General features: G+C 66.2%; 53 protein-coding genes, 1 other RNA gene, 1 pseudogene and 1 riboswitch (1 of these 56 running past the window's edge). Of the genes and pseudogenes, 24 read left to right on the forward strand and 31 right to left on the reverse strand.

The genetic code is table 11. From position 1 onward, the window contains the following. Window positions 1-33: 33 nt before the first annotated feature. The 12 genes from murG to rsmI form a co-directional block, all read right to left on the reverse strand. The gene (gene murG, locus C722_RS0111895; RefSeq protein ID WP_017640707.1) at window positions 34-1,104 is read right to left on the reverse strand and encodes an undecaprenyldiphospho-muramoylpentapeptide beta-N-acetylglucosaminyltransferase; all 1,071 of its coding nucleotides are present in this window, start codon (window positions 1,102-1,104) and stop codon (window positions 34-36) included. After that, complete coding sequence (gene ftsW / locus C722_RS0111900; RefSeq protein WP_026083805.1) at window positions 1,094-2,293, reverse strand: putative lipid II flippase FtsW; 1,200 nt, start codon at window positions 2,291-2,293, stop codon at window positions 1,094-1,096. The genes murG and ftsW overlap by 11 nt, the downstream gene beginning before the upstream one ends. After that, a complete protein-coding gene (gene murD / locus C722_RS0111905; protein ID WP_017640709.1) occupies window positions 2,293-3,636 on the reverse strand; it encodes a UDP-N-acetylmuramoyl-L-alanine--D-glutamate ligase in 1,344 nt (447 codons plus the stop codon). Before murD ends, ftsW begins: the two co-directional genes overlap by 1 nt. Before the next feature lie 5 nt (window positions 3,637-3,641). Beyond that, on the reverse strand, window positions 3,642-4,724 hold the full coding sequence (gene mraY, locus C722_RS0111910) for a phospho-N-acetylmuramoyl-pentapeptide-transferase (RefSeq protein ID WP_017640710.1): 1,083 nt from the start codon (window positions 4,722-4,724) through the stop codon (window positions 3,642-3,644). Continuing rightward, a complete protein-coding gene (gene murF / locus C722_RS0111915) occupies window positions 4,724-6,091 on the reverse strand; it encodes a UDP-N-acetylmuramoyl-tripeptide--D-alanyl-D-alanine ligase (RefSeq protein ID WP_017640711.1) in 1,368 nt (455 codons plus the stop codon). The genes mraY and murF overlap by 1 nt, the downstream gene beginning before the upstream one ends. Then, window positions 6,084-7,553 carry a UDP-N-acetylmuramoyl-L-alanyl-D-glutamate--2,6-diaminopimelate ligase gene (locus C722_RS0111920; RefSeq protein WP_017640712.1) on the reverse strand — a complete coding sequence of 490 codons (1,470 nt, stop codon included), beginning with the start codon at window positions 7,551-7,553 and terminating at the stop codon, window positions 6,084-6,086. Before C722_RS0111920 ends, murF begins: the two co-directional genes overlap by 8 nt. Then, window positions 7,550-9,244 carry a peptidoglycan D,D-transpeptidase FtsI family protein gene (locus tag C722_RS0111925; RefSeq protein WP_371099783.1) on the reverse strand — a complete coding sequence of 565 codons (1,695 nt, stop codon included), beginning with the start codon at window positions 9,242-9,244 and terminating at the stop codon, window positions 7,550-7,552. The genes C722_RS0111920 and C722_RS0111925 overlap by 4 nt, the downstream gene beginning before the upstream one ends. A 59-nt stretch (window positions 9,245-9,303) precedes the next feature. Further along, window positions 9,304-9,597: a cell division protein FtsL gene (gene ftsL / locus C722_RS0111930; RefSeq protein ID WP_017640714.1), complete on the reverse strand. Its 294-nt coding sequence runs from the start codon at window positions 9,595-9,597 to the stop codon at window positions 9,304-9,306. Then, window positions 9,594-10,535 (reverse strand): 16S rRNA (cytosine(1402)-N(4))-methyltransferase RsmH, encoded by a 942-nt coding sequence (gene rsmH, locus C722_RS0111935; protein WP_017640715.1) that lies wholly within the window; start codon window positions 10,533-10,535, stop codon window positions 9,594-9,596. The genes ftsL and rsmH overlap by 4 nt, the downstream gene beginning before the upstream one ends. 2 nt (window positions 10,536-10,537) lie before the next feature. After that, entirely contained in the window at window positions 10,538-10,993 is a 456-nt protein-coding gene (mraZ, locus tag C722_RS0111940; protein ID WP_017640716.1) for a division/cell wall cluster transcriptional repressor MraZ, read from the reverse strand. Window positions 10,994-11,282: 289 nt separating this feature from the next. After that, window positions 11,283-11,638: RNase P RNA component class A (rnpB, locus tag C722_RS25455), an RNA gene on the reverse strand. Between the two features lie 61 nt (window positions 11,639-11,699). After that, on the reverse strand, window positions 11,700-12,542 hold the full coding sequence (gene rsmI / locus C722_RS0111945) for a 16S rRNA (cytidine(1402)-2'-O)-methyltransferase (protein ID WP_371099784.1): 843 nt from the start codon (window positions 12,540-12,542) through the stop codon (window positions 11,700-11,702). 124 nt (window positions 12,543-12,666) lie between these two features. Between rsmI and C722_RS0111950 the strand changes: the two genes are divergently transcribed. The 4 genes from C722_RS0111950 to C722_RS0111965 are packed head-to-tail and all read left to right on the forward strand — an operon-like array spanning window position 12,667 to window position 16,020. Beyond that, window positions 12,667-14,454, forward strand: coding sequence for a penicillin-binding protein activator (locus tag C722_RS0111950; RefSeq protein ID WP_017640718.1), 1,788 nt, complete (start codon window positions 12,667-12,669; stop codon window positions 14,452-14,454). Continuing rightward, a complete protein-coding gene (locus C722_RS0111955; protein ID WP_017640719.1) occupies window positions 14,451-14,825 on the forward strand; it encodes a YraN family protein in 375 nt (124 codons plus the stop codon). The genes C722_RS0111950 and C722_RS0111955 overlap by 4 nt, the downstream gene beginning before the upstream one ends. A gap of 32 nt (window positions 14,826-14,857) precedes the next feature. Further along, window positions 14,858-15,451, forward strand: coding sequence for a phosphoheptose isomerase (locus C722_RS0111960; RefSeq protein WP_007162067.1), 594 nt, complete (start codon window positions 14,858-14,860; stop codon window positions 15,449-15,451). Beyond that, on the forward strand, window positions 15,448-16,020 hold the full coding sequence (locus C722_RS0111965; RefSeq protein ID WP_017640720.1) for a BON domain-containing protein: 573 nt from the start codon (window positions 15,448-15,450) through the stop codon (window positions 16,018-16,020). Before C722_RS0111960 ends, C722_RS0111965 begins: the two co-directional genes overlap by 4 nt. Before the next feature lie 61 nt (window positions 16,021-16,081). On the opposite strand, the gene C722_RS0111970 is transcribed toward C722_RS0111965, so the two are convergent. Beyond that, complete coding sequence (locus C722_RS0111970) at window positions 16,082-16,318, reverse strand: DUF2171 domain-containing protein (protein ID WP_017640721.1); 237 nt, start codon at window positions 16,316-16,318, stop codon at window positions 16,082-16,084. Between the two features lie 149 nt (window positions 16,319-16,467). Between C722_RS0111970 and C722_RS0111975 the strand changes: the two genes are divergently transcribed. After that, window positions 16,468-17,124: a sulfite oxidase-like oxidoreductase gene (locus tag C722_RS0111975; RefSeq protein ID WP_017640722.1), complete on the forward strand. Its 657-nt coding sequence runs from the start codon at window positions 16,468-16,470 to the stop codon at window positions 17,122-17,124. A gap of 7 nt (window positions 17,125-17,131) precedes the next feature. On the opposite strand, the gene C722_RS0111980 is transcribed toward C722_RS0111975, so the two are convergent. After that, on the reverse strand, window positions 17,132-17,536 hold the full coding sequence (locus tag C722_RS0111980; RefSeq protein WP_017640723.1) for a hypothetical protein: 405 nt from the start codon (window positions 17,534-17,536) through the stop codon (window positions 17,132-17,134). Next, window positions 17,533-18,753 (reverse strand): N-acetylmuramoyl-L-alanine amidase, encoded by a 1,221-nt coding sequence (locus C722_RS0111985; protein ID WP_017640724.1) that lies wholly within the window; start codon window positions 18,751-18,753, stop codon window positions 17,533-17,535. The genes C722_RS0111980 and C722_RS0111985 overlap by 4 nt, the downstream gene beginning before the upstream one ends. A gap of 278 nt (window positions 18,754-19,031) precedes the next feature. Between C722_RS0111985 and osmE the strand changes: the two genes are divergently transcribed. The 11 genes and pseudogenes from osmE (at window position 19,032) to C722_RS0112040 (ending at window position 30,718) form a co-directional block, all read left to right on the forward strand. Continuing rightward, window positions 19,032-19,370: an osmotically-inducible lipoprotein OsmE gene (osmE, locus tag C722_RS0111990; protein WP_017640725.1), complete on the forward strand. Its 339-nt coding sequence runs from the start codon at window positions 19,032-19,034 to the stop codon at window positions 19,368-19,370. 192 nt (window positions 19,371-19,562) lie between these two features. After that, on the forward strand, window positions 19,563-20,084 hold the full coding sequence (locus C722_RS0111995; protein WP_017640726.1) for a hypothetical protein: 522 nt from the start codon (window positions 19,563-19,565) through the stop codon (window positions 20,082-20,084). A 230-nt stretch (window positions 20,085-20,314) separates the two neighbouring features. Next, the gene (ilvD, locus tag C722_RS0112000; RefSeq protein WP_017640727.1) at window positions 20,315-22,150 is read left to right on the forward strand and encodes a dihydroxy-acid dehydratase; all 1,836 of its coding nucleotides are present in this window, start codon (window positions 20,315-20,317) and stop codon (window positions 22,148-22,150) included. Window positions 22,151-22,623: 473 nt separating this feature from the next. Continuing rightward, the gene (locus tag C722_RS0112010; protein WP_017640730.1) at window positions 22,624-23,817 is read left to right on the forward strand and encodes a carbohydrate porin; all 1,194 of its coding nucleotides are present in this window, start codon (window positions 22,624-22,626) and stop codon (window positions 23,815-23,817) included. A 63-nt stretch (window positions 23,818-23,880) separates the two neighbouring features. Continuing rightward, complete coding sequence (locus C722_RS0112015) at window positions 23,881-24,909, forward strand: sugar ABC transporter substrate-binding protein (RefSeq protein ID WP_017640731.1); 1,029 nt, start codon at window positions 23,881-23,883, stop codon at window positions 24,907-24,909. 95 nt (window positions 24,910-25,004) lie between these two features. Continuing rightward, window positions 25,005-26,087, forward strand: coding sequence for an ABC transporter permease (locus C722_RS0112020; protein WP_017640732.1), 1,083 nt, complete (start codon window positions 25,005-25,007; stop codon window positions 26,085-26,087). Then, window positions 26,087-26,854, forward strand: a complete 768-nt coding sequence (locus C722_RS0112025; protein ID WP_085984308.1) for an ATP-binding cassette domain-containing protein — start codon at window positions 26,087-26,089, stop codon at window positions 26,852-26,854. Before C722_RS0112020 ends, C722_RS0112025 begins: the two co-directional genes overlap by 1 nt. 242 nt (window positions 26,855-27,096) lie before the next feature. After that, window positions 27,097-28,065, forward strand: a pseudogene (locus C722_RS27040) (cache domain-containing protein); the annotation flags it as partial. A gap of 144 nt (window positions 28,066-28,209) precedes the next feature. Beyond that, window positions 28,210-28,923 carry a methyl-accepting chemotaxis protein gene (locus C722_RS27045; protein ID WP_371099785.1) on the forward strand — a complete coding sequence of 238 codons (714 nt, stop codon included), beginning with the start codon at window positions 28,210-28,212 and terminating at the stop codon, window positions 28,921-28,923. A 113-nt stretch (window positions 28,924-29,036) separates the two neighbouring features. Beyond that, window positions 29,037-30,395 carry a nucleobase:cation symporter-2 family protein gene (locus C722_RS0112035; protein WP_017640735.1) on the forward strand — a complete coding sequence of 453 codons (1,359 nt, stop codon included), beginning with the start codon at window positions 29,037-29,039 and terminating at the stop codon, window positions 30,393-30,395. Window positions 30,396-30,517: 122 nt separating this feature from the next. Next, the gene (locus C722_RS0112040) at window positions 30,518-30,718 is read left to right on the forward strand and encodes a hypothetical protein (protein WP_017640736.1); all 201 of its coding nucleotides are present in this window, start codon (window positions 30,518-30,520) and stop codon (window positions 30,716-30,718) included. Here the strand turns inward: C722_RS0112040 and C722_RS0112045 are convergent. Continuing rightward, entirely contained in the window at window positions 30,715-31,209 is a 495-nt protein-coding gene (locus C722_RS0112045; protein WP_017640737.1) for a DUF523 domain-containing protein, read from the reverse strand. The genes C722_RS0112040 and C722_RS0112045 overlap by 4 nt on opposite strands. A gap of 31 nt (window positions 31,210-31,240) precedes the next feature. Beyond that, the gene (locus C722_RS0112050; protein ID WP_017640738.1) at window positions 31,241-31,873 is read right to left on the reverse strand and encodes a 2OG-Fe(II) oxygenase; all 633 of its coding nucleotides are present in this window, start codon (window positions 31,871-31,873) and stop codon (window positions 31,241-31,243) included. Window positions 31,874-32,051: 178 nt separating this feature from the next. On the opposite strand from C722_RS0112050, the gene C722_RS0112055 reads away from it, so the two are divergent. Continuing rightward, entirely contained in the window at window positions 32,052-32,789 is a 738-nt protein-coding gene (locus C722_RS0112055) for a DUF2059 domain-containing protein (protein ID WP_017640739.1), read from the forward strand. 6 nt (window positions 32,790-32,795) lie between these two features. Here C722_RS0112055 and C722_RS0112060 read toward each other — a convergent pair whose 3' ends face one another. Continuing rightward, window positions 32,796-33,734 (reverse strand): alpha/beta hydrolase, encoded by a 939-nt coding sequence (locus C722_RS0112060; protein WP_017640740.1) that lies wholly within the window; start codon window positions 33,732-33,734, stop codon window positions 32,796-32,798. Between the two features lie 182 nt (window positions 33,735-33,916). Here C722_RS0112060 and C722_RS0112065 point away from each other — a divergent pair, with 182 nt between their 5' ends. From C722_RS0112065 to C722_RS0112080, 4 genes are read left to right on the forward strand one after another with little or no spacing between them, the layout of a single operon-like run. Next, window positions 33,917-34,387: a MarR family transcriptional regulator gene (locus tag C722_RS0112065; protein ID WP_017640741.1), complete on the forward strand. Its 471-nt coding sequence runs from the start codon at window positions 33,917-33,919 to the stop codon at window positions 34,385-34,387. A gap of 3 nt (window positions 34,388-34,390) precedes the next feature. Further along, on the forward strand, window positions 34,391-35,845 hold the full coding sequence (locus C722_RS0112070) for an efflux transporter outer membrane subunit (protein WP_017640742.1): 1,455 nt from the start codon (window positions 34,391-34,393) through the stop codon (window positions 35,843-35,845). A 16-nt stretch (window positions 35,846-35,861) separates the two neighbouring features. Beyond that, entirely contained in the window at window positions 35,862-37,073 is a 1,212-nt protein-coding gene (locus tag C722_RS0112075) for an efflux RND transporter periplasmic adaptor subunit (RefSeq protein WP_017640743.1), read from the forward strand. Between the two features lie 54 nt (window positions 37,074-37,127). Continuing rightward, window positions 37,128-38,654 carry a DHA2 family efflux MFS transporter permease subunit gene (locus C722_RS0112080; protein ID WP_017640744.1) on the forward strand — a complete coding sequence of 509 codons (1,527 nt, stop codon included), beginning with the start codon at window positions 37,128-37,130 and terminating at the stop codon, window positions 38,652-38,654. An 8-nt stretch (window positions 38,655-38,662) separates the two neighbouring features. On the opposite strand, the gene C722_RS0112085 is transcribed toward C722_RS0112080, so the two are convergent. The 3 genes from C722_RS0112085 to C722_RS0112095 are packed head-to-tail and all read right to left on the reverse strand — an operon-like array spanning window position 38,663 to window position 40,697. Beyond that, a complete protein-coding gene (locus C722_RS0112085; protein ID WP_017640745.1) occupies window positions 38,663-39,037 on the reverse strand; it encodes a cytochrome c family protein in 375 nt (124 codons plus the stop codon). Then, complete coding sequence (gene mutM / locus C722_RS0112090; RefSeq protein WP_017640746.1) at window positions 39,034-39,846, reverse strand: bifunctional DNA-formamidopyrimidine glycosylase/DNA-(apurinic or apyrimidinic site) lyase; 813 nt, start codon at window positions 39,844-39,846, stop codon at window positions 39,034-39,036. Before mutM ends, C722_RS0112085 begins: the two co-directional genes overlap by 4 nt. 26 nt (window positions 39,847-39,872) lie before the next feature. Then, window positions 39,873-40,697, reverse strand: coding sequence for an HDOD domain-containing protein (locus tag C722_RS0112095; RefSeq protein WP_173149192.1), 825 nt, complete (start codon window positions 40,695-40,697; stop codon window positions 39,873-39,875). A 220-nt stretch (window positions 40,698-40,917) separates the two neighbouring features. Between C722_RS0112095 and C722_RS0112100 the strand changes: the two genes are divergently transcribed. Then, on the forward strand, window positions 40,918-41,457 hold the full coding sequence (locus C722_RS0112100) for a type 1 glutamine amidotransferase domain-containing protein (RefSeq protein ID WP_017640748.1): 540 nt from the start codon (window positions 40,918-40,920) through the stop codon (window positions 41,455-41,457). 129 nt (window positions 41,458-41,586) lie between these two features. Here C722_RS0112100 and C722_RS0112105 read toward each other — a convergent pair whose 3' ends face one another. The 8 genes from C722_RS0112105 to C722_RS0112140 form a co-directional block, all read right to left on the reverse strand. Then, window positions 41,587-42,177, reverse strand: a complete 591-nt coding sequence (locus tag C722_RS0112105; RefSeq protein ID WP_017640749.1) for an LON peptidase substrate-binding domain-containing protein — start codon at window positions 42,175-42,177, stop codon at window positions 41,587-41,589. Window positions 42,178-42,265: 88 nt separating this feature from the next. Then, a complete protein-coding gene (locus C722_RS0112110; RefSeq protein WP_017640750.1) occupies window positions 42,266-42,973 on the reverse strand; it encodes a membrane integrity-associated transporter subunit PqiC in 708 nt (235 codons plus the stop codon). Window positions 42,974-43,058: 85 nt separating this feature from the next. Continuing rightward, window positions 43,059-45,311, reverse strand: coding sequence for a DNA topoisomerase IV subunit A (parC, locus tag C722_RS0112115; RefSeq protein ID WP_017640751.1), 2,253 nt, complete (start codon window positions 45,309-45,311; stop codon window positions 43,059-43,061). A gap of 140 nt (window positions 45,312-45,451) precedes the next feature. After that, complete coding sequence (gene parE / locus C722_RS0112120; RefSeq protein ID WP_017640752.1) at window positions 45,452-47,350, reverse strand: DNA topoisomerase IV subunit B; 1,899 nt, start codon at window positions 47,348-47,350, stop codon at window positions 45,452-45,454. A 7-nt stretch (window positions 47,351-47,357) separates the two neighbouring features. Next, entirely contained in the window at window positions 47,358-47,966 is a 609-nt protein-coding gene (locus C722_RS0112125) for a YqiA/YcfP family alpha/beta fold hydrolase (protein WP_017640753.1), read from the reverse strand. A gap of 84 nt (window positions 47,967-48,050) precedes the next feature. Further along, window positions 48,051-48,857: a 3',5'-cyclic-AMP phosphodiesterase gene (gene cpdA / locus C722_RS0112130; protein ID WP_017640754.1), complete on the reverse strand. Its 807-nt coding sequence runs from the start codon at window positions 48,855-48,857 to the stop codon at window positions 48,051-48,053. A 139-nt stretch (window positions 48,858-48,996) separates the two neighbouring features. Then, window positions 48,997-49,452 carry a DUF1249 domain-containing protein gene (locus C722_RS0112135; protein WP_017640755.1) on the reverse strand — a complete coding sequence of 152 codons (456 nt, stop codon included), beginning with the start codon at window positions 49,450-49,452 and terminating at the stop codon, window positions 48,997-48,999. Further along, window positions 49,443-50,063: an NUDIX domain-containing protein gene (locus tag C722_RS0112140; RefSeq protein WP_017640756.1), complete on the reverse strand. Its 621-nt coding sequence runs from the start codon at window positions 50,061-50,063 to the stop codon at window positions 49,443-49,445. Before C722_RS0112140 ends, C722_RS0112135 begins: the two co-directional genes overlap by 10 nt. A gap of 186 nt (window positions 50,064-50,249) precedes the next feature. Between C722_RS0112140 and C722_RS0112145 the strand changes: the two genes are divergently transcribed. After that, window positions 50,250-50,999 carry an RsiV family protein gene (locus tag C722_RS0112145; protein ID WP_017640757.1) on the forward strand — a complete coding sequence of 250 codons (750 nt, stop codon included), beginning with the start codon at window positions 50,250-50,252 and terminating at the stop codon, window positions 50,997-50,999. Window positions 51,000-51,230: 231 nt separating this feature from the next. Here the strand turns inward: C722_RS0112145 and cytX are convergent, their stop codons facing one another. Beyond that, window positions 51,231-52,493, reverse strand: coding sequence for a putative hydroxymethylpyrimidine transporter CytX (gene cytX / locus C722_RS0112150; RefSeq protein WP_017640758.1), 1,263 nt, complete (start codon window positions 52,491-52,493; stop codon window positions 51,231-51,233). Between the two features lie 234 nt (window positions 52,494-52,727). Beyond that, window positions 52,728-54,605 carry a phosphomethylpyrimidine synthase ThiC gene (thiC, locus tag C722_RS0112155; RefSeq protein WP_017640759.1) on the reverse strand — a complete coding sequence of 626 codons (1,878 nt, stop codon included), beginning with the start codon at window positions 54,603-54,605 and terminating at the stop codon, window positions 52,728-52,730. A 102-nt stretch (window positions 54,606-54,707) separates the two neighbouring features. Beyond that, a riboswitch (TPP riboswitch) is annotated at window positions 54,708-54,834 on the reverse strand. Window positions 54,835-54,943: 109 nt separating this feature from the next. On the opposite strand from thiC, the gene C722_RS0112160 reads away from it, so the two are divergent. Then, a protein-coding gene (locus C722_RS0112160; protein ID WP_017640760.1) for a TolC family outer membrane protein crosses the window boundary here: on the forward strand, window positions 54,944-55,719 show its 5' portion. It continues 721 nt past the right edge of the window; the window shows 776 of its 1,497 coding nt (coding positions 1-776); it begins with the start codon at window positions 54,944-54,946; the stop codon falls past the right edge of the window.

The raw sequence follows: 55,719 nt of genomic DNA on the forward strand, positions 1-55,719 counted from the left end.
CGCCGAACCTCGGCCTGAATGGCACTTTGCGACTTAACCACGGGCAACCTCCAGACAGGCGTCGACGACTGCACGGGTGGCATCGGGTTTGGCCAGGGCACGGCTGCGAGCTGCCATGCCGGCAAGACGTTCGGGATGCATCAGGACCTCGGTAAGCTGCGCGGCGAGATCCGCCGGGCGGGTGGAATGTTGCGGCAGCACCACACCGGCACCGGCGCGCTCCAGGAAGCGGGCATTGCTGGTCTGGTGGTCGTCGATGGCGTGCGGCAGGGGAATCAGCAGCGCCGGCAGACCGGTGGCGGTCAGCTCGGCGACGGTCAGGGCGCCGGCCCGGCAGATCACCAGATCGGCCCAGGCATAGGCGGCGGCCATGTCGGCGATGAAGGGCTGGACATCGGCCTCCACGGCGACGTTGGCATAGCGCTCGGCGGTCACCTCGGCGTGCTGGCGACCGGCCTGGTGGCGCACATTGGGTCGCAGGCCCGCGGGGAGCTGGGCCAGGGCGTCGGGCAACAGCTTGTTGAGCGGCTCGGCGCCCAGGCTGCCGCCCAATACCAGCAGGTTGGCGGCGCGCTCTTCCAGCGGCGCACGGGTCACCGGAGCGAAGAGTTCGGCGCGCACCGGATTACCGGTGGACAGGCGTTTGGCGGACGCCGGAAAGGTGTCGGCAAAGCCTTCGCAGACGCGGGCGGCCATGGGCACCAGCAGGCGGTTGGCGGTGCCGGCATGGGCGTTCTGTTCATGGATCACCAGTGGGATGTTGCACAGCTTGGCGGCCAGGCCACCGGGACCGGTGACGAAGCCACCCAGGCCCAGCACGCAGACCGGCTTGAGCCGGCGCATGAGACCCATGGCCTGCATGAGGGCGCCACTGAGTTGCAGCGGTGCCTTCACCAGAGAACGCAAGCCCTTGCCGCGCAGTCCGGTGACCGGAATGTGGTGCAGGCTGATGCCGGCCTTGGGCACCACGTCGTTCTCGATGCCGCGCGGCGTACCCAGCCAATGCACGGTATAGCCGCGGGCTTCGAATTCACGGGCGCAGGCCAGGGCCGGGAAGACGTGCCCGCCGGTGCCGCCGGCCATGATGAGGACGTTAGCGGACATCGGCGAAATCCTCTTCGGTGAATTCCACATCCTCGGTATCGACCAGCGTTCGTCTCTCCCACTCGATGCGCAGCAGCAGACCCATGCTCACGCAACAGATCACCAGGGAGCTGCCGCCATAGCTGAGGAAGGGCAGCGTCAGCCCCTTGGTCGGTAGCAGGCCGACGTTCACGCCGATGTTGATCAGGAACTGGCCGATCCACAGCATGGACAGGCCATAGGCCACATAGGCCGAAAAGAACTGCTTGGACTGCTCGGCCCAGTGACCGATGAACAGACCGCGCACGCAGACGAAGAGGAACAGCCCGACCGTGGCCATGGCACCGATCAGCCCCAATTCCTCGGCCAGCACGGCGAAGAGGAAGTCGGTATGGGCTTCGGGCAGATAGAACTGCTTCTGGATGCTGTTGCCCAGGCCGAGACCGGTCCAGCCGCCACGGCCGAAGGCGATCAGCGCCTGGGTCAGCTGGTAGCCGGAACCGAACTGGTCGGCCCAGGGATCGGTAAAGGTGATCAGTCGCTGCATCCGGTAGGACTGGGTCTGCACCAGGACGAACACCGCGAACACGGCCAGGGCGACCATCAGCATGAAGCGGAACAGGCCGACACCACCGAGGAACAGCATGGCACCGGCGGCGCCCATCATCACCACGGTGGCGCCGAAGTCGGGCTCGCGCAGCAGCAGCATGGCCATCGGCAGCAGAACGATGAAGGGCTTGAAGAAGCCGGCCCAGGTGTGGCGCACCTCATGCTGACGACGAACCAGGTAACCGGCCAGATAGAGCACCACGAAGACCTTGGCGATCTCCGAAGGCTGCACGTTGAAGATGCCGAAGCCGATCCAGCGCAGGGAACCGTTCACCTCGCGACCGATGCCAGGCACCAGCACCGCTATCAGCAAGAGGAAAGCGATGATCAGCAGCGGAAAGCCGAAGCGCTGCCAGGTGGCCATGGGAATCAGCATCACCACGCCGCAGGCGACGAAGCCGATGGCCAGGTAGACCAGGTGGCGATACATGAAGTACAGCGGATTGCCGGACTGGGCCGCGGCCACTTCCGAGGAGGCCGAGGTCACCATCACCAGGCCGAGGCCGAGCAGCAACAGGCAACCGGCCAGCAGCGGGAAATCCAGGTCGATGCCATGGCGGCTGGCCAGCGGCGAGGGATAGGGACGCAGCAGGCTGAGGATCATGACAATGCTCCTACGGCCTGGGCGAACAACCGTCCGCGCTCTTCGAAGTTGCGGAACATGTCGAGGCTGGCGCAGGCCGGCGACAGCAGCACGGCATCGCCCGGCTGGGCCAACTGGCGGCTTTCATTCACCGCCTCGTCCAGGGTAGCGACGCGCACCTGTTGCACGGTGGCCGGCAGGATCTCGGCGATCCGCGCCGCATCGCGGCCCAGCAGCACCACGGCGCGGCAATGGCGCGCGATGGGCTCGCGCAGGGCGCTGAAATCGGCCCCCTTGCCGTCGCCACCGGCGATCAGCACCAGTTGCCCGGCGATGTCGTCACCCAAGCCTTCGACCGCCGCCAGGGCAGCGCCGACGTTGGTGGCCTTGGAATCGTTGTAGTAGTTGACCCCCGCGACCTCGCCCACCCACTGGCAGCGGTGCTCCAGCCCCGGGAAGGCGCGCAGCGCCTCCAGCATGGGCGCCAGCGGCAAGCCAGCGGCCTGACCCAGTGCCAATGCGGCCAGGGCATTGCTGTGGTTGTGGGTACCACGGATCTTGAGTTCCTCGACATCCAGCAGGTTGTCGAAGGCCAGCGCCAGATAGCGATGGCCCTCCTCCTCGCGAATGCCGAAGGCACGGAAATCCGGACGTCCCAGGCCAAAGGTCAGGCAGGGCACGCCCTCGCCGATCAGCGGCCGCGACAGCGCATCGTCGCGATTGACCACCACCTGGCGGGCGCCGCGGAAGATGCGGTGCTTGGCCTGGTGATAGGCCGGCATGCCGCTGTAGCGATCCATATGGTCTTCGCTGAGGTTGAGCACCGTGGCCACCTCGGCGTCGAGCCGCTCGCAGGTCTCCAGCTGGAAGCTCGACAGCTCCAGCACATAGAGCTCGACGTCGTCGGCCAGCAGATCCAGCGCCGGAGTGCCCAGGTTGCCGCCCACGGCGACGCGCTTGCCAGCACGCCGGGCCATGTCGCCGACCAGGGTGGTGACGGTGCTCTTGGCGTTGGAACCGGTGATGGCGACGAGGGGCGCCTTGGCGTGACGCACGAACAGATCGATGTCGCCGGACAGCCGCACGCCACGGGCAGCGGCCTCTCGCAGCGCCGGCGTTTCCAGAGCCAGGCCGGGGCTCACATAGAGTTCGGCCGCGCGGCAGAGGAAGTCGGCATCCAGCTCACCGCAACGCACCTCGATCCCGGGATATTGGGTGCGCAGCGTTTCCAGTTCCGGCGGCTGTTCCCGCGTGTCGGCCACGGCAAAGGGCACACCCCGGCGCGCGAGAAAGCGCACCAGCGACATGCCACTCTTGCCGAGGCCGACGACGATACGGAACTGGTCGGAAGCGATGAGCACTGCGATTACCTCAGTTTCAGGGTGGCGAGACCGAACAGCACCAGGATCACGGTGATGATCCAGAAGCGCACGATGACCCGCGGTTCGGGCCAGCCCTTCAATTCGAAATGGTGGTGGATCGGCGCCATGCGGAAGACGCGCTTGCCGGTCAACTTGAAGGAGGCGACCTGGATGACCACCGAGAGGGTCTCCATGACGAAGACGCCACCCATGATGAACAGCACCACTTCCTGGCGGACGATCACGGCGATGGTGCCCAGGGCGGCGCCCAGCGCCAGGGCGCCGACGTCACCCATGAAGACCATGGCCGGATAGGTGTTAAACCAGAGGAAGCCCAGACCCGCCCCGATCAGGGCGCCGCAGAAGACGATCAGCTCGCCGGAGCCTTCCACATAGGGAATCAGCAGGTAGTCGGCGAACTTCACGTTGCCCGACAGGTAGCAGAAGATGCCCAGGGCGCCGCCAACCATCACGGTGGGCATGATCGCCAGGCCGTCGAGGCCATCGGTGAGGTTGACCGCGTTGCTGGAGCCGACGATGACGAAGTAGGTCAGCACAACGAAGAAAATCCCCAGCGGGATTTCGATGTTCTTCAGCAGCGGCAGGATCAAGGTGGTTTCGATTGGGGCCTTGGCCGTCATGTAGAGGAAGATCGCCGCCCCCAGGCCGAACACCGATTGCCAGAAGTACTTCCAGCGACTGGGCAGGCCCCGGGAGTTCTTCTCGATCACCTTGCGATAGTCGTCGACCCAGCCGATGGCGCCGAACAGGAAGGTCACCCCCAGCACGGTCCAGACATAGCGGTTGTGCAGATCGGCCCACAGCAGGGTGCTGATGCCGATGGTGGTCAGGATCAGGGCGCCGCCCATGGTGGGGGTACCGGATTTGGACAGGTGCGACTGGGGGCCATCGTTGCGCACGGCCTGGCCGATCTGGCGGATCTGCAGGGTGCGGATCATCCAGGGGCCGAGCCACAACGACAGCATCAGGGCGGTCAGGACGCCCAGAATGCCGCGCAGGCTGAGGTATTGGAAGACGGCGAAGCCCTTGTAGAACTGTTGCAGGAACTCCGCCAACAGCAGCAGCATCAGTGTTTCTCCTCGGTGTTGAGAGCGCAGAGCGCGGCGACGACCTTATCCATCGCGGCGCTGCGGGATCCCTTGATCAGCAGGGTGGTTCCGGCCCGGTCCTCGTCCGCCAGGGCCTCGATCAGCTGTTCGCGCTCGGCGAAATGTCGGGCTTCGGCGCCATAGGCGCGGGCCGCATGGGACATGGAGGGACCGACGCTGTAGAAGGCGTCCACCTTGCCGCGGGCATGCTCGCCCACGTCGCGATGGCCTTGTTCGGTCCATTCGCCCAACTCGGCGATGTCGCCCAGGACCACCACCCGACGGCCCGGCAGGGCAGCCAGTAGATCGATCCCGGCCTTCACCGAGGCGGGGTTGGCGTTGTAGCTGTCGTCGATGACCTGGGCGCCGCGCTGGCTGGTGCGGGTCAGGGTGCGGCCCTGGACCGGTGCCGCTGTGGCCAGGCCACGGGCGACGGTGGTCAGGTCCAGGCCCAGGCTGAGGGCGGCCGCCGCGGCGGCCAGGGCATTGCCGACGTTGTGGGCACCCAGCAGTTGCAAGGTGATGCATACGTCGTCTTGGGCAGTGTGCAGGGTGAAGCTCGGACGACCTTGGCTATCCAGGCTCACCTCGGTGGCGCGGACATCGGCGCGGGCATCCAGGCCGAAGGCGATGACTCGGCGCCCGGCCGCACGGCGTTGCCAGGTCTCGAAGGCGGCGTCATCGCGGTTGAGCACCACGGTGCCCGCCTCGCCCACGCCCTCGATGATCTCGCCCTTGGCCTCGACGATACGATCGACACCGCCGAATTCGCCCACATGGGCCTGGCCGGCGTTGGTAATGATAACGACATCCGGGCGTGTCAGGCTCACGGTATAGGCGATGTCCCCGACGTGGGAAGCGCCCAGCTCGATGACGCCGAAGGCGTGCTCGGCGGCCAGTTGCAGCAGGGTCAGGGGTGCGCCGAGTTCGTTGTTCAGATTGCCTTGGGTGGCCAGCGTGGCACCCTGCTGACGCAGGATGGCGGCGAGCAGTTCCTTGACCGTGGTCTTGCCGCTGGAGCCGGTCACGGCGGCGAGCTTGCCTTGGAACAGATCACGATTGAAGGCGCCGAGGCGACCCAACGCCAGGCGGGTGTCGGCTACCACCAGTTGGGGCAGATGAACCTCGGGCACGGCCCGCTCCACCAGGGCTGCCGCGGCGCCCTGGGCGGCCACGTCGGCCAGATAGGCATGACCATCGAAGCGCGGCCCGCTCAGGGCGACGAAGAGTTGTCCGGCCATGGCCTTGCGACTGTCGGTGCCGACGCCATCGAACAGGGCATCGGCGCCCAGCAGGTTGCCGGTCAGGGCCTCGGCCACTTCGGTGAGGGTGAAGGATCTAAGCATGCTGTCGCTCCCAGGCGGTCAGGGCCCGCTCGGCCTGGTCGAGATCGGAAAAGGGATGGCGGACCCCGGCGATTTCCTGGTAGGGCTCATGGCCCTTGCCGGCCAGCACCACGATGTCCTGGGCGGTCGCCGCGGCCACGGCCTGGGCGATTGCCACCTCGCGCCGGCCGGCGAAGCTCACCTGCTCGGGCTGCGCGAAGCCCGCGCGAATGTCGGCGACGATGGCGGCCGGATCCTCGGTACGGGGGTTGTCGTCGGTCACCACCACCTGGTCGGCCAGGCGCTCGGCCACCGCGGCCATCTCCGGCCGCTTGCCGCGATCGCGATCGCCGCCACAGCCGAACACGCAGACCAATCGACCCTGGGCACCGACATGGGGCCGCAGGGCAGTGAGCACCTTGTCCAAGGCGTCGGGGGTATGTGCATAGTCCACTACCACCAGCGGCCGCCCGGCGCCACCCAGGCGCTGCATGCGCCCGGCCGGGCCCTGCAGCTGCGGGAGGATGGCGAGGATGTCGGCCAGCGAATGACCGAGCCCCAGCAGGGCACCGATGGCGGCCAGCAGATTGCTCAGGTTGAAGCGTCCGATTAGCTGGCTGCGCAGCTCGCCGGTGCCCTGGGCGGTGACCAGCTGGGCGCGCACGCCGTGGTCGTCGAACTGGATAGCCTGGCAATGGAGGCTGGCGGCCGGATCGCTCAGGCTGTAGGTCAGGGTCGCTGCCAGGCTGGGGCGAGCTGCCAGCTCGCGGCCAAAGGCATCGTCCATATTGAGGACGCGGGTGCCGAGCCCGGGCCAGGCGAACAACTGGGCCTTGGCTTCGCCATAGGCGGCCATGGTGCCGTGGTAATCGAGGTGGTCGCGGGACAGATTGGTGAAGACCGCGACCTTGAAGGCCAGCGCTGCCACCCGGCCCTGGACCAGGCCATGGGATGAGACCTCCATGGCCACGCTGGCGGCGCCACCGGCGGCCAGTTCGGCCAGGGTCGCCTGCAGCTTGAGGGGGTCCGGGGTGGTATGGCGGCCTTCGGCGAGGGCGCCATGGAAGCCGCTACCCAGGGTGCCGACGATGCCGCAACGCTGACCGAGCAGGTCGCAGGCCTGGGCGATCAGCTGGCTGACACTGGTCTTGCCGTTGGTGCCGGTGATGCCGACCAGCGCCAGGCGCTGGCTGGGTTCGCCATGGAAACGACCAGCGATGGCGGAAAGCTTGCCGGCCAGACCTTCAACGGCGATCAGAGGGATGTCCAGGTTCGGCAGCGCGGGAGCGTCCTTCACCTCGTAGGCGATGGCTGCGGCACCCCGTTCGGCGGCACTGGCGATATGAGCACGGCCATCGCTGTGCAAGCCGGGAATGGCGAGGAACAGCGAGCCCGGCCGAACGTCGCGACTGTCCAGCGCCAGGCCGTCGATGTTGACGGCAGCGCTGGCCTCAGGCAGGAGTTCGGTCAGCAGGCGGCTCATCGATCACGCTCCCCGACCAGCAGCGGCTTGGCGGCAGCCTGGGCCTGGGCCTGCTGCACCGGCAGCGGCTGCAGATTGTCCGGCTGGATGTTCATCAGGCGCAGAGCGCCGGACATCACGCGGCTGAACACCGGCGCCGACACCACGCCACCGTAGTAGCCGCCCTTGCTGGGACGGTCGATCACCACCACCGCGGCCAGGCGCGGATTGCTGGTGGGGCCGAAGCCGGCGAACAGCGAGCGATAGGAATTTTCGGCATAGCCCCGGGTACCGGTGCTGGTCTTGCGCGCGGTACCGCTCTTGCCAGCGACGTGGTAGCCCGGCACCTGGGCGCGGAAGGCACCACCGGGAGCTTCCACGACCTGTTGCAGCATGCCCTGCAGGGTCTTGGCGACGCGCTCGTCCACCGCCTGGTCGCTGGCCGGAGCCTTATCCAGGCGTACCATGGACAGCGGTACCGAGCGCCCGTCGTTGGCCAGCACCGAATAGGCATGGGCCAGCTGCACGGCGGTCACCGCCAGGCCGTAGCCATAGGACAGGGTCGCGGTCTCGGCCGGACGCCAGGTGCGGTGGTTAGGCAGATTGCCGACCCGCTCGCCGGGGAAGCCCAGACCGGTGTCCTGGCCGAGGCCGACGGCGCGCATGGCGTTGTAGATGTTCTCGCCACCGACATCGAAGGCGATCTTGCTCATGCCGACGTTGCTGGACTTGATGAGGATGCCGGTCAGGTCCAGGGCGCCATCGCTGTGGGAGACGTCCTTGATGGTGTAGCGGCCGATCTGCAGCGAACCGGGATAGACGTTGACCTTGTCGGTGGGCTTCCAGCGACCGCTGGCGAGCGCCGCGGTCATGGAGATCGGCTTCATCACCGAGCCGGGCTCCATGACGTCGATCATCGCCCGGTTGCGCATAGCGGCCGGTTCGAGGCTGCGTCTGTTGTTGGGGTTGTAGGTGGGCATGTTGACCATCGCCAGGACTTCGCCGGTCTTGACGTCGACGATGGTGAGGCTGCCGGCCTCGGCTTCGAACTGGGTCAGGGCATTGCGCAGCTCGCGGGCAGCGAGATACTGCAGACGCAGGTCGATGGACAGCGCCAGGGTATTGCCCGGCTTGGCGTTCTTGGCGACCTGCACATCGCGGATCAGCCGACCGCGACGATCCTTGACCACCTGGCGACGACCCGGCACGCCGGACAGCCATTCGTTGAAGGCCAGTTCGATGCCTTCGCGGCCGTGATCGTCGATATCGGTGAAGCCGACCACATGGGCCGCCACCTCACCCGCCGGATAGAAACGCCGAAATTCCTCGATGTCGTAGACACCGGGAATCTTGTGTGCCTTGACCTGGCTCATCACCGCTTCGCCCTGCTCGGGCGTCAGGCCGCGGGCCAGGTAGAGAAATTCCTTGCTGGCGTTCTGCTCGATGCGTTTGGCCAGTTCCGCACGCGGCTGGCCGACGGCATCGGCCAGGGTCGGCCAGCGATCCTCGGCGCCCAGCAGCTCCTTGGGATTGATCCACAGGGTGGTGACCGGCGTACTCACGGCCAGGGGTTCGCCATTGCGATCGGTGATCAGGCCACGGTGCGCCGGGATAGGAATGGTGCGCACGCTGCGCGCATCCCCCTGCCCCTTGAGAAAGGCCCGGTCGATCACGTGCAGATCGACGATGCGCCAGATGATGGTGCCGACCATGACCAGCAACAGCCCGATAATCAGGCTGAAGCGCCAGGGCAGGCGCGCGATCAGGCCTTTCACGGATTGACCATCCGGATTTCGGTCGGATCGGGAATGCGCATCTGCAGCTGACCGCTGGCCAGGGCCTCGACGCGGCTGTGGGCGGTCCAGGTGCTCTGCTCCAGCAGCAGCCGACCGTACTCGGCCTGGGCCTTGTCGCGGATGGCCATCTCGCCATAGAGGGTATTGAGCAGCTGGCGATTCCAGTGGGCGCTATAGGCCACGGCTACCGCCGACAGCAGCACGCCAGCGAACAGCACCAGCATGACGCTGCTGCCCAGGGGCAGTTTCTTGACGAAGAGCCGGCTCATTTCAGCTTCTCGGCAACGCGCATCACGGCGCTGCGGGCGCGGGGATTGGCGGCCAGTTCGGCTTCGCTGGCATAGACCGGCTTGCCCAACAGGCGCAGCGAAGGCTCGAAGACCGTGGCGCGGATCGGCAGGTCGCGCGGCAGCTGGTCGGCCTCGCCCTTGGCCAGTCGGCGCATGAATTGCTTGACGATGCGATCTTCCAGGGAGTGGAAGCTGATCACCACCAGCCGGCCACCCACCGCCAACTGCTCGTAGGCGGCCTGCAGGCCCTGCTCCAGATCGCTCAGTTCGCGGTTGATGTAGATACGCAGCCCCTGGAAGGCGCGGGTGGCGGGATGTTTGCCCTTTTCCCAGGCCGGATTGGCCTCGGTGAGCACCTTGGCCAGATCACCGGTGCGTTCGAAGGGCTGGATCTCACGACGCTGCACCACGGCGCGCGCCATGCGCTTGGCGAAGCGCTCTTCGCCGAATTCCTTGAACACCTGGGCGATATCGGCCTCGGCAGCCGTGGCGATCCAGGCGGCGGCGCTCTGCCCCCGGCTCGGATCCATGCGCATGTCCAGGGGACCGTCCTGCATGAAGCTGAAACCGCGCTCGGGATCGTCGAGCTGGGGCGAGGAGACGCCCAGATCCAGCAACACGCCATCGACCTGGCCGGACCAGCCACGGCTGACGAGTTCATCGCCCAGCTCGGCGAAGCTGCGCTGGACGATCTCGAAACGCGGATCTTCCGCGGCCAGGGCCTGGCCGGCAGCGATCGCCTGGGGGTCCTTGTCGAAACCCAGCAACCGCCCTTCCCCACCCAGCAGGCGCAACGCGGCCCGGCTGTGTCCGCCGCGGCCGAAGGTGCCGTCCAGATAACGGCCGGCAGGCTGGATCGCCAATGCCTGTACGGCCTCGTCCAGGAGAACGGAGACGTGGTGGAAGACTGGGTTCATGGTCACAGGATCAAATCGCGCATTTCATCCGGCATACCGCCGGGTTCCTTAATCGCCAGGAGATCCGCGTCGCACACGGCACTCCAGGCATCATCATCCCATAACTGGAACTTGTTGAGCTGCCCGACCAGCATCACGCGCCGGTCCAGCTTGGCGTATTCACGCAGGCGCGGCGGAACCAGGAAACGGCCACTGCCGTCGAGCTCCAGATCCACCGCATTGCCGATCAGCAAGCGCTGCAAGCGGCGAGTCTCCTCGCGTAGCGAGGGCAACTGCCGCAGTTTGCTTTCGATGATTTCCCATTCCGGGAGTGGATAGACGCAAAGGCAGGGGTCGACGGCATCGATCGTCACGATGAGCTGGCCGGCACAACGCTCCAGCAGCTCGTCACGATACCGGCTCGGCATCGCGGCGCGCCCCTTGGCGTCGAGACTGATGGCGTTCGCTCCCCGGAACAATTTCGCATCCTCTAATAGGCTGTCCTTGCCATTAAATCCCACTTCGCCCCACTTCGTACCACCGGCCGCCACTATATTGAGGAGGGCCGCTTTCAGTCAAGGTAAGCGAGGGGGTTCCCAGGCCGCGTGGGACGCGGATTTCGAGCAAATTGCACGAGTTCACGACCAAGACGAACGACATCGATTTCCGACAAACGGAAATGAAGTCAATTGATTGGCTCAATTGATTAAAGTGATGTCTTAAGAAGAGGTCTCAGACCCCAGGCGTAGAGGCCCGGGAGGGAGGGAGTGCGAGAGCCGACCTGTAAGCCGGGTTCTGTCGAGGACAGTCATTCCTCTGGGACAACCATCGCTGATTGCCTCTAGCGACCTACCCGAATCCAGCGCGGGCCACGCCTATGGATTCCTATTTGGTCTTGCTCCAGGTGGGGTTTACCTAGCCACGAACTGTTGCCAGCCGTGCGGTGCGCTCTTACCGCACCTTTTCACCCTTACCGGCGCTTGCGCGCTTAGGCGGTTATTTTCTGTGGCACTTTCCGTAGGCTCACGCCTCCCAGGCGTTACCTGGCACCTCGCCCTATGGAGCCCGGACTTTCCTCCCTCGCGACCCTTGCGGATCACGACAGCGACTGCCCGGTCGGCTCTCGCGGCGCAAGGGTATAGAGACTGGGGGCGGATAACAAGGAAAGATGCCCACTAATTCGCCCTACTCGCCCTTGCGCTCCAGCGCTAGCTGGTAGAGCAGGTTCTTGCGCGCGCCGGTGATCTGGGCGGCCAGGGCGGCGGCGCGCTTGACCGGCAGCTCGGCCAGCAGCAGATCGAGGATGCGCAGGGTTTCGGCATCGACCTCGGCGTCTTCCGGCGCGGTCCAGCCGGCCACCAGCAACACGCATTCGCCGCGCTGCTGATCCAGATCCTCGCGAATCCAGGCCTGCAGCTCGCCCGCGGGCAGGCCGCGCAGGGTCTCGAAGGTCTTGGTCAGCTCGCGCCCCAGCACGATGTGCCGCTCGGGCCCGAAGATGCTCACCATGTCGGCCACGCAGTCGTCGAGGCGATGGGGCGCCTCGTAGAAGATCAGGGTGCGCGGGTCTTCGCGCAGGGCCGCCAGCCGCCCCTGCCGGCCCACCGCCTTGGCTGGCAGGAAGCCCTCGAAGCTGAAGCGGTCCGAAGGCAGCCCGGCCGCCGACAGCGCCGCGATCAGCGCGCAGGCACCGGGAATCGGCGAGACCCGGATGCCCTGGGCGCGCGCGGCGCGCACCAGGTGAAAGCCCGGATCGGAAATCAGCGGCGTGCCCGCATCGGAGATCAGGGCGACGTCCTCTCCCGCCAGCAAGCGGGTGATGAAGCGACCTCCGGCATCGCGCTCGTTGTGGTCGTGACAGGCGGCAAGTGGCGTTTCGATACCGAAATGGCGCAACAGGCGCGCCGAATGACGGGTGTCTTCGGCGGCGATCAGGGCCACGTCGCGCAGGACCTTGAGGGCACGGGTGGTGATGTCGTCCAGGTTGCCGATGGGGGTGGCAACCACATAAAGAGTACCCGGCGAAATCATGATGAAACCTGACGGACTGGAAATAGCCCAACAGTGTACGCCGCTCTCGCCCTCGGCGTTCGCAGCGCCTGGGTGCTGTGAGACAATCGCCCCTTTCCGAACTCTGCTCAGGAACCACCGCATGAAGTTCCGCCTGCGTCCGCTGATCTGCGCCACCGCCTTCGCCCTGCTCGCCGCCTGCAGCAGCTCGCCCACCACGAGCAGCCTCGGGGCGCTGCCTCAGCCCAGCCAGGCCAGCATCGAGCAACTGCTGAACCAGGCCGGCGCCAGTCAGTCCGAGCAGGCCAATCTGCTGCGCCTGACCGCCGCGGACAAGGCCTATGCCCAGCAGAACGCCCGCGAAGCGCGGCAGATCCTGGGCTCCATCAATCTGGAAGGCTTGAAGCCGGCGCAGCAGATGTTCGCCCAGACCCTGCTGGCCCAGCTCGATCTGCTCGACAAGCAGCCGGCCCAGGCCCTCAAGCGTTTCGACCATCCCAGCTTCGCCCAACTGGGCGAATTGCCGGCTCAGCAGCAGATCCGCAGCGGCCTGACCAAGGCCGAGGCCCAGGCCGCCAATGGCCAGCCGCTCGCCGCCGCCCAGGAGCGCATCTTCCTAGGGCCGCTGCTCGAAGGCGATGCCGCCCATGACAACCGCGAGCAGATCTGGCAGCTGGTGACCAGCCTGCCGGATGCGCAACTGCGCCAGAGCGTGAAGGATGCCGATCTCAATGGCTGGCTGGCCCTGGCCGCCATCACCCGCGGCAACCTGGCGCTGGATCAGCAATTGTCGGCCATCGAGGAATGGCAGCAGCAGCACCCCGGCCATCCCGCCGCGCGCAATCTGCCCGATGACCTGGAACGCCTGAAGACCCTGGCGCGCGAGCCACTCAATCGCGTCGCCCTGCTGCTGCCCCTGCAGGGCCAGCTCGCCGGCGTCTCCCGCGCGCTGCAGGACGGCTTCATGGCCGCCCGCTACGAAGCCCTGGCCACGGGCCAGACCGCCCCGGCCGTGACCGTCTACGACAGTACCCAGATGGGCTCGCTGGACGCCTTCTACCGCCAGGCCCAGGCCGCCGGCATCCAGCTGGTGGTCGGCCCGCTGGAAAAGAATCTGGTCAAGCAGCTGAGCGATCGCCCGCAATTGCCGCTCAACACCCTGGCGCTGAACTATGGCGACAGCCAGGGCGCCCAGCCGCCCCAGCTCTTCCAGTTCGGCCTGGCCGCCGAGGACGAGGCCCGTGAAGCCGCCCGCCGTGCCTGGGCCGATGGCAAGCGCAGCGCCGGTGCCATGGTGCCCCAGGGCGACTGGGGTACCCGCGTGCTGGCCGCCTTCCAGAACGAGTGGCAGCAGTTGGGTGGTCGCCTGGTCGCCGCCGAGCGCATCGGCCAGCCGGTCGAGATCGCCAACCGCATCACCAGCCTCCTGCAGATGCGCCAGGGCATGGACTTCATCTTCCTCGCCTCGACGCCGACGCAGGCCCGCCAGATCAAGCCGATCCTGGTCTACCAGAACGCCCGCGATCTGCCGGTGTACGCCACTTCCAACCTCAACAGCGGGGTCAACGAACCCGGCGTGAACCAGGATCTCAACGGCATCCTGTTCTGCGAAACGCCCTGGCTGCTGGACCCGAGCAATCCGCTGCGCGCCAAGATCACCGCCCAGTGGCCCCAGGCCGGCACCAGCATCGGGCGCCTCTATGCCATGGGCGCCGATGCCTACCTGCTGGCGCTGCACCTGCAGCAGCTCAAGGCCCTGCCCAACTCCGAGCTGCCCGGCCTGTCCGGCAATCTGAGCGTGGCGCCCGATCAGCGTGTGGTGCGTCACCTGCCCTGGGCGGAATTCCGCAACGGCGTGGCCCAGCCGCTGCCAGCCAACAATGCACCGCTGCCCACCACCAGCGTGCCGGCCTCGCTCAGCACGCCGTGAAGCAGGCCCCGCACCTCCAGCGCGGCAAGCAAGGCGAGGACCGTGCGCTGCAGTTCCTGCAGACGCACGGTCTGCGCCTGATCGCCCGTAACTGGCGCTGGCGTGGCGGTGAGCTCGATCTGGTCATGCTCGACGGCGATACAGTAGTATTCGTCGAGGTACGCGCCCGCAGGCACACCGCCTGGGGCGGCGCCGCGGAAAGCATAGATGCCCGCAAGCGGCAGCGACTGGTCAACAGCGCCGCCCTCTTTCTGCAATCCGAAGCGCGCTGGGCCAAGCGGCCTTGTCGTTTCGACGTGATCGCGATCGGCCCCGGGGCCGACGCGTCCCCTCAGGCACTCGAATGGATCAAACAGGCCTTCGAGGCCTGAGGCACTCCACAGCACAGGTCAAAGATATCGCGATGGACACCCACGCCCGCATCCAGAAACTCTTCCGGGACAGCATCGAAACCAAGCGTCAGGCCATGGAAGTCCTGATTCCGCATATCGATCTGGCCAGCCAGGTCATGGTCGCGGCCCTGCTCAACGAAGGCAAGATTCTCACCTGTGGCAATGGCGGTTCCGCCGGCGACGCCCAGCATTTCTCCTCGGAACTGCTGAATCGCTTCGAGCGCGAGCGGCCCAGCCTGCCGGCCCTGGCCTTGACCACCGACACCTCGACGCTGACTTCCATCGCCAACGACTACAGCTACAACGAGGTGTTCTCCAAGCAGATCCGTGCTCTGGGTCAGCCCGGCGACATCCTCCTGGCCATCTCCACCAGCGGCAACTCGGCCAACGTGATCCAGGCGATCCAGGCCGCTCACGACCGCGAGATGACCGTGGTCGCGCTCACCGGCCGCGATGGCGGCGGCATGGCCTCGCTGCTGCTGCCCGAGGACGTCGAGATCCGCGTACCTGCCAAGGTCACCGCCCGCATCCAGGAAGTGCACCTGCTGGTGATCCACTGCCTGTGCGACCAGATCGATCAGCAACTGTTTGGAAGCGAAGAATGAAGAAAGCTCCTCTGCTCGCCATCCTGGCGCTGTCCTTTGCGGTCGCCGGCTGCAGCAACGTGGTCACCGCCAGCCGCGACAAGCCCATCGACGACAACCGCGGCACCCGTACCCTGGGCAGCACCGTCGATGACGCCCTGATCGAGACCAAGGCCGCGGTCAACATCTCCAAGGCCAATGCCGACCTGGCCAGCTCGCACATCGTGGTGGTGAGCTACAACGGCGTGGTACTGATCGCCGGCCAGACACCGCGCGCCGATCTCAAGGCCCAGGCCGAACAGGCGGTGCGCAGCGTGCAGCGGGTCAAGACCGTGCACAACGAACTGCAGGTGACCGGTAACTCCTCGCTGCTGGCGCGGAGCAACGATTCCTGGCTGACCACCCGCATCAAGACCCAGATGTTCGCCGACCAGGACATCCCAGGCTCGCGCATCAAGGTGGTCACGGAAAACGGCATCGTCTATCTCCTGGGCCTGGTGACCCAGCAGGAAGCCGCCCATGCCGTGCAGCTGATCCAGAGCGTCTCGGGTGTGCAGCGCATCGTCAAGCTGTTCGAATACATCAACTGATCCCTATTCGCCGCCCAACAAAAAGCCCCGCAATGCGGGGCTTTTTGTTGGGCGGCGTGCCTTAGGCGGCCTGCCACTCGCTTTCGGCTTCGTCGCGGGTCTTGGACAGGCGTACCTGGCTGCCTTCCACGGACTGGACCCAGCTCAGCGGAATGTAGTGATGCTTGCCATCGGCGTCCTGATCGCGCTTGGTCAGCTTGATGCGATCGGCGCCCTCCATGTGGTCGACGGTGCCCACGTGCTGGCCGTCCGAACCGACAACTTCCGCATGCTCTTTGATCTGGGTTGCATCTACCATGGTGGTTCTCCGGCAGGTTAAGAAAAAAGGAGGCGCCTCTCTGAGTGCCTGCAGGATAGGAGGCGTGAGCAGCCGTCTGGGTTCGGCCTGTGCCGACGAAAGGCCATCATTGAGGTCAGAAGCCTGAGAACTGCGAAGAGGATCCACCGATGAGTGATGAGCCAAGCAAGCTGATCCGTTCCAAGGAACGCTGGGCCCAGGAGGGCCGCTTCCTCACCGGCCAGGGCGCACGCCCGGACAGCGAACGCCTGCCGCCCGGCCAGCATCGGGTTAGCAACTGGCCGGTCCTGGATCTAGGGGTACGCCCGGAAGTCAGCCAGGAACGCTGGCAACTGGCGGTGACCGGCGCGGTCGGCAAGACGCTGCGCTGGAACTGGGAGACCTTCGCGGCGCGGGCGACCACCCAGGCCATCAGCGACATGCACTGTGTCACCACCTGGTCACGCTATGACAATCACTGGATCGGCCTGCCGGTAAGCGAACTGCTGGACGAGGTACAGCCGCGGGACGAAGCGACCCATGTGCTCCTGCACAGCTACGACGGCTACATTACCAACCTGCCGCTGGCCGATTTCGCCGCACCTGGCGCCATGCTGGTGCACAGCTGGGAAGGCCAGCCGCTGACCGCCGAGCACGGGGGCCCGGTGCGGGCATTGATCCCGCACCTCTATCTGTGGAAGAGCGCCAAGTGGCTCAGGCGCATCGACTTCCGGGTCGGCGACACGCCTGGCTTCTGGGAGATGCGCGGCTATCACGACCGGGGCGACCCCTGGCAGGAGCAGCGCTACTCCGACGACGACGCCTGAGGCTCTCTCAGCGTGCGGCCGGAGCCAGCTGCAGCTCCACCGGATCGCCGGGGTTGAGACTGCGGATACGGAATTCGTCGCGGGTGAGACCGAGGATTTCCGTGGGATAGGTGATGCCTTCCTCGATCAGATTCAGGCCCTTCTCGGTGCGCGTCCAGCGGCCCAGGGAGGGCTGGCTGCTCGGCGAGGCCATCACCAGGGTGCCATCGCTGAGAAAGACATAGAGCATTCCCGGCTCGATGCTGTTGCTGGTCTTGATCTGCCAGACCTTGTTGACGAAGCCTTCCTGGGCACTGCCCTGCTTGTCGCCACCGCCCTGCCCGTAGCCGATCAGCCCGGCCACGACACAGAGCGCGCCTATCACCAGCACCACCACGCGCCAGTAACGACGCGCCTTGTCTTGCAAACTCATGTCACTCCTTGGGTGTTCTTGAGGCTGGCGAGGTAGGTGCCCAGCGGCGGGCGCTCCTGGAAATAGCCATGCAGCCCGGCAAAGATCGAATCGGCCAGCTGCTTCTGGTGGCGACTGTCGAGCAAGCGCCGGCAGTCGCGATCATTGGAAATGAAGCCCGTCTCGACCAGGATCGAAGGGATGTCCGGCGATTTGAGCACAGCGAACCCCGCCTGCTCCACCCGTTTCTGGTGCAGGTTGGTGATGTTCGCCAATTGCCCCAGCACCTTGTGGCCCAGGTCCAGGCTCGACGAGATGGTGGCGTTCATCGACATGTCCAGTAGCACGCCGGCCAGCATGGGATCGCGGCCCTTGAGAATCTCGTTGGCACCGATCAGGTCGACGTTGTTCTCGCTGTCGGCCAGGAAGCGCGCCGTGGTGGAGGTCGCGCCTCGCTCCGACAGGGCATAGACCGAGGCGCCATAGGCCGTACGTCGCGGTGCGGCATCGGCGTGCACCGAGACGAACATGTCGGCGTTGTAGCTGCGGGCGACCTCGACCCGCTTGCGCAGCGGCACGAAGAAGTCGTCGTTGCGCACCAGCTTGGCCTTGAAGCCCTTCTGCAGGTTGATGCGCCGCGCCAGATTCTGCGCCACGATCAGGGCGATGTCCTTTTCCCGATCACCGCGGGCGCTCAGCGCACCGGGATCCTTGCCACCATGCCCGGCATCGACCACCACCATGATGTCGCGCCCCGTGGCCAGGCCCTTGCCACGCTTGACCTCCAGCGGCGGCTCGGCGTCGACCGGCTTGCGTGCGGCCACTGCCGGCGTCCCGGCGCGCTTGAGATCGAGCACCAGGCGGTTGGACGCGCCCTCGCCCGGGCCGAGGATGAAGCTCTCCATCTCCACCGGATGGGCCAGCTCCAGCACCACCCGGGTGTCCTGGGCGCCATAGCGGGCGCTGCGCACGGCGCGCACCGGCGACCCCTGCAGGGCGAGGTGGTTGAGCACCGCGGGCGCCTGGGTATCGGCGAGATCGAGAATGATGCGATCCGGCGCCACCAGGGTAAAGGTCTTGTAGCGCACCGGTCCGGTGAGATCGAAGACCAGGCGGAGCTTCTCAGCGTCCTGCCAGGCCCGGGCACCCTTGAGTTGCTGCCGGGCGGCAAACGCCGGCAACCCGACGGGCAAAGTCATGCCAGCCAGGATCAGATTGAGCAGACGACGGCGATTCATGGGGTCCTCGCGAGAAACGAGAAACGGCTGGGAAGTTACAACATAACGCTAAAGATCGCCTGCCGACTGGCCCCTGTCAACTGCCATTCGGACAAAATATTCCTTAGAAAACGAGGGCATAGCGTTCGTTTGCAGAATCAGCTTTAGATACAGTCACTTGCCGCTCTCGCGAGCCGACCGTCAAAGGCGCGAACGGCGAGAAGTGCGACGGAGAGCGAATTTATCGGCGCCGTCATCGTCGAAGTGTCAGGCACTTCCGCCTTTGAAGGGATCACACCATGAACAAGAAGATTGCAGTCGCGACCGCCCTGCTGGCCGGCACCGTGCTGGCGGGCTGTTCCTCGGTCAAGAACACCGCCGACTACACCGTGGGTCGCGTGGAATTTCGCGAGCAGCCGCTGGTGAAGCAGGTGGAAAAGGGGATGGCCAAGGCTGACGTCCTGCGTATCGGCGGCACCCCGTCGAGCACCTACACCCGCAAGTATCGTCCGGGTACCTGCAACAACTATGTGCTCAACAAGGACGGCAAGGAGCAGGTCTATTCGATCGGCTTTGACAGCATGAACCGCGTCGACAGCAAGGACTTCGAGACCTGCGAAAGCGCCGACCGCGCCTGATCGGGGATCTGACCGGCCAGCCAGGCCGGGTGTCCTGACGGACGCTGGCGGCGTCTGATGGACAGGATCGGCGAGCGGCAGCACCCTAAGCCCTCGCCATCCATGAACGTTGCGCCGACGTCCTGCACTGCGGATCGACGCAGGCACGGCCAGCGCCGCCAGGCTCTACCCATCGTTCCAAGGAATTCAGGCATGTCCAGACGTCACCTCATACTCACAGCTGCGGTGCTTTCCCTGACTGGCTGCGGTGGCTATGACTACAGTTGCGATGCGGCCAAGACCGCCGAACTGGTTCGTCAGCAATACGCCCAGACCATCAACGAGATCTATGCGGACGACATCGCCGCTGGCCAGCCCGCGCTGGAGGCCAACCAGATCTCGCTGGTCGACATCAAGACCCAGGAAGAACCCTCAGACAGTGGCGAAGCAGGCTTCTATACCTGCAATGCGACCGTCGAGGCCACCTGGCCCAAGGCCGCTCTCGAACGCCTGGCTCCGGCCGCCGCTCAATTGGCCAGCGTGGGTGCCATCCTCGAAAACGGCCACCTGCGCCATGCGCTCAGCTACGAGTCCTCGCTGGAAGGCAGCGACAAGCAGCGCGTCGACATCACCCTGCCCGAAGCCGTGGACCTGAGTCTCAAGACCCTGGCCGGCCAGGAACCGATGGACGAATACCTGGAAGACGCTCCCGACGGCGAACAGGAAGCGCCCTGATCCACCGGCGCCTGCGCTGCTGTGCAGTGCTGGCGCCCGGGTGTATGATCCGGATTCCCCTCCGCCAGCATCCTCCGGCGGGTTCGTGAGCCCCGGCACCCCTGTGGAGATCCCGCATGGCGTCGTTGCCCTCCGGCCCGGCAATCGTCACTTCGCGTTTGCACCGTGCCTCGTCCGCGCTCACGATGACCAGAACCGTGATCTAGAAAGCCGCCTCGGAGAGACGCTTCATGCCTGACTATCGCTCGAAAACCTCCACCCAGGGCCGCAACATGGCGGGCGCCCGAGCGCTCTGGCGCGCCACCGGGATGAAGGACGAAGACTTCAAGAAACCCATCATCGCCATCGCCAACTCCTTTACCCAGTTCGTGCCGGGCCATGTCCATCTCAAGGACTTGGGCCAGCTGGTCGCCCGGGAGATCGAGAAGGCTGGCGGCGTGGCCAAGGAATTCAACACCATCGCCGTGGACGACGGCATCGCCATGGGCCACGACGGCATGCTCTATTCGCTGCCGAGTCGCGAGATCATCGCCGACGCCGTGGAGTACATGGTCAATGCCCACTGCGCCGACGCCCTGGTGTGCATCTCCAACTGCGACAAGATCACCCCCGGCATGCTGATGGCCGCCCTGCGCCTGAACATCCCGGTGGTGTTCGTCTCCGGCGGTCCCATGGAAGCCGGCAAGACCAAGCTGGCCAGCCACGGCCTGGACTTGGTCGACGCCATGGTCATCGCCGCCGACAGCTCGGCCAGCGACGAGAAGGTCGCCGAATACGAACGCAGCGCCTGCCCCACCTGTGGCAGCTGCTCGGGCATGTTCACCGCCAACTCCATGAACTGCCTGGTCGAGGCCCTCGGCCTGGCCCTGCCCGGCAATGGCTCGACCCTGGCTACCCACGCCGACCGCAAGGAACTGTTCCTGCAGGCCGGCCGCACCATCGTCGACCTTTGCCGTCGCTACTATCAGGAAAACGACGAGTCGGCGCTGCCGCGCAACATCGCCTGCCATGCGGCCTTCGAGAACGCCATGACCCTGGACATCGCCATGGGCGGCTCGACCAACACCATCCTGCACCTGCTGGCCGCCGCCCAGGAAGCCGAGGTGGACTTCGATCTGCGCGACATCGATGCCCTGTCGCGCAAGGTGCCGCAGCTGTGCAAGGTGGCGCCGAACATCCAGAAGTACCACATGGAAGACGTGCATCGCGCCGGGGGCATCTTCAGCATCCTGGGCGAACTGGCCCGTGGCGGTCTGCTGCATACCGACCTGCCCACCGTGCACAGCCGGACCCTGGGCGAAGCCATCGAGCAGTGGGACATCACCCTGACCCAGGACGAGGCGGTGAAGACCTTCTTCCGCGCCGGTCCCGCCGGCATCCCGACCCAGGAAGCCTTCAGCCAGGCGACTCGCTACGATACCCTGGACGACGACCGCGCCGAGGGCTGCATCCGCAGTGTCGCGCACGCCTATTCCCAGGAAGGTGGTCTGGCCGTGCTCTACGGCAACATCGCCCTGGACGGCTGCGTGGTGAAGACCGCCGGCGTGGATGAATCCATCCATGTGTTCGAAGGCAATGCCAAGGTCTTCGAGAGCCAGGACGCCGCGGTGCGCGGCATCCTCGCCGACGAGGTCAAGGCCGGCGACATCGTCATCATTCGCTACGAAGGGCCCAAGGGCGGTCCGGGCATGCAGGAGATGCTCTACCCCACCAGCTACCTGAAGTCCAAGGGACTGGGCAAGCAGTGCGCCCTGCTCACCGACGGTCGCTTCTCCGGTGGCACCTCGGGTTTGTCCATCGGCCACGCCTCTCCGGAAGCTGCAGCCGGTGGTGCCATCGGCCTGGTGCGGGATGGCGACAAGGTGCTCATCGACATTCCCCAGCGCAGCATCAACCTGCTGGTGAGCGACGAAGAGCTGTCCCATCGCCGCATCGAGCAGGACAAGCTGGGCTGGAAGCCGGCACAACCCCGTGCCCGCCGCGTGACCACCGCGCTCAAGGCCTATGCCCTGCTGGCCACCAGCGCCGACAAGGGCGGCGTGCGCGACAAGGCGCTGCTGGGCTGACCGTTACTGCGAGGCGATGGCAGCTGCCGTCGCCTCGCAGCACTGCTCCATCACTCCCCTCTGCTCTCCACGCTCTATTTCACCCCTCTGGCTCCGCTCTCTCCTCGCCACTCCGTCTGCCCCTGCCTTCCTTACAGCCTCCGTGCGGGTAACCCCCATTCCAGAGGGGTTCCACAGTTGCTTGGCTTGCTAATTTTGTAGAAGCGCAGCCTGTGATTCAGCTCACACCTCGCGATTAGCGAGCCGCTAGGCCGTTGAGTGATCAAAGGCTACCCTCCGTCTGCCGCTGAATTGATTCAGCGATAAGTTTGTAGTCAGGTTGAGCCCCAATGGTCACACCTATGCTGATCTTCCGCTGGAGCACGGCGGGTCAGGTGTAGGCCAGGCACGCGTCACACAACAACAATAAACAGGGAACATAAATGAATAAGAAAAAGGCTATGCCCTTGGCCAGGGTTTCGGTCGCCTCCTTGATGAGCACACTCCTGCTGATTCCTTCGGCACACGCCCTGGAAACGATCGGGTACTTCCGTACCGGGCTCGGCGATTCCTCCGGTTCCGACTCCATGCGCTGCTTCAAGCTGCAGGGCGCGCAGTCCAAGTATCGCCTGGGCAACGAATGCGAACAGTACGGCGAACTGGCACTCAAGCAGGACGTCCTGACCCTCAACGACGGCTCGGCAGTTGGCGTATACGGCATGGGCAGCTTCTTCAACCGCTACGACCGCACCCCGACCTTCAACGGGGACAATGGCGAGATCCGTGCCGTCCAGGCCTACGCCTACTGGAACAACATCGCCGCGCTGAACGGCGGTAATCTCTGGGCCGGCCGCCGTTACTACAAGCGGAACGACATCCACATCTCCGACTTCTTCTACTGGAACCAGAGCGCCACCGGCGGCGGTATCGAGGACGTCAACATCGGCGGTCTCAAGTACAGCCTGGCCTTCTCGCGCAAGGACAACCAGAACCAGAAGGACTTCCAGAACCGCCTCGACTTCAACGTCGCCGGTTTCAACACCAATCCCAATGGCTCGCTGGAGATCGGCGTCAGCTACCTGGACAAACCCACCAACCAGCCCAATGCCAACAGTGGTGTAGCCGTGACGCTGCAGCACAAGCAGGCCAACTTCATGGGCTGGGGCGGCGTGAACACCTTTGCCGTACAGCGCGGCCAGGGCCCGGGCACGGCGCTGGGCAGCACCGGCGATCCGACCCTGAGCAGCGCCGACGTCTCCTATCGCGTCGTCGACTTCTTCGACTGGCAGATCAGCCGCTACTGGGGTGGCCAGATCGCCGCGGTCTACCAGAAGGACGAACGTCCCAACGGCAATGACCTACGCTGGACCTCGCTGGGTGGCCGTCTGGTGTACGGCATCACCGACCAGTTCAAGTTCTCCACCGAACTGGGCCATGATCAGGTGCAGGCTCCCGGCGGCACCCGCAAGCTGACCAAGCTGACCCTGGCGCCTACCTGGTCGCCCAAGGGCCCGGAATTCAAGACCCGTCCCGAATTCCGCCTGTTCTACACCTATGCCGCCTGGAACCGGGCAGCCCAGCAGGCGGCCGATGAATTCGACGCCGGCTCCGCGCTGTCGAGCACCGGTACCTTCGGCAACGATCTGCACGGCTCCAACGTCGGCTTCCAGATCGAGCAGTGGTGGTAACAGCTCCACGGCGACCGACGCTCTGTCGGTCGCCTTCCCGTCTCTGAACCCGAGCGCACAACAATGAAAAGAACCGTCTCCCTTTCCGCCTTCACCGGTTGCCTGCTAGCCGCCACCCTGGCCAGCGCCACCGCCCAGGCGGCCCCCGTATCCGCCTGCCTCATCACCAAGACCGATACCAACCCCTTCTTCGTGAAGATGAAGGAAGGTGCCAGCGCCAAGGCCAAGGAGCTGGGCATGACGCTCAAGGCCTATGCCGGCAAGATCGATGGCGACAGCGAAAGCCAGGTCGCGGCCATCGAGACCTGCATCGCCGATGGCGCCAAGGGCATTCTCATCACCGCCTCGGACACCAAGGGTATCGTCCCCAATCTGCAGAAGGCCCGCGAGGCCGGCCTGCTGGTGATCGCCCTGGATACCCCCCTGGACCCGGTTAACGCCGCCGACATGACCTTCGCCACCGACAACCTGCTGGCCGGCAAGCTGATCGGCCAGTGGGCGCGGGAAACCCTGGGTGACAAGGCCAAGGACGCCCGAGTGGCCTTTCTCGACCTGAACGCCTCCCAGCCCTCGGTGGACGTCCTGCGCGACCAGGGCTTCATGCTCGGCTTCGGCATAGATCCCAAGGATCAGAACCGCATCGGCGACGAGACCGACTCGCGCATCGTCGGCCACGACGTGACCAACGGCAACGAGGAAGGCGGCCGCGCAGCGATGGAAAACCTGCTGCAGAAGGACCCGACCATCAACGTGGTGCACACCATCAACGAACCGGCCGCCGCCGGTGCCTACGAGGCGCTCAAGGCCGTGGGTCGCGAGAAGGACGTGTTGATCGTGTCCATCGACGGCGGCTGCCCGGGCGTGCACAACGTCGCCGACGGCGTCATCGGCGCCACCTCCCAGCAGTACCCGCTGCAAATGGCCGCGCTGGGCATCGAGGCGATCAAGACCTTTGCCGACAGCGGCAAGAAGCCTACCGCCACCGAAGGCAAGAGCTTCGTCGACACCGGCGTGAAACTGGTGACGGACAAGCCGGTACCCGGCATCCAGTCCATCGACAGCAAGACCGCCCTGCAGAAATGCTGGGGCTGATGGCCCCTCGTCTACGCTAGAGCAGACCGATCGCCCCGCCAGCCGTGCCGGCGCGGGCGATCGCCTCTCGGCCGATCCGCTTTCAGGAGATTGCCATGAGCGATCCGACCTCGCCTTCCCCGTCCGGGCAACCCTTCGAACAGGTGCTCAAGCACAGCGCCACGGAGGTCGCCTCCTTCGCCCGTGACGAGCGCAGCCCGCTCGTCAAATTCCGCCACTTCCTGCATTCGCGCCCCTCGGCGGTCTCGCTGCTGGTGCTGCTGTTGTCGCTGGGCATCTTCGGCGCCCTGCTGGGCGGCAAGTTCTTTTCCGCCTTCGCCCTCACCCTGATCCTGCAACAGGTCGCCATCACCGGGATCGTGGGCGCGGCCCAGACCCTGGTGGTGATCACCGCCGGCATCGACCTTTCGGTAGGCGCCATCATGGTGCTGTCCTCGGTGGTCATGGGCCAGTTCACCTTTCGCTACGGCCTGCCGGTGGAGTTGGCGATCCTCTGCGGCCTGGTGGTGGGCACCCTGTGCGGCATGGCCAACGGCTGGCTGATCGCCCGCATCAAGCTGCCGCCCTTCATCGTCACCCTGGGCATGTGGCAGATCGTGCTCGCGGCCAACTTCCTCTATTCGCGCAACGAGACCATCCGCGCCCAGGAAATCGGCGCGACCGCGCCGCTGCTGCAGGTGTTCGGCGACAATTTCCGCCTGGGGGGCGCGGTCTTCACCTACGGCGTGATCGCCCTGGTGGTGCTGGTCGCCCTGCTCTGGTACGTGCTCAACCACACCGCCTGGGGGCGTCATCTCTATGCCGTAGGCGACGATCCCGAGGCCGCGGCGCTGGCCGGGGTCAACGTCCGCCGCATGCTGATCACCGTGTACGGCCTGTCGGGGCTCATCTGCGCCTTCGCCGGCTGGGTGCTGATCGGCCGCATCGGCTCGGTCTCGCCCACCGCCGGCCAGTTCGCCAACATCGAGTCCATCACCGCGGTGGTGATCGGCGGCATCTCGCTGTTCGGCGGCCGTGGCTCGATCCTCGGCATGCTGTTTGGCGCCCTGATCGTCGGCGTCTTCGCCCTGGGCCTGCGCCTGCTGGGTACCGACGTGCAATGGACCTATCTGCTGATCGGCACGCTCATCATCGCGGCCGTGGCTATCGACCAATGGATCAGAAAGGCGGCCAGCTGATGACTACCGAACCCCTGCTGATGGCGCGCGGCCTGGTGAAGCGCTACGGCCGCGTCACCGCCCTTGACCACGCCGACTTCGACCTGCTGCCGGGCGAGATCCTCGCCGTGATCGGCGACAACGGCGCCGGCAAGTCCTCCTTGATCAAGGCCATCTCCGGCGCCCTGCGGCCCGATGAAGGCGAGATCCGCTTCGAGGGGCAGCCGGTGCAGTTCGCCTCGCCCATCGCCGCGCGCCGCGCCGGCATCGAGACGGTCTACCAGAACCTGGCGCTGTCGCCAGCGCTGTCCATCGCCGACAACCTCTTTCTCGGTCGCGAACTGCGCAAGCCGGGGCTGCTGGGCACCCTCTGCCGCACCCTGGACCGCAAGGAAATGGAGCGCATCGCCCGGGAAAAGCTCTCCGAACTGGGGCTGATGACCATCCAGAACATCAACCAGGCGGTGGAGACCCTGTCGGGTGGCCAGCGCCAGGGCGTCGCCGTGGCCCGGGCGGCGGCCTTCGGCTCCAAGGTGATCATCCTCGACGAGCCCACCGCGGCGCTGGGGGTCAAGGAGTCGCGCAAGGTGCTGGAACTGATCCTCGACGTGCGGGCCCGCGGCATCGCCATCGTGCTGATCTCCCACAACATGCCCCATGTGTTCGAGATCGCCGATCGCATCCACATCCACCGGCTGGGTCGCCGGTTGACGGTGATAGACCCGCGCGAACACTCCATGGCCGATGCGGTGGCACTCATGACCGGCGCCCAGACGGTGGCCGCCTAGTCGACTTCGACTGACCAGGCACCCTCCCGGGTCTTCCAGCCGGCAGTCGCCTTGGAAGACCCGGGTGGGGCCGCCTACCCAGAAGCGGATCGTCGCTTCTGCGACGAAAATCTGACCGAACGCTCAAGTTATCGCGCACTTGCACCGATAAAGCCTGAATAATTATTTCGGAGCTACACAACGTGCCTGCCTTGTCGTTGAAACAGAAACTCTCGTTGTCTGCCACCGCGGCCGTGCTGGTGGTGGGTGTAGGTCTGACGACCATCAACTTCTTCAACACCCGTGCGGCCCTCGAAGCCTCCACGATCGAACAGCTGAAGACCGTCAGCTTCGTCTTCAACGGCGGTGTCCGCCAGTGGTTCGACGGCAAGGCCGCCGCGTTGCGTGCCCTGGCGGCGGACACCCAGGAGACGAACCTTCCGGCCGGTCTCAATCAGGTCAAGCGTTCCGGCGGCTTCGACAACGTCTTCTATGCCCGCGGCGATGGCAGCCAGGTCAATGCCAACGGCGCTCAGTTACCGCAGGACAACAACGACCCGCGCCAATGGCTGTGGTACCAGCAGGCGATGCAGAATCCCGGCAAGGTGTTCTTCTCCATACCCACGGTGGCGGCGGCGACCAAGCAGAACGTGCTGTCCCTGGGCTGGGCGTTGCAGTCCGGTGGCAAGACCAGCGCCATCCTCGGCGCCGACGTCAGCATCGGCGACATCCTCGATCAGCTCAAGCGGGTGCAGCTGCCGGGTGCCGGTAGTGCCGTACTGGTCAACGGCCAGAACATCGTGCTGGGGCATGAAAACACCGCCCTGTTGGCCAAACCGCTCACCGAGCTCTATCCCCAGCTCACCGCGGACACCCTCCAGCGGCTGGCCCAGGCGCCCGGCGAGCGCTATGTCGAGACCGCCGCCGGCCAGCGGCTCTATGCCGCGCCCATGAATCGCGACGGCGAGACCCTGGTGATGGTGGTCGACAGTGGCGTCCTGCTGGCACCGCTACAGCGGCAACTCTGGATCAGCATCGTCATCCTGGCCGTGGTGCTGGGGGGCTCGCTGCTGCTCATCAACCTGCTGTGCAGCTATCTGCTGCGGCCGCTGGGTGTGGTCTCGAACGGTCTGCAGGTGATCGCCGACGGCCAGGGCGACCTGACCCGGCGCATTGCCGTACAGAGCAACGATGAAGTCGGCGGCCTGGCCGGTCACTTCAACCAGTTTGTGGCCAGCCTGCACGGCCTGATCGGTGGCGTGCGCCAGCATGCCCAGAGCGTGGACGCCGAATCGCAAAAGGTCCTGCAGCGCAGCGCCGCGGCTACCCAGGAGCTGGGACGTCTTCAGCAGGAGATCACCCTGGTGGCCACCGCCGTGACGGAGATGTCCTCGGCCACCCAGGAGATCGCCCGCAATGCCGAGCAGACCGCCGCGGCCATTCGCCAGTCCTCCGATAGCACCGCCCAGGGTCTGACGCTGGTGCAGACCAGCAAGGAATCCATCAACAGCCTGGCCCGGGAAGTCGACGACGCCACCCGGGTGATCGGCGAGCTGGATCACCACTCCCAGGCCATCGCCAAGGTGCTGGACAGCATCCAGAGCATCGCCGAGCAGACCAACCTGCTGGCGCTCAACGCGGCCATCGAGGCGGCCCGCGCCGGCGAACATGGTCGCGGCTTCGCGGTGGTCGCCGACGAGGTGCGGACGCTGTCGCAGCGGACCCAGGCCTCGACCCGGGAGATCAACGAGACCATCGGCACCCTGCAGCAGATGACCCGCCAGGCGGTGCAGCGCATGGACAGCAGCATGGCCATCGCCGAGCGCAGCGTCGCCGACGTGGAACGCGCCTCCAGCGCCCTGGAAGAGATCGCCCAGAGCGCCGGCGTCATCTCCGAAATGTCCCTGCAGATCGCCACGGCGGCCGAGGAGCAGACCTCGGTCACCGAGGAGATCACCCGCAACGTCATCACCATCAAGGGCCTCGGCGACACCCTGGCCAGCGGCGCCGAGGATTCGGAACGTCAGTCGCGCTCCCTGCAGCATCACGCCGCCGATCTCAATCGCGACGTGGCCCGCTTCATCCTGTAAGACGCAAGGCATAGCCGCCGCCCCCCAGGTCGGCGGCTTTCTCCAGGCCGAAGACCCTGCGCCACGGGGCGGGCATCCGGTAAGATCGGCGCTTTTTCCGCGACGACTCCGCCATGTCCCAGCCTTCCCGCTCCGAACTGCTCTACGGTCCCCAGGACCGACCGCGCCCGCTGATCGCCCTGCTCGCCGCCATCCAGCACCTGCTGGCGATCATCGTGCCCATCGTCACCCCCGGTCTGCTGATCTGCCAGGCCCTCGGTGTCTCGCCGCGCGACACCAACCTGATCGTGTCCATGTCGCTGGTGATCTCGGGGATCGCCACCTTCGTCCAGTGTCGCCGCTTCGGGCCCTTCGGTGCCGGGTTGCTGATCGTCCAGGGCACCAGCTTCAACTTCGTCGGCCCGCTGATCGCCGGAGGCGCGCTGATGGTCAAGAACGGCACCCCGGTGGAAGCCGTGATGGCGGCCATCTTCGGCGTGGTGATGGCCGGCTCCTTCGTCGAGATGGGCGTGTCGCGGGTGCTGCCCTTCGTCAAGCGCCTCATCACCCCGCTGGTGACCGGCATCGTGGTGCTGATGATCGGCCTGACGCTGATCAAGGTCGGCCTGATCAGCATGGGCGGCGGCTTCGCGGCGCTGGGCAACGGTACCTTCGCCAATGGCGAGAACCTGCTGCTGTCGGGCACCGTGCTGGCCACCATCGTGGTGCTCAATCGCCTGCCGCTCCGTGGCCTGCGCAGCAGCGCCATCGTCGTCGCCCTGCTGCTGGGCTATGCCCTGGCGGCCTGGCTGGGCCGGCTGAATTTCACTGGCATGCACGAGGCCGCCTGGGTGCAGATCCCCCTGCCGCTGCACTTCGGCCTGGGCTTTTCCTGGTCGCTGTTCGTGCCCCTGCTGGTGATCTATCTGGTGACCTCGCTGGAGGCCATCGGCGACATCACCGCCACCAGCAAGGTCTCCCGCGAACCGGTGGAAGGCCCGCTGTGGATGCAGCGGATCAAGGGTGGCGTCTTGGTCAACGGCGCCAACTCGCTGCTGGCCGGGCTCTTCAACACCTTTCCCAGCTCGGTGTTCGCCCAGAACAACGGAGTGATCCAGTTGACCGGTATCGCCAGTCGCCATGTCGGCCTCTGGATCGCCGCCATCCTGGTGCTGCTGGGCCTGTTCCCGGCGGTGGCCGGGGTGATCCAGGCGGTGCCCGAGCCGGTGCTCGGGGGTGCGGCCATGGTGATGTTCGGCGCGGTCGCCGCCTCGGGGATCAACATCCTCGCCAGTGTCGAACTGGACAGACGCGCGCTGCTGATCATCGCCGTGTCCCTGGCCCTGGGCCTGGGCATCTCCCAGGTGCCGGAATTTCTCGCCCATATGCCGGCCGGCCTGAGGGCGGTGCTGGAATCCGGCGTCGCCACCGGCGGCCTGTGCGCCCTGCTGATGAACTGGTTCCTGCCGGAGACGCCAAAAGCCGCTGGCTAGACCAGGCTTTTTCATCCGCGGGCTGAAGTTCCGCGCAGGGGTGCCGATAAGCCTGGCAAGTCACCTGTGGGCTTGCCGCGATCGTCGTTTCGAGCGTGGGCGACCCACCCAGCAGAGCGCCCATGATCAGCCCGGATGTTCCTGTCGTTAAGGTCCCGCTGCGCGAATATGCCGTCCTGGCGCGTGCCATGGGCGCCACCGTCTTTGCCCAGAACCTGGAGAAGCAGCCGGGCGAACTGGTCGGCTGGCGCTTTCCCAAGGGCTGCTTCGTGCAGAAGGCGCACTTCCAGATGCTGCTGGGCCGCCAGCCGGAAACGCTCTAGGGATTACCGTCCAGCGCCGCGAGAAAGCGCTGCGCCTCGGCCAGTTCGGTCTCGTTGAAGACGGCGACCCCGGCGCGCTTCAGCGCCGCCGCAGTAACGCCCTCACCGGCTACCCGGGTGCCGCTGAAGCGGCCATCGTAGTTTTCCACATTGCCGCACGAGGGACTGCGCGCCTTGAGCACCGCCAGGCGGATGCCATGCCGCGCGATCAGTTCGAGGGCGGCCTCGGCACCGGCGACGAAGGCGGCGGTCACGTCCTCGCCGCCATCGGTCACGACCGGCAACCGACCATCCAGCACCGCTCCACCCTGGCCACCGGGGATCTCGGCCGGCGGCCGCGGCGTGGACAGGCCCCCGGCCACCTCCGGACAGAGGGGCACGATGCGCCCTTCCGACTGCCAGACGCCCAGCAGATCGAAGGGGCCATGAGCGCCACCGTCATAGCGCACCCGATGCCCCAGCAGGCAGCGACTCACCAGTATCTTTTCCATACGCCCTCCAGGTCCGTCGCCAGTCTACCGCCTAGCCCTGCAGCGGATTCTCGCCACGGCGACGGAACCAGCCGGTCAGCGACAGCCGCTCGCGGGTGGCCGGCAGCACCTCGTGGGGCAACTGGCCGGAGAGAAAGCACACCAGGCTGCCGCCCAGGGGCAGGACATCCTGCTGGCGCTGCTCATCCAGATAAAGGCGCAGCTCGCCGCCCTGCTCCGGCAACCAGGCGTCGTTGAGATAGAGCACCAGGGAGACCATGCGCCGGTCGTCGTCGCGGAAGCGATCCAGATGCCGGGCATAGAAGGCACCGGGCGGATAGAGGGCGAAGTGGCTCTCGTAGTCTTCCAGGCCCAGGAACAGGGTGCGGTTGAAGGCCTCGCGCAGGGTATCCATCAGGTGCAGGTAGCGCTGCACGCCCGGATGGGCATCGTCCGGTTCCAACCAGGCGATGTGATCGCCACGCACGCCCTCACGGATCAGCGGGCTGTCGCCACGGCCGATGCCGGCGCGCTCCAGTTCGCCGCGGGCATGGCGCAGCCGGCATTCGGCGGCCAGCTCGGCGGTGAGGTCCGGCGGCAGGAAGATGCTCTGCCGCGACCAGCCATGGCTGGCGAGATCGTCGACGATACGTTGCAGCAGGGGATGCTCGGGGTGCAGAGCCATCGCGGGAACCGTAGGAACCGGACCAGGCCGGCGGGATGCCGAGTGTAAGAGAAGTCGGCCACGGCTGCGCGCCTGCCTTGACCAGGCGACGAATGCCCGGGATGAGCGCCTCGACAGCCAGCCTGGGGTTGCCGACAATGGCGGACTTTCCGGCTCCGTGCCGCTGCCCGAGGTGTCCATGCGCGTTCTGTTCGCTTCCCTGCTTTTCGCCATCAGCCTGCCCGCCCTGGCCGACGATACGGTCAGCCTCTATCAGGCCGCAGGTTGGCCCGAGCAGCGCGGCCACTTCCGCGACGCCCTGCAGGCCGCCCAGCAGCGCTATCAGAACAGCCTGCCGCCGGCGCTCTACCAGAGCCTGGTGGACAACAGCAACAAGCGTTATACCGCCGCGGCCATCGACCAGCGGGCCCTGGCCGCGCTGCGCCAGAGTCTGCCCGCCGAAGGCCCCGCACTGCAGTTCTTCCAGTCGCCCGTCGGGCGCAAGGTGGTCGCCGCGGAAATCGCCGCCACCCGCAGCGATCAGCTGGCCAAGCATGCCAACGGCGTCCCCCAGGTGCAGGCCAGCCCGGCCCGGCGCGCCCAGGCCAAGCGCCTGGCCACTGCCCTGCCCGTGCGTGAAGCCGGCGCCGAGGTCAGCGTGGCCCTGGCGGGCCTCGCCGCCGACAGCCTGAGCTCGATGCTGCCGGGCCTGATGGGGCAGCAGCAGTCCGGCGGCATGATCGAGCAGCAGCGCCAGCGTTTCATCCAGCAGATGAATGCCGGTGACCTGGAGAACACCCTGCTCTATGTCTACCGCACTCTGAACGACAACGAACTCGGTCAGTTCGCCGACTTCGCCAGTTCGCCCAACGGCAGTGCCTACTACCGGGCCGCCGTGGCCGCGCTGCGCGCCGGTCTGGGCAGCGGCGGGCAGTAAGACGGCTCAGGCGAGACGCTCGTCCAGCCAGCGAAAGTAGCGCTGGCGCAGGGCCTCGGTCTCGTTGACCAGATGGTGCCGCGCCTCCGGCAGGCGCAAGACCTCGGGCCGGGTGAACTTGGCCTCCAGCACCCCCAGGTTGTGCCGCCAGTCGACGGTGAAATCCTGCTCGCCCTGGATCACCAGCGGGCTACGGGTACTGGCCGGCGCCCCTTCCAGTTGCGGAATCCAACGCGCCAGGGCGCCGACCCATAGGGCCGGCAGTTCCCTGGGCTGCAGGCTGTCCTGCTGCAGAAAATCGAGAAAGGCCGGATCGCCGGAATTCACCGAAAAGCGCCGCGGCAGGGCCCGCACGAAGGGCTTCACCAGCCGATAGGTCCACAGGCTCTGGCGCCAGGCGTGGGGCCTGACCAGAGGCGCCAGCAAGATCGTCTCGCCCAGCTCGGGGGCAGGCTCGCCGCGCAGCAGATAGTCCAGCAGGATGGCGCCGCCGGTGCTCTGGCCCAGCAGGTGCCAGGGCCGGGGCAGGTCCAGGCGCCGGGCCTCGGCGATCAGCGCCGTCAGGGCGGTCTGGTATTCGGCGAAGTCGTTGATGCTGGCGCGGGCGCCACTGGACAACCCATGCCCAGGCAGGTCGCAGGCCAGCACTGCCAGCTGCCGCGACAGGGCCCAGTCCACCACATGGCCATAGAGGCCCATGTGATCGTAGTAGCCGTGCAGCATCAGCAGGCTGCCCCGCGGCTCGCGCGGCCACCAGCCCTGGATGGCGAGCTGATAGCCACCGGCCGCGAGCGCGCCCAAGGCCACCGTCACCTCGGGTCGCGTCCGGCTGTCCGCCAGGCGGTAATGGGCGCGATAACCCAGGTGGTCGTCAGCCGCGGGCAGGTCGCGGTGCAGGGGCACCAGGGTCCCGCGCAGTCGGTCTAGATCGAAGGAAGAGATCATGGGTCGGTTCAAGGTGAAGTTGCCACCATGATCAGCGTCCAGACCGCCACGGGACAAGGGGCCGCCAACAGACTTTTCCAATTGTTTCAAAATGCGCAACTCTCCCCTGCGCAAAGGTGTCTGAATATTTCACTGCCTAGGCAGTATTCTGGATGCGCTTGATTGCCTGGGCAGATACTGCAATGTCACATTTCGACCGTAGCAACTTTCCATTGCGCAACTCCGTAGGTCATCTGATCCACCTGGCGAACCAATACAAGGATCGCGTGCTGGACAGCCACCTGGCGCCTTACGACATCACCGCTGCCCAGTTCAAGGTGCTGCTGCTGCTCGCTCGCGACCAGACCGACACCCCGGCCGAACTCAGCCGCTGCCTGTCCCTCGACAGCGGCGCCATGACCCGCATGCTCGATCGCCTGGAAGCCAAGGGCCTGCTGCGCCGGGTGCGCAGCCTGAGCGATCGCCGCCAGGTGCGGCTGGAGTTGACCGCCCAGGGTCAGGCCCTGAGCAGTGAACTCATGCAGATCGGCGTGGATGCCCTCAATGACCTCACCCACTGCCTGGATCGCCAGGAGCTGGATGACCTCGAACGCCTGCTGCGCCGCCTGCTCAGCCCCTCCGGCCTGCTGCCGGAGACCTCTGGAGACCTCTGACCCATGACCTTTCGCCTGCCGTTGACCGCCCTCTGCGCCGCCCTGCTGCTGGCCGGCTGCGTGTCGTCCGAGGGGTTGCACACCCAGGGACGCGCCGTGGATCCGGCGACGCTCAAGGGCGACGCCACCTTTGCCAGCGATCGCCTCTCTCCCGCCCAGTGGCCGAGCGCCGACTGGTGGACCCGGCTGGGCGATCCGCAGCTCGACAACCTGATCCGCGAGGCCCTGCGCGACAGCCCCTCGCTGCAGGAAGCCGATGCGCGCAGCCGCCAGGCCGATGCCGCCGTGCTCGCCGCCGATGCCGATCGCTATCCACAGATCAACGCCAACGGCGGCGTGACCCGCTCGCGCCTGGCACGGCCGGATGACCCCGTCGGCCAGGGCGAGCGCTACAGCACCCTGCGCCAGTTCGATGTGAGCGGCAGCTACAGCTTCGATCTCTGGGGTGGCCAGCGCGCCGCCTGGGAAGCTGCGCTCGGTCGCGCCCGCGCCGGCGAGGTGGATCGCCAGGCCGCCCGCCTGACGCTGGCCGCCGACGTCAGCCGCGCCTACAACCAGCTCGGCCTGGCCTATGCCAATATGGACGTGGCCCAGCAGGACCTGGAGCGTACCCGCGGCATGCTCGACCTGGCCCAGCGCCGGGTGGACGCCGGCCTCGACAGCGACTACCAGTTGCAGCAGACCCAGAGCCTGGAGGCCAGCTCCGCCGCGGCCCACACCGCCGCCGAACAGCAGGTGCGTACGGCGCAGATCCGCCTCGCCGTACTGCTGGGCAAGGGGCCCGACCGCGGCGCCGAGATTCCCCGACCCAAGCTGATCGCCCCTGCCGCGGTGAATCTGCCCGGCCAGCTGCCCGCCGAACTGGCCGGTCGCCGCCCGGACCTGATCGCCGCCCGCTGGCGGGTGGAGGCCGCGAGCAAGGACATCGCCGCCAGCAAGACCAACTTCTATCCCAACCTGGACCTGACGGTGGCCGCCGGCAGCAAGGCCATCCTCGGCGACGCCTTGCTCGGCGGTCCGGCGCGCTTTTTCAACGTCGGCCCGGCGCTGTCGCTGCCGATCTTCGATGCCGGTCGTCGCCGCGCCGATCTCGCCAGCCGCGATGCCGACTATGACCTCGCGGTGGCCCAGTACAACCGGACCCTGGTGCAGGCACTGGGCGACATCGCCGACGCCATCACCCGCCAGCGCTCGCTGGACCAGCAGATCGTCGAGCAGCAACGGGCACGGGACATCGCCAAGAGCTCCTTCGACATCGCCATGCAGCGCTATGGCGCCGGCATCGGCAACTACCTCGATGCCCTGACCGTGGAGCAGCAACTGCTGCAGACCGAACGTCAGCTGGCCAGCCTCCAGGCCGACCGCGTCGACAGCGGCGTGCTGCTGATGCAGGCCCTGGGTGGCGGCTTCCAACCGTCCAAACTGCCGCCGGCGCCCGCCGCCGCGGCCACACACTGATACCGAGAGCCCGACCATGGCCGATTCCGCCGCAACCCCCAACGACAATGCCCAGGAGCAGAAGCCGCAGCGCTCCGGCAAACGCAAATTCCTCCTGCTGCTCCTGCTGCTGGTGGTGATCCTGGCCGGCGTGGGTGTCTACTGCTACCACCTGTTCTATGGCCGCTTCCATGCCGATACCGACGATGCCTACGTCAACGGCAACCTGGTGCAGATCACGCCCCAGGTCGTCGGCACCGTGACCCGCATCGCCGTGGATGATGGCGACTACGTCCGCCAAGGCCAGCCGCTGGTGGAATTCGATCCCAGCGACACCGCCGTCGCCCAGCAGAGCGCCGAGGCCAACCTGGCCAAGACCGTGCGCCAGGTGCGCGGCCTGTACAGCAACGTCGACAGCTACAAGGCCCAGGTGGCCGCCCGGCGCGTCGAGGTCGAACGGGCCCGCGCCGACTACGCCCGCCGCCAGCAACTGGCCAAGGGCGGCGCCATCTCCAAGGAAGAACTGGCCCACGCCCGCGACACCCTGGTGTCGGCGCAGAGCTCCCTGACCTCCGCCCAGCAGCAACTGGACACCAACCAGGCACTGGTGGACGACACCGAGATCGCCTCGCACCCGGACGTCAAGGCCGCCGCCGCCCAGCTGCGCCAGGCCTACCTCAACCATGCCCGCAGCACCCTGGTGGCGCCGGTCAGCGGCTATGTCGCCAAGCGCTCGGTACAGGTCGGCAGCCGCGTGCAACCCGGCGCGGCCTTGATGGCCGTGGTGCCGCTGGACCAGATCTGGATCGATGCCAACTTCAAGGAAACCCAGCTCGCCGAGATGCGCATCGGCCAGCCGGTGGAGATCCACTCCGACCTCTATGGCGACGACGTGCGCTATCGCGGCGTGGTGGAAAGCCTGGGCGTGGGCACCGGCAGCGCCTTCTCGCTCCTGCCGGCGCAGAACGCCACCGGTAACTGGATCAAGATCGTCCAGCGACTGCCAGTGCGTATCCGCCTGGAAGGCGACAACCTGGACAAGCATCCGCTGCGCATCGGCCTGTCGACCGTCGTCGATGTCGACCTGCACGACCAGGACGGCGCCCGCCTGCCCACCACCACGCCGCAGCAGCCGCGCTACAGCACCGATGTCTACGATCACCAGCTGGCCGAGGCCGATCAGCTGATCCAGCAGATCGTCCACAACAACGGTCCGGCCGCCCGCGCCGCCGGTGTCGCCAAGCGCTGACAGCCAAGGAGGCTCCCAGCGAGCCTCCCCGTCCACCCCTTCTGGTAATCCGTCATGAGCGATAACGCCTTTCGCCCGGCGAGCCTGCTGCTCGCTACGGTGGGCCTGTCCCTGGCCACCTTCATGCAGGTGCTCGACACCACCATCGCCAACGTCGCCCTGACCACCATTTCCGGCAACCTCGGGGTGAGTTCGGAACAGGGCACCTGGGTCATCACCGCCTTTGCCGTGAGCAACGCCATCGCCCTGCCGCTGACCGGCTGGATGGCGCGCCGCTTCGGTGAGGTGAAGCTGTTCATGGCCGCCGTGGTGCTCTTCGTCATCACCTCGTTCCTGTGCGGCATCGCCACCTCCATGCCGGAGCTGGTGATCTTCCGCGCCATGCAGGGTTTCGTCGCCGGCCCGCTCTACCCCATGGCCCAGACCCTGCTGCTGGCGATCTTTCCGGCGGCCAAGCGCGGCATGGCCCTGGCGCTGCTGGCCATGGTGACGGTGGTGGCGCCCATCATCGGGCCCATCGCCGGCGGCTGGATCACCGACAACTACAGCTGGCCGTGGATCTTCTTCATCAACATTCCCATCGGCATCTTCGCCACCCTGGTGGTCTGGAGCCAGCTGGGCAAGAAGCCGGAAAAGCTGGTGCACCAGCCCATCGACTATGTCGGGCTGATCCTCCTGGTGCTGGGTGTGGGCGTATTGCAGGTGGTGCTGGACAAGGGCAACGACCTGGACTGGTTCGAATCCAACCTGATCTGCCTGGGCGCGGCCTTTTCCGCCGTGGCCCTCACCGCCCTGGTGATCTGGGAGCTGACCGACAAGCATCCCATCGTCAACCTGCGGCTGTTCCGCTATCGCAACTTCAGCTTCGGCACCCTGGCGCTGGTGCTGGGCTATTCGGGCTTCTTCGGCATCAACCTGCTGCTGCCCCAGTGGCTGCAGACCCAGCTCGGCTACACCCCGGTGTGGGCGGGCCTGGCCGCGGCGCCCATCGGCATCCTGCCGGTCATCCTCTCGCCGCTGGTAGGGAAGTTCGCGCACAAGACCGACCTGCGCCTGCTGGCCGGGGGCTCCTTCCTGGTGATCGGGGCCTCGTGCTTCATGCGCGCCACCTTCAACAACGAGGTGGACTATCGCCACATCGCCGAGGTACAGACCTTCATGGGCCTGGGCGTGGCGCTGTTCTTCATGCCCACTACCAGCATCCTGCTGTCCAGCCTCAAGCCGTCGGAGCTGGCGGACGGCGGCGGTCTGGCGACCTTCCTGCGGGTGTTGGGTGGCAGCTTCGCCTCCTCCCTGACCACCTGGTTGTGGCAGCGTCGCGCCATCCATCACCATGCCCAGCTGACCGAGGACGTCACCGTCTACAGCCCGGCCACACAGCATTACCTGGACGCCCTCGGCGGGCCGTCGCAGCAGGCCTATGCCCAGCTGGACAAGGTGGTGGAAGGCCAGGCCTATATGCTCTCCACGGTGGACTACTTCACCCTGCTCGGCTGGATCTTCATGGGGCTGTTCCTGATCATCTGGCTGGCCAAGCCGCCCTTTGCGGCCAAGCCGGGGGCCGGCGGTGGCGACCACTAGGACAGGGTCTAGGGCGCGTGATGCTGGGTCTGCAGGTAGTCGGCGATGTCGCCTAGATCCTCGGCGTCACCGATGCCCCAGAATCTCATCTTGGTGCCTGGCACCTTCTGCTCGGGATCACGCAGAAAGGCCGCCAGGGCCTCGCGATCCCAGGCGAAACCGGCCTGGCGCATGGCTTCGGAGTAGTTGTAGCCGGCCAGACTGCCGGCCTGGCGGCCGAAGAGGTCGTTGAGCTGGGGGCCGAAGCCGGACTGGGCGCCGGGCCCCACCGAATGGCAGTTGTGGCAGCGCCGCAGGAAGAGATTGCGGCCGTTGTCGGCATCGGCCCAGGCCAATTCACCACTGAGCAATGCCAGCACGGCCAGCCCAGCCAGGCCCTTCATCGCTGGCACTTCCGGCAATAGACGCTGGCGCGCTGGCCCAGGCGGATCTCTTGCAGGCCAGTCCCGCAGACCTTGCAGAATTCGCCCTTGCGGCCGTAGACGAACAGCTCCTGCTTGAAATAGCCCGGCGCGCCGTCGCCGCCGATGAAGTCGCGCAGGGTGGTGCCGCCACTCTCGATGGAGCGCGCCAACACCTTCTTGATCTCTTCGGCCAGGCGCTCGTAGCGCGCCCGGGACACGCTGCCGGCCGCCCGGCGAGGATCGATGCCGGCGGCGAACAGTGCCTCGGCGGCGTAGATGTTGCCTACTCCCACCACCACGGCGTTGTCCATGATGAAGGGCTTGACCGCCATGCTGCGTCCACGCGACAGCTCGAACAGCCGACCGCCGTCGAAGGCATCGGTCAGGGGCTCAGGGCCCAGCTTGCTGAGCAGCACATGGGCGTGGGGATCCTGGGTCCAGAGCAGCGCACCGAAGCGGCGCGGATCGGTGTAGCGCAGCGACAGCCCGGATTCCAGCTCGATGTCGACGTGCTCGTGCTTGGCCGGCGGCTGGTCGGCCGGCACCAGGCGCAGGCTGCCGGACATGCCCAGGTGACCGATCAGGGTGCCGCTCTCGGCGCGGATCAGCAGGTACTTGGCCCGTCGCTCGACGGCCTCGATGCGCTGCCCGGACAGGCGCTCGTCAAGGTCCTCGGGTACCGGCCAGCGCAGCCGGCCATCGCGGACGATGACCCGGCGCACGCGCTGACCGACGACATGGGGCGCGATGCCACGGCGAGTGGTTTCGACTTCAGGTAGTTCGGGCATGAGGATCCAGGAGGATTGCGGACGCCTTAGTAATTGATCCGACCACTGCCCATTTCAAGGATTGTCTCCTTGAGCGACTCGAAGTCGTACTCGGACAGGCCGACGTGATCCAGCACCCGCGGGGCGATGGCCTGCCACTCGTGATCCTCGTCCTGGCCGCCCAGGGCGCGATAGCAGCCACAGATGTGCTCGGCCATCTTCAGCAGGGCCAGCAGATTCTTGATCTGGATATCGGTGGTCGAGTCCTCGTCGAAGACCGACTGGGCGTTGTGGTGATTGGCGATGGCCTGGCCGACGTGCTCCGGCAGGCGCCAGGAGCGGGAGATGAAATAGCCCACCACGGCGTGGTTGGTGTTGAATATCCGGTTCTCCACATCCACCACCCGCACCTGCTCGTTGACGCTGGCATAGGCCTCTTCCAGCACCGCCATGTAGTTGGGGAAGCGCTTGAGCATCAGCGGGATGCCACAGTTGTGGAACAGGCCCAGGGCATAGGCCTCGTCCGGGGTCGGGTAGCCGGTCTTCTTGGCCAGGCTCAGGCAGGTCTCGGCCACGTCTTGGGCGGTGTCCCAGAAGCGGTTGAGGATGACGATGGTCTCGTCGGTGAGCTCGCCCTTGATCGACTGGGCATTGATCAGGTTGATGACCGACTGGCTGCCCAGCAGATTGACCGCGCGCTGGATCGAGGTAATGCGATTGCTGAGGCCGAAATACGGCGAGTTCACCAGCTTGAGCAGGGCGCCCGACAGCCCCGGGTCCTGACCGATCAAGCGGGAGATGACCTTGAGATCGGGGCTGGGCATGAGTTGTTCGAGCTGCAGATCCACCATGATCTGCGGCTGCGGCGGAATGCTGATGCCTTGCAGAGCCTGACGGATCTGCTCCTCGGTCAGCTGAGGGGACGCTTGGGACATGGGGACTACTCTGCGATGGATGTCGCAAATTTACTCCGCGCCGTGCGCCGATGCCATCGGGCGCGACGAAGGAACTTCAGAGGGGTAAAGCGAGACGGATTTAGGAGCGCTGGCAAAAGGCTAGCCCGACCGAATTCCAATCGAGGTATCCGCAACCATGGCTACATCCCTGAACGGCAAGAAAATCGCCATCCTGGTCACCGACGGCTTCGAACAGGCCGAGCTCACCGGCCCCAAGCAGGCCCTGGAACAGGCCGGCGCCCAGACCCACATCATCTCCGCCGAGAGCGGTGAGGTGCGCGGCTGGGACGGCACCGAGCCGGCCGACAGCTTTCCGGTCGACCTCACCTTCGCCGCAGCCAATGCCGGTGACTATGACGCGGTGCTGTTGCCCGGGGGCGTGGTCAACGCCGACACCATCCGCATCGACGCGCAGGCCCAGCAGCTGACCAAGCAGATCGCCGATGCCGGCAAGCCGGTGGCCGTCATCTGCCATGGCGCCTGGCTGCTGATCTCCGCCGGCCTGGTGCAGGGCAAGACCCTGACCAGTTGGCCCTCGCTGACCGACGACCTCAAGAACGCTGGCGCCACCTGGCAGGACCAGGAGGTCATCGTCGACGGTCAACTGGTGAGCAGCCGCAAGCCGGACGACATTCCAGCCTTCAATCGCGAGTTCATCAAGCTGCTGGCAGGCTGACCCTCGGAGAATGGCACTTTGATCTCATAAGACTGAACTTATGGCAAAGTGCCAGGGTCTTATCGAGTGCCCCCAAAGCACTTTTAGCCCGCCCTGCCCGGCGGGCTTTCTTTTGCCTGGCGTTTGGCCTCAAGCCTGGAAGTCACCTTGCAGATCCACCAGATGGCGGTCGATAGCGGCCAGGCGCTGACCCTGATCGCCCATGCCCAGCCATTCCAGCTTGAGGTGGGCCTCGAACGGCAGCAGGTAGGCCAACTGGTAGCCCAGGGCCTGGCGGTCGGCGACTTCACCGCCCATGTCCAGGCTGGCGACCATGGGATGCTGGGCCAGGGCCACCAGCAGCGCCATGAGATCGGCGTCGCCATCGCGCAATGGCTGGGGCTCGCTTTCGGGGAGCCACTCCACCTCTCCCACCACCAGGTGATCGGGCTGTTCTTCCTGGCTCAGCAGGCGAAAGCGCCGGCCACCTTCGATACGGATGCCCAAGAGGCCGTTGCTCTGCTGCTGCCAGTCGCGGATCAGCGCCTCGCAGCCGTAGGCGCCCAGGCGATTGGGCGCCGCACCGGTCTCGTGGCCTTCGAGGATGGTCACCACGCCAAAGCTGCTGCCCCGCTTGAGGCAACGACCGAGCATGTCCAGATAACGGGCTTCGAACAGCTGCAGATCGAGGCGGCAACCGGGAAACAGGGTGGTGTTCAGGGGAAACAGGGGCAGCGTCATGCAACCTCCAGGGCTTGAGGGTCCTGCTGGATAGAACATCGAGCGCCGCCGAAGGCTCCCGCGCGGCGACGCGCGGAGCCCGACCGGATCAGAAGCGATAGACCTCGGCGCCGGTGCGAATGGGCACCACGGCTGGCAGCGTCGGCCGGGCCTGGGCCTCCTCGACGAGTTTTTTCGGCTCCTTGCGCGCTACCTCGGCCCCACGCCGGCCGCGCTGGGCGACCTTGGTGAGATCGGTGGCCAGGCGTGCGGCCAGTTGCTGCAGCAGCTCGCTCTGGGCCCGCACCTGGGCTGCGCGGTCGCCGGCATGACGCGCCTGCAGATGGACCACTTCGCTATCCAGCAGGCGGCCCTGGCCATCGCGCAGCTGCCAGCTGGCATCCAGCGCCGCAGGTGCCTGATCGCCCGCATCGAGGCGGGTCACCACCAGCTCCACGCGATACTGGGGATCGAAGCCCGCGGGTTGCTCACCCACCACCACCCGGCCGCTGTTCAGGCGACTGGCGAGTTGGCGCTGCAGCAGTTGCCGCACATTGGCATTCAGCGGTCCGGCCCAGTGATCGCCCGTGGTCTTGAGACTGCCATCGGGCTGGCGTTCCAGCAGCACGTCGCGCTGCAGATAGTCGGCCAGTTGCAGGCTTTCGATCCACACCGCAAGCCCACGCTCGCTGCTCGCCGGCGCGCGGGCGTTGCCGCCGTCGAGCTGGTAGTAGTGGCTGGGGCCGAGGCTGGCACAGCCACCCAGGCCGGCCAGCAGGCCAACGAGCGCCAGCCTGGCGAGACATATCCGTTTCATCGAGGCTCTCTCTCGACGGGCACCATGGCCCAGCGAGTCCTGGTCGAAAAAATCCGGACTATGCTAGCGGCTGACTGCAGACGGCTCAAGTTTCCACCTGCAGCGAGTCCACCCGCTGGAAGCCACGCGGCAGCTTGTTGCCGCGCCGGCCGCGCTCGGCGCGGTAGTGCTCCAGGTCGCTGCCCTTGAGGGTATAGGGTCGCTTGCCGGCCTGCAGGGTCAGGGAAGCACCGGCCGGCACCACGGCCAGATCGACCACGTACTCCTCGCGCTTGGCGACTCGCTCGCCAGGGATGGAGATCAGCTTGTTGCCCTTGCCCTTGGCCAGTTGCGGCAGCTCGGTGATGGCGAACACCAGCAGCCGTCCCTCGTTGGTGACCACCGCGATGGAGGTGTCCTCCAGGGAAGCCACCGGCTTCGGGGCCAGCACCTTGGCGCCGTTGGGCAGGCTGATCAGCGCCTTGCCGGCCTTGTTCTTGGCCTGCAGGTCCTCGCCCTTGACCACGAAGCCGTAGCCGGCATCCGAGGCCAGTACATAGAGGCTGCTGTCGTCCGGCAGGAGCAGACACTCGAAGCTGGCCCCTGGCGGCGGCGTCAGGCGTCCGGTCAGAGGTTCGCCCTGACCCCGCGCCGACGGCAGGGAGTGAGCCGCAACCGAATAGCTGCGCCCGGTGGAGTCGATGAAGACGGCGAACTGATTGGAGCGGCCCAGGGCTGCCGCCTTGAAGCCGTCGCCGGCCTTGTAGGACAGCCCGGTCGGATCGACGTCATGGCCCTTGGCCTGGCGCACCCAGCCCTTCTCGGACAGCACCACGGTCACCGGCTCGGTGGGCATGAGTTCGGTTTCGGACAGGGCCTTGGCCTCGGCACGCACGACGATGGGCGAGCGACGAGCGTCGCCGTAGGTCTCGGCGTCCTTGATCAATTCGTCGCGGACCAGATTGCGCAGCTTCTTGTCGCTGCCCAGCAGGGTCTGCAGGCGCTTCTGCTCCTTGAGCAGCTCGGCCTGTTCGCCACGGATCTTCATCTCTTCCAGCCGCGCCAGCTGGCGCAGGCGGGTTTCGAGGATGTAGTCGGCCTGGTCCTCGGAGAGCTCGAAACGGGCCATCAATGCCTGCCTGGGATGCTCTTCGGTACGGATGATGTGGATCACCTCGTCCAGGTTGAGAAAGGCGATCAGCAGGCCGTCCAGCAGGTGCAGGCGGCGGTTGACCTTGTCCAGGCGGAACTGCAGGCGGCGACGCACCGTGCCGATGCGGTAGAGCAGCCACTCCTGGAGGATCTGCCGCAGGTCCTTGACCTGGGGTTTGCCGTCCAGGCCGATGACGTTGAGGTTGACCCGGTAGCTGGATTCGAGATCGGTGGTGGCGAACAGGTGCTGCATCAGTTCGTCGGCATCGATGCGGTTGGAGCGCGGCACGATGACGATGCGGGTCGGGTTCTCGTGGTCCGACTCGTCACGCAGGTCGGCCACCATGGGCAGCTTCTTGGCCTGCATCTGGGCGGCGATCTGCTCCAGCACCTTGGAACCGGAGACCTGGTGCGGCAGTGCGGTGATGACCACGTCGCCGTCTTCACGGCGGTAGACGGCACGCATGCGCACCGAGCCGCGCCCGGTCTCGTAGATTTTGCGCAGGTCGGCGGGTGGCGTGATGATCTCGGCTTCGGTGGGGAAGTCCGGACCCGGCACATGCTCGAGGAGTTCGGGAATCCCGGCGATGGGATCGTCCAGCAGGCGCACGCAGGCAGCCGCCACCTCACGCAGGTTGTGCGGCGGGATGTCGGTGGCCATGCCCACGGCGATGCCGGTGGTGCCGTTGAGCAGCAGGTTGGGCAGGCGTGCCGGCAGCACCGCCGGTTCGTTCAGGGTGCCATCGAAGTTGGGCACCCAGTCCACGGTGCCCTGCCCCAGTTCATTGAGCAGCACCTCGGAATAGCGCGACAGCCGCGCCTCGGTATAGCGCATGGCGGCAAAGGACTTGGGATCGTCCGGCGCACCCCAGTTGCCCTGGCCATCCACCAGCGGATAGCGATAGGAGAACGGCTGGGCCATCAGCACCATGGCTTCGTAGCAGGCCGAGTCGCCATGGGGGTGGTACTTACCGAGCACGTCACCCACGGTACGGGCGGATTTCTTGTGCTTGGCGTCGGCGTCCAGGCCCAGTTCGCTCATGGCATAGATGATGCGACGCTGGACCGGCTTGAGACCGTCGCCGATGTGCGGCAGGGCACGGTCCATGATGACGTACATGGAATAGTTCAGGTACGCCTGCTCGGTGAAGTCGGCCAGCGAACGGCGTTCGACGCCATCCAGGCTCAGGTCGAGGGGTGCACTCATGGGAGTCCTTTGGTGTTACGTCTTTGATCGGGGGGCCCGGTCCATCGCGGTCATGGACCGCTCCTACAGGCGCTCGATACACCTGTAGGAGCGGTCGCTGCGGCGAACCGCCATGACCGCGATAAGCGCAGCCAACATATTTAGAGCAGCACTTCGGCGCGATCGCCCTTGGATTCCAGCCAGCTCTTGCGGTCGCCGGACCTCTTCTTGGCCAGCAGCATGTCCATCATCTCGAGGGTGCCAGGCACGTCCTCGAGGGTCAGCTGCACCAGGCGTCGGGTGTTGGGATCCATGGTGGTCTCGCGCAGCTGCAGCGGATTCATCTCGCCGAGGCCCTTGAAGCGGGTGACCTGGGGCTTGCCGCGCTTCTTCTCCGCCGCCAGGCGATCGAGGACGCCGTCACGCTCGGCCTCATCGAGGGCGTAATGGACCTCCTTGCCCAGGTCGATGCGGTACAGCGGCGGCATGGCCACATAGACATGGCCGGCGTCCACCAACGGGCGGAAGTGCTGCACGAACAGGGCGCACAGCAGGGTAGCGATGTGCAGGCCGTCGGAGTCGGCATCGGCGAGGATGCAGATCTTGCCGTATCTCAGCCCGCTCAGGTCGGCGCTGCCGGGATCGATGCCGATGGCCACGGCGATGTCGTGCACCTCCTGGCTGCCCAGCACCTCGCTGCCGTCCACTTCCCAGGTGTTCAGGATCTTGCCGCGCAGCGGCATGATGGCCTGGAATTCCTTGCTGCGCGCCTGCTTGGCGCTGCCGCCGGCGGAGTCGCCCTCCACCAGGAACAGCTCGGATCTCATCGGATCCTGGCCGGCGCAGTCGGCCAGCTTGCCGGGCAGCGCCGGCCCTTGCGTGATCTTCTTGCGCTCGACCTTCTTGCCCGCCTTGAGGCGGCGGCCGGCGTTGTTGATGGCCAGCTCGGCGATCTGCTGACCCAGCTCGGGATGGGCATTGAGCCAGAGGCTGAACGCGTCCTTGACCACCCCGGCGACAAAGGCGGCCGCCTCGCGGGACGACAGCCGCTCCTTGGTCTGACCGGAGAACTGCGGCTCCTGCATCTTCATCGAGAGGACGAAGGCGATGCGCTCCCAGACGTCTTCCGGGGCCAGCTTGAGGCCACGCGGCAAGAGGTTGCGGAATTCGCAGAATTCGCGGATGGCATCCAGCAAACCTTGGCGCAGGCCGTTCACATGGGTACCGCCCTGGGCGGTGGGAATCAGGTTGACGTAGCTTTCCTGCACCGACTCGCCGCCCTCGGGCAGCCAGAACAGCGCCCAGTCGACCGCTTCCCGGGCCGAGGCCAGGCTGCCGTGGAAGGGGGCCTCGGGCAGCCGCAGGGCATCGCCCACGGTGTCGATCAAATAGGATCTCAGGCCGTCTTCGTAATGCCATTCGCTACGCTCGCCGCTGGCTTCGTCGAGGAAGCTCACCGCCAGGCCCGGGCAGAGCACCGCCTTGGCCTTGAGCACGTGCTTCAGACGGCTGACGGAAAACTTGGGCGAATCGAAGTACTTGGGATCCGGCCAGAAGTGCACGCTGGTGCCGGTATTGCGCTTGCCGACGCTGCCGACCACGGCCAGCTCGCTGGCCTTGAAGCCGTCGGCGAAGGCCATGCCGTATTCGTTGCCGTCGCGCTTGACGCGCACCTCGACGCGGGTCGACAGGGCGTTCACCACGGAGATGCCCACGCCGTGCAGGCCACCGGAGAATTGGTAGTTCTTGTTGGAGAACTTGCCGCCGGCGTGCAGCTTGGTGAGGATCAGCTCGACGCCGGAGACGCCCTCTTCCGGATGGATGTCCACCGGCATGCCGCGCCCGTCGTCGAGCACCTCGAGGGAGTTGTCGGCGTGCAGGATCACCTGCACCTGGCGCGCATGACCGGCCAGGGCCTCGTCCACGCTGTTGTCGATGACTTCCTGGGCCAGGTGGTTGGGCCGGGAGGTGTCGGTGTACATGCCAGGGCGCTTGCGCACCGGATCGAGTCCGGAGAGGACTTCGATGGCGTCGGCGTTATAGGCGTTCTGCGTGGCCATGGGGTCTCTATTCGAAGGTGTTGAAATCCAGCTCGCGCCAGAGCGCCGGATCGAAGCCGGCCAGCTCCAGCAGCAGCGGCAGCTGGCGATGGAAGCCCTGGAAGCCGTGGTCGCCACCCTGCTCGATACGCAGGGTGCAGGCGCCGTAGTAGCGTTCGGCGTCGCGGTAGTCGAGGGTCTCGTCGCCGGTCTGCAGCCAGACGTGGAAGCGCTCGGGATCCGCCGGCGCGGCGACTTCGAGCGCACGCATGGCCTCGACGTGGGCCTCGGTGAGGATCCAGATCTCGCCGGTATGGTGATTGCGCTGGAGCCCCAGGTAATGCTCCATGAAGCGCCAGGGCCGGACCGCGGGGTTGATCAGCACGGCCTTGAGCCCGTGGTGCTCGGCCAGGACGGTGGCATAGTAGCCGCCCAGGGAGCTGCCGACCAGCAAGGGGGCGTCCAACTCGGCCAGTTCGCGCTCCAGGAGCGCGAAGGCGGCATCGGCATCGTTGGGCAGCGCCGGGGCACGCAGGCGGTCCGCCAGGCCGAGTCGGGTCATGCAGGCGGTCAGCTGCCGCGCCTTCAAGGACGCGGGTGAGCTGTTGAAACCATGGATATAGAGGATCGACGGCATCGGGCCGCTCCTACTGGATAAAAAAACAGGTAAAGAGTAACCCGTTTCGACCCGCGCGACCAAGGCAGCCGACCGGCGTCGGCGTCAGTAGCCCGCCGCGCTGTGATCCACAGTGAAGGCATGCTGTTGCAGACGCGAGACACCGGTTTCCAGGGTGCCATCGGGCAACAGGCGCAACCAGCGATAGCCCGGGGCCTGGTCGCCCGCCTTGAAATCCTCGCTGCCCGGCTCGAATTGCAGACCGGTGGACGGCGAGGCCAGCAGACGCACGCCGTTGCGCAGCTGATCGAATTCCTGATGGATGTGACCCCAGAGCACGACCTTGACCTGAGGATGGCGATCCAGCACGGCGAACAGCTCGTCCGGCCGGTGCAGCCCCAGGGGTTCCATCCAGCCACAGCCCACCGGGACCGGGTGATGGTGCAGGCAGATCAGTGCGGGGCGTTCGGGCGCAGCGCTCAGGGCCTCTTCCAGGGCCAGCAGTTGCGCCTGCTCCAGCTCACCGAACACGCAGCCGCGCACGGTGCTGTCGAGCAGGATGAGACGCCAAGCGCCCAGGTCGGTGACGGATTCCAAAAAATCGCGATCGCCACAGGCCTTGGCCATGGGCGCGTTCTCGTCATGGTTGCCGGCCAGCCAGCGCATGGGCGCGTCCAGCGGCTCGGTCAGCGCGCAAAAGCGCTGATAGGACGCCACGGAACCATCCTGGGAGAGGTCACCGCTGGCCAGCAGCAGATCGATGCGTGGCTGCTCCCGTAGCACCTGGGCGACCACCTGTTGCAGGCTGGCCGCCGTATCGATGCCCAACAGCCGGCCATTGGCACGAGCAAACAGATGACTGTCGGTCAGTTGGACGACGAGGGGAGTGTTGACACTATCCGGCAAACTCACCAAAGCCTCCTAGGCATAAGGGGACAACGAGCGCAGGCAGGGTGCAGAAAAGTTCCCGGGGACTTGCGTGCATGCATCACATTTTCGCAGCTTGGCGAGCGAGAGGGAAGCCGCGGCTGTCAGCGTTGCGCCCTGGTACTCATCGCTGCAGGATGGGTTCAGCCTCGTGGCCACAGGCCAGGCAGTGACTCAGCCACTCGCCGAGAAACAGATTGAGCTGGTTCTTTTCGTCAGGCTGATGCATCGCCTGGTTGGGATAGGGATAGCGTCCGAGCAGGTGCCGGGAGGCCCCGGCCGACACCACTTCCGCCATCCGCGCGTCGTGATAGACCCGCACTTCCAGCTCGGGAACCGGCAGCCAGGGCAGCCCCAGTTCCTGGCGGACCCGCAGCACCGTCGTATAGGGACAGGCCTCGGTGACCTCCAGCGCCAGCACCCCCAAGGGGCGCTCGCCTTGCGACAACATGACGCGGCGCGATACCACGGCTTCGCGCATCTTGGGCAGAAGCCGCATCAGCCGCACGTAGTTGGCCTCGCACGTGGCCTGCAGGCCCGGCAGGTCAACTCGATAGCGATCTCGCAGTTTCAGCCCCATAACCCCCGTACCTCGGCGCGATTGAGCGCCAACCATTGCAGGGCGATGATTGCCGCTGCGTTATTGATTCGACCGTCGCGCACCCCTGCCAGTGCCTCGTCCAGCGACCAGACATGGACGCGAATGTCCTCGCCCTCCTCCTCCAGACCATGGACGCCACCGGCGTCCGCGGAGCTGCAGCGGCCCAGGTAGAGATAGACCTGTTCGTCACTGCCGCCGGGCGAGGGGAAGTAGGTGGAGATGGGCCAGAGCGATTGCAAGGTCAGCCCGGCTTCTTCCTCGGCTTCCCGATGAGCGACCGCCTCGACGGCCTCGCCCTGCTTGTCCACCAAGCCCGCCACCGGCTCAAGCAGCCAGGGATGAGCGGTCTTTTCCATGACGCCGACGCGAAACTGCTCGATCAGCACCACCTCGTCGCGCACCGCATCGTAGGGCAGCACGCAGACGGCATCGGGACGCACGAAGACCTCGCGCTCCAGTTCCGGGCCCAAATCACCGGAGAACTGGCGATGGCGCAGCCGGAAACGGGCCATGCGGTAGAAGCCCTGAAAGCAGATCTCGCGGCTCAGGATTTCAACGGCGGGCGCCTGGGATTCATTGGCTTCGGTCATGGGCGCTCCAGCGCTGATTGCAGGTAATCAGATCATCCTAGCGTGCCGCCTGCGCTCGTGCAGCCCCCGGCGCGCCAAGTCGCGAAAAGGACAACAAGCCGGGAAACCTGCGCCCACCCCTGGCAAACTTATGGGGCCAGACGGGTTCGAAAGCCGTCGTTCTCTGTTTCCAGGACAAGGAATCCCATGCGTATCCGCCCGCTCCTCCTGCTCGCCGGCCTGCTGCTCGGTGGTTGCCAAAGCGTCTTCGGCCCCAACCTCGACAAACCCCTCACGCCTCGCCACCAGGCCTGGGAGCACCGCCCCGCCGGCTGCCAGGGCGAAGACTGCCCACTGATCAACATCGACTACGTGGAGTTCGGCGAACCGGCGCTGGACGCCCTGGTGCAACGCCACCTGCTGGGCCTGGCCCGTGCCGAACCGGGCGCGCCCATCCCCGCCTCGCTGGCCAGCTACGAGCAAAATTTCCTCGCCAAGGCCCAGCCGCGCTGGAGCAGCTATCTGCAGGCCAAGGTGCGCGAACAGCATGACGGCCTGGTGATCATTGAATTCTCCAGCTACCTGGCCAACGGCGGCGCCCATGGCCTGGCCGGCCGCGACTTCGTCACCTGGGATCGCCATCTCGATCGGCAGATCACCCTGGGCGACATGCTGGTGCCGGGGCAGGAAGCCGAGTTCTGGCGCCTGGCGCAGCTGTCGCGGGAGGCCTGGATGCTCAGCAACGGTGTCGGCGATGCCGAATTCCGTCAGCAGTGGCCCTTCCTCAAGACCAACAACGTGGCCCTGGACTTCGGCGCCCTGACGCTCAAGTACGACATCGGCAGCATCGCCCCCTATGCCATGGGCCATCCGGAGCTGAAGATCCCCTATCCCAAGCTCAACGGCATCCTCAAGGGCGAGTATTTCCCGGGGCGCGGGAAGAGTCGCCAGCCGTAGTCCGCCCTGTTGGGCTTCGACGGTGGAGCCGTCTCAGCCCAACCTACGGTGTCACCTCGGACCGCGACCGACGTAGGTTGGGTTGAGCGCAGCGAAGCCAACAGGCCCTATTCAGCAGCGCACCGTTGGGTTTCGACGATGGAACCGTCTCAGCCCACCCTACGCCTGCTAAGCCAGCACACTGTTCTCGTAGGTTGGCGCTGAGCGCAACGAAGCCCAACAGGCCGGACCCTAAACTCGCTTCAACCCCAGCAGCGCCTGTGCGGTACCGGCCACCACGATGGCCGGCAGGGTCGCGCCCCAGGCTGGCAGCAGGGTCGGCAGCAGGTGGTAGACGGCCACGCCCAGGGCCCAGGCGATCAGGGATTCCAGGCGCAACGCCCGTACCCGCTGCGGAGCCTTGCGGCGGCGCAGCAGGAAGTGATCCACCAGCACCACGCCGAACAGCGGCGCGAACACCGAGCCGATCAGCAGCAGGAAGTGCTCGTACTGGGCCAGGGGCACCAGCAGCGCCAGCAGGGTGCAGAGAATGCCGATGGCCAGGGTCAGCTGCCAGATCTTCACCTGGGCCAGGAAACCCGTGGCCACCGCCGCCGAGTGATAGGCGGCAAAGGCATTTTCCGATTCGTCCAGCAGGATCAGCAGCAGTGGCAGGCCCAGGCCGGCCACGGCCAGGGCGCGTAGCAGAGCGTCGGCTTCACCGCCGCTGGCGAAGGCCAGGGTGTAGGCGAAGCCCAGGCCCATCAGCCAGAGGTTGCCGCAGAAATAGCCCAGCATGACGCCTCGCCCGGCGCTACGCCCGGTGCGGGCGAAGCGGGTGTAGTCGGCGATCACCGGTAGCCACGACAGCGGCATGGCCACCACCAGGTCGAAGCCCAGGGCCTGGGTCAGGGAGCCATCGCCCGGGCGCTGCCAGAGCGCGGCCAGGTCGGCGCGCAGGAACAGGTCCAGGGTCAACCAGCCGCAGGCGCCCAACAGCAGCCAGATACCCCAGCGGCTGAGGAAACGGCGCACGAAGGTCAGGGGACCAGCCACCGCCAGGGCCGTGGCCAGGGCGCCGAAGACCAGGGTCCAGAGCACCGGCGAGGCCCAGCTCTGCAGGCCCCAGCTGCCCAGCAGCACACTGGCCGCCTCGCGCATCACCACCAGTTCGAAGGCACCCCAGCCGATCAGCTGGGTGATGTTGAGCACCGCGGGCAACAGCGCGCCGCGCTGGCCGAGACTCTGGCCCAGGGCGGTCATGCCGGCCAGGCCCGTGTCGCTGCCCACCAGGCCGGCAGCGGCCAGCAACAGCACCCCGACCGCGGTGCCGAGCACCAGCACCAGCAGGCCGTCGGCCAGGCCCAGTCCGGGCGCCAGCAGCGCGCCGGCCTGGGCCACCATGAGGCCGATACCCAGGGAGAACCAGAGAGTGAAGAGATCGCGCCCGCCAAGGATGCGGCGGTCCGCCGGAACGGGGACGGTGGGGGTATAGAGGCCGGGGGCCTGGGCCATGATGGGTCTCGTGAACAAGGGGTTGAGGGCGCCCAACGTCGTTGGGTGACGCCGGGCATTGTTGGGCTTCGCTACGCTCAGCGCCAACCTACGGTGGTTTGTCTGGAACCGTAGGTTGGGCTGAGACGGCTCCATCGTCGAAGCCCAACATTGCAGGGTGACCTGGGTATTGTTGGGCTTCACTACGCTCAGCGCCAACCTACGGGAACAGCGTGCTGGCCCAACCTACGGTTGTCAGACCTGCTTGTAGATCACCCCTCCTTCGTCCTTGAAGCGCGCGGCCTGTTCCTGGAAGCCGGCCTCGATGGCCTTCTGCTCGTCGGTCAGGCCGTTCTCCTTGGCGTAGTCACGGACTTCCTGGGTGATCTTCATGGAGCAGAACTTGGGGCCGCACATGGAGCAGAAGTGCGCCACCTTGGCCGAGTCCTTGGGCAGGGTCTCGTCATGGAAAGCACGCGCCGTGTCCGGGTCCAGGCCCAGGTTGAACTGGTCTTCCCAGCGGAATTCGAAGCGTGCCTTGCTTAGTGCGTTGTCGCGGATCTGGGCGCCAGGGTGCCCCTTGGCCAGGTCGGCGGCATGGGCGGCGATCTTGTAGGTGATGATGCCGGTCTTGACGTCGTCCTTGTTGGGCAGACCCAGGTGCTCCTTGGGCGTCACGTAGCAGAGCATGGCGCAACCGAACCAGCCGATCATGGCGGCGCCGATGCCGCTGGTGATGTGGTCATAGCCGGGGGCGATGTCGGTGGTCAGGGGGCCGAGGGTGTAGAACGGCGCCTCGTCGCAGCACTCCAGCTGCTTGTCCATGTTTTCCTTGATCAGCTGCATGGGCACATGGCCCGGGCCTTCGATCATGGTCTGGACATCGTGCTTCCAGGCGATCTTGGTCAGCTCGCCGAGGGTTTCCAGCTCGCCGAACTGGGCGGCGTCGTTGGCATCGGCGATGGAGCCCGGACGCAGGCCGTCACCCAGGGAGAAGCTCACGTCGTAGGCCTGCATGATCTCGCAGATGTCTTCGAAGTGGGTGTAGAGGAAGTTTTCCTTGTGATGCGCCAGGCACCACTTGGCCATGATGGAGCCGCCGCGGGAGACGATGCCGGTGACGCGCTTGGCGGTCAGGGGCACGTAGTGCAGGCGCACCCCGGCATGGATGGTGAAGTAGTCCACGCCCTGCTCCGCCTGCTCGATGAGGGTGTCGCGGAACAGCTCCCAGGTCAGTTCTTCGGCGACGCCATCGACCTTTTCCAGGGCCTGGTAGATGGGCACGGTGCCGATGGGGACCGGCGAGTTGCGGATGATCCACTCGCGGGTCTCGTGGATGTGCTTGCCGGTGGACAGGTCCATCACGGTGTCGGCGCCCCAGCGGATGCCCCAGGTCAACTTCTCGACCTCTTCCTCGATGGAAGAGCCCAGGGCGCTGTTGCCGATGTTGCCGTTGATCTTCACCAGGAAGTTGCGGCCGATGATCATCGGCTCCAGCTCCAGGTGGTTGATGTTGGCCGGGATGATGGCGCGGCCGCGGGCCACCTCGTCGCGGACGAACTCAGGCGTGATCTCCTGGGGAATGCTGGCGCCGAAGCTCTGGCCACGGTGCTGGTTGCCGAGCAGGCCGGCGGCGCGGGCCTCCTGCAGCTTCATGTTCTCGCGGATGGCGATGTATTCCATCTCCGGGGTGACGATGCCCTGGCGGGCATAGTGCATCTGGGAGACATTGCGCCCGGCCTTGGCCCGGCGCGGCTGGCGCGCCAGGTCGAATCTCAGGGCGGCGAGGCTCGGATCGGCGAGCCGCGCCTGACCGAATTCGGACGAGAGCCCGGCCAGCAGTTCGGTGTCGCCACGCTCTTCGATCCAGCGCGAACGCACGTCCGGCAGGCCCTTGCGCAGGTCGATGCGGGCGGTCGGGTCGGTGTAGGGACCGGAGGTGTCGTAGACGAACACCGGAGCGTTCTTTTCACCGCCAAAGGCGGTGGGGGTATCGGCGAGGGAGATTTCCCGCACCGGCACGCGAATGTCGGGACGCGAGCCAGTCAGATAGACCTTGCGCGAATTGGGCAACGGCTGGGTGGACTGGCGGTCGACGCGGGTAAAGTCGGTGACGTTGTTCTGCTTGTTCATCGAGGCTCTCCTGGTGGGCGCGTTGCCGAGGGAAGAACCTGGACGAAGGGGTGGGCACGCAGGAAGACGCAAGCCCGGACGGATGGCGACCACGGAGACGAATGCGGACGCCCTCTTGTTCCCTACGCAGGTTGACGCACCGCCATGCGGCGCGCCTAGCCTGATCAGGTTCAACGGGATCCGGGACTACCCGATCTCAGCGCCTCGTAGCGCACCCCGACAAGAACGCGGTCAGTGTAAACCCAGACCGGCAGAAACTTCGACCGCTATTTCCTCTCCTATGGCGGATTCGGACGAAGTCACTACACTGGCCCGGTCCCTCAAGGAAGGCTCCCAGAATGCGAAGATTCCTGCTGCTCGCGGCACTCTGCACCACGGCCGGTCTGGCCCAGGCCCAGGTGGCCGGCAGTGGCCTGCTCGACGTCTACCGCGAGGCGCTGGACAACAACGCCGACCTGGCCGCCGAGCGCGCCGGTCTCGGCGCCCAGCGCGAAGCGGTGCCCCAGGCGCGGGCCGGTCTGTTGCCGCAACTCGGCCTTGGCGCCCAGTTCAACGACACCCACACCAGCCTGGAGCTGAAGGACAATCCCGCGCTGGGCGTCCAGGGTGGCCGCTACAGCAGCGATCGCAGCAGCCAGCTGATCCAGGCCACCCTCAGCCAGCCACTGTTCCGTGCCGACCGCTGGTTCCAGCTCAAGGCCGCCCAGGCCGCCACCGAGCAGGCCGAGCTGCAGTTTTCCGCCACCCAGCAGCAACTGATCCTGCAGACCGCCGAGGGCTATTTCAGCGCCCTGCGCGCCCAGGCCGCCCTGGCCACCGCCCGTGCCGAGGAAAAGGCCTTGTACCGCCAGCTGGACCAGTCCCGCGAGCGCTACAAGGTCGGCCTGACCGACGACACCGACGTGCTCCAGGCCCAGGCCAGCTTCGACAACGCCCAGGCCAACCGCTCCCAGAGCGAGCAGCAGGTGGCCGACGCCTTCCAGGCCCTGACCCGGCTGACCGATCGCGACTACGGCAGCATCGCCGGCATCCGCCACGACCTGCCAATCCTGCCGCCGCAGCCCAACGATGCTCGCCAGTGGGTGGACACCGCCATGCGCCAGAATCTGCAGCT

This window comes from Pseudomonas sp. 313 (genome assembly GCF_000316965.1).
Lineage (GTDB): Bacteria > Pseudomonadota > Gammaproteobacteria > Pseudomonadales > Pseudomonadaceae > Chryseomonas > Chryseomonas benzopyrenica.

Bases quoted from the DNA above. Each gene is read 5' to 3' on its own strand.
- C722_RS0112085 (WP_017640745.1), bottom strand. From the start codon at position 39,037: ATGAAGGGCCTGGCTGGGCTGGCCGTGCTGGCATTGCTCAGTGGTGAA.
- C722_RS0112015 (WP_017640731.1), top strand. From the start codon at position 23,881: ATGAAAAGAACCGTCTCCCTTTCCGCCTTCACCGGTTGCCTGCTAGCC.
- C722_RS0112080 (WP_017640744.1), top strand. From the start codon at position 37,128: ATGAGCGATAACGCCTTTCGCCCGGCGAGCCTGCTGCTCGCTACGGTG.
- C722_RS0112020 (WP_017640732.1), top strand. From the start codon at position 25,005: ATGAGCGATCCGACCTCGCCTTCCCCGTCCGGGCAACCCTTCGAACAG.
- C722_RS0112060 (WP_017640740.1), bottom strand. From the start codon at position 33,734: ATGATCTCTTCCTTCGATCTAGACCGACTGCGCGGGACCCTGGTGCCC.
- C722_RS0112140 (WP_017640756.1), bottom strand. From the start codon at position 50,063: ATGACCGAAGCCAATGAATCCCAGGCGCCCGCCGTTGAAATCCTGAGC.
- C722_RS0112070 (WP_017640742.1), top strand. From the start codon at position 34,391: ATGACCTTTCGCCTGCCGTTGACCGCCCTCTGCGCCGCCCTGCTGCTG.
- C722_RS0112100 (WP_017640748.1), top strand. From the start codon at position 40,918: ATGGCTACATCCCTGAACGGCAAGAAAATCGCCATCCTGGTCACCGAC.
- C722_RS0111985 (WP_017640724.1), bottom strand. From the start codon at position 18,753: ATGAATCGCCGTCGTCTGCTCAATCTGATCCTGGCTGGCATGACTTTG.
- C722_RS0112035 (WP_017640735.1), top strand. From the start codon at position 29,037: ATGTCCCAGCCTTCCCGCTCCGAACTGCTCTACGGTCCCCAGGACCGA.
- C722_RS0111970 (WP_017640721.1), bottom strand. From the start codon at position 16,318: ATGGTAGATGCAACCCAGATCAAAGAGCATGCGGAAGTTGTCGGTTCG.
- C722_RS0112010 (WP_017640730.1), top strand. From the start codon at position 22,624: ATGAGCACACTCCTGCTGATTCCTTCGGCACACGCCCTGGAAACGATC.
- C722_RS0112110 (WP_017640750.1), bottom strand. From the start codon at position 42,973: ATGAAACGGATATGTCTCGCCAGGCTGGCGCTCGTTGGCCTGCTGGCC.
- C722_RS0112135 (WP_017640755.1), bottom strand. From the start codon at position 49,452: ATGGGGCTGAAACTGCGAGATCGCTATCGAGTTGACCTGCCGGGCCTG.
- C722_RS0112050 (WP_017640738.1), bottom strand. From the start codon at position 31,873: ATGGCTCTGCACCCCGAGCATCCCCTGCTGCAACGTATCGTCGACGAT.
- murF (WP_017640711.1), bottom strand. From the start codon at position 6,091: ATGCTTAGATCCTTCACCCTCACCGAAGTGGCCGAGGCCCTGACCGGC.
- cytX (WP_017640758.1), bottom strand. From the start codon at position 52,493: ATGGCCCAGGCCCCCGGCCTCTATACCCCCACCGTCCCCGTTCCGGCG.
- C722_RS0112055 (WP_017640739.1), top strand. From the start codon at position 32,052: ATGCGCGTTCTGTTCGCTTCCCTGCTTTTCGCCATCAGCCTGCCCGCC.
- C722_RS0111950 (WP_017640718.1), top strand. From the start codon at position 12,667: ATGAAGTTCCGCCTGCGTCCGCTGATCTGCGCCACCGCCTTCGCCCTG.
- C722_RS0112045 (WP_017640737.1), bottom strand. From the start codon at position 31,209: ATGGAAAAGATACTGGTGAGTCGCTGCCTGCTGGGGCATCGGGTGCGC.
- C722_RS0111980 (WP_017640723.1), bottom strand. From the start codon at position 17,536: ATGAGTTTGCAAGACAAGGCGCGTCGTTACTGGCGCGTGGTGGTGCTG.
- parC (WP_017640751.1), bottom strand. From the start codon at position 45,311: ATGAGTGCACCCCTCGACCTGAGCCTGGATGGCGTCGAACGCCGTTCG.
- parE (WP_017640752.1), bottom strand. From the start codon at position 47,350: ATGGCCACGCAGAACGCCTATAACGCCGACGCCATCGAAGTCCTCTCC.
- C722_RS0111965 (WP_017640720.1), top strand. From the start codon at position 15,448: ATGAAGAAAGCTCCTCTGCTCGCCATCCTGGCGCTGTCCTTTGCGGTC.
- mraY (WP_017640710.1), bottom strand. From the start codon at position 4,724: ATGCTGCTGCTGTTGGCGGAGTTCCTGCAACAGTTCTACAAGGGCTTC.
- C722_RS0112065 (WP_017640741.1), top strand. From the start codon at position 33,917: ATGTCACATTTCGACCGTAGCAACTTTCCATTGCGCAACTCCGTAGGT.
- osmE (WP_017640725.1), top strand. From the start codon at position 19,032: ATGAACAAGAAGATTGCAGTCGCGACCGCCCTGCTGGCCGGCACCGTG.
- rsmH (WP_017640715.1), bottom strand. From the start codon at position 10,535: ATGAACCCAGTCTTCCACCACGTCTCCGTTCTCCTGGACGAGGCCGTA.
- mutM (WP_017640746.1), bottom strand. From the start codon at position 39,846: ATGCCCGAACTACCTGAAGTCGAAACCACTCGCCGTGGCATCGCGCCC.
- C722_RS0112145 (WP_017640757.1), top strand. From the start codon at position 50,250: ATGCGTATCCGCCCGCTCCTCCTGCTCGCCGGCCTGCTGCTCGGTGGT.
- C722_RS0111925 (WP_371099783.1), bottom strand. From the start codon at position 9,244: ATGGTCGGCACCATCATCTGGCGCATCGTCGATCTGCACGTGATCGAC.
- C722_RS0111920 (WP_017640712.1), bottom strand. From the start codon at position 7,553: ATGAGCCGCCTGCTGACCGAACTCCTGCCTGAGGCCAGCGCTGCCGTC.
- ftsL (WP_017640714.1), bottom strand. From the start codon at position 9,597: ATGAGCCGGCTCTTCGTCAAGAAACTGCCCCTGGGCAGCAGCGTCATG.
- C722_RS0111960 (WP_007162067.1), top strand. From the start codon at position 14,858: ATGGACACCCACGCCCGCATCCAGAAACTCTTCCGGGACAGCATCGAA.
- C722_RS0111995 (WP_017640726.1), top strand. From the start codon at position 19,563: ATGTCCAGACGTCACCTCATACTCACAGCTGCGGTGCTTTCCCTGACT.
- C722_RS0111975 (WP_017640722.1), top strand. From the start codon at position 16,468: ATGAGTGATGAGCCAAGCAAGCTGATCCGTTCCAAGGAACGCTGGGCC.
- murG (WP_017640707.1), bottom strand. From the start codon at position 1,104: ATGTCCGCTAACGTCCTCATCATGGCCGGCGGCACCGGCGGGCACGTC.
- C722_RS0112025 (WP_085984308.1), top strand. From the start codon at position 26,087: ATGACTACCGAACCCCTGCTGATGGCGCGCGGCCTGGTGAAGCGCTAC.
- thiC (WP_017640759.1), bottom strand. From the start codon at position 54,605: ATGAACAAGCAGAACAACGTCACCGACTTTACCCGCGTCGACCGCCAG.
- C722_RS0112125 (WP_017640753.1), bottom strand. From the start codon at position 47,966: ATGCCGTCGATCCTCTATATCCATGGTTTCAACAGCTCACCCGCGTCC.
- C722_RS0112105 (WP_017640749.1), bottom strand. From the start codon at position 42,177: ATGACGCTGCCCCTGTTTCCCCTGAACACCACCCTGTTTCCCGGTTGC.
- C722_RS0112040 (WP_017640736.1), top strand. From the start codon at position 30,518: ATGATCAGCCCGGATGTTCCTGTCGTTAAGGTCCCGCTGCGCGAATAT.
- C722_RS0112075 (WP_017640743.1), top strand. From the start codon at position 35,862: ATGGCCGATTCCGCCGCAACCCCCAACGACAATGCCCAGGAGCAGAAG.
- ilvD (WP_017640727.1), top strand. From the start codon at position 20,315: ATGCCTGACTATCGCTCGAAAACCTCCACCCAGGGCCGCAACATGGCG.